Source organism: Acetobacter sicerae (genome assembly GCF_011516765.1).
In the GTDB taxonomy this organism is placed as follows: Bacteria; Pseudomonadota; Alphaproteobacteria; order Acetobacterales; family Acetobacteraceae; genus Acetobacter; species Acetobacter sicerae.
Genome location: NZ_JAAABN010000015.1, coordinates 1 through 57,671, shown reverse-complemented (window position 1 = coordinate 57,671; position 57,671 = coordinate 1). Strand labels below are relative to the sequence as shown.

46 protein-coding genes and 1 pseudogene (1 of these 47 running past the window's edge) are annotated in these 57,671 nt (G+C 57.3%); 27 read left to right on the top strand and 20 right to left on the bottom strand.

The genetic code is table 11. The features are described 5' to 3' along the window. From GVI59_RS14395 to GVI59_RS14375, 5 genes are all read left to right on the top strand, one after another. Nucleotides 1-120, top strand: partial view of a Fur family transcriptional regulator gene (locus GVI59_RS14395; RefSeq protein WP_173574868.1) — the 3' end only. Its footprint begins 405 nt before the window's first position; 120 of the gene's 525 nt are visible here — the last part of the coding sequence; its start codon lies beyond the left edge, outside the window; the stop codon is at nt 118-120. Between the two features lie 94 nt (nt 121-214). Beyond that, the gene (locus tag GVI59_RS14390) at nt 215-3,442 is read left to right on the top strand and encodes an efflux RND transporter permease subunit (RefSeq protein ID WP_173574867.1); all 3,228 of its coding nucleotides are present in this window, start codon (nt 215-217) and stop codon (nt 3,440-3,442) included. A 284-nt stretch (nt 3,443-3,726) separates the two neighbouring features. Beyond that, the gene (locus GVI59_RS14385) at nt 3,727-4,263 is read left to right on the top strand and encodes a sigma-70 family RNA polymerase sigma factor (protein ID WP_173574866.1); all 537 of its coding nucleotides are present in this window, start codon (nt 3,727-3,729) and stop codon (nt 4,261-4,263) included. 78 nt (nt 4,264-4,341) lie between these two features. Then, complete coding sequence (locus tag GVI59_RS14380) at nt 4,342-5,325, top strand: FecR family protein (protein ID WP_173574865.1); 984 nt, start codon at nt 4,342-4,344, stop codon at nt 5,323-5,325. 163 nt (nt 5,326-5,488) lie between these two features. Further along, nucleotides 5,489-8,023, top strand: coding sequence for a TonB-dependent siderophore receptor (locus tag GVI59_RS14375; RefSeq protein WP_173574864.1), 2,535 nt, complete (start codon nt 5,489-5,491; stop codon nt 8,021-8,023). Nucleotides 8,024-8,280: 257 nt separating this feature from the next. Here GVI59_RS14375 and GVI59_RS14370 read toward each other — a convergent pair whose 3' ends face one another. Together GVI59_RS14370 and GVI59_RS14365 are read right to left on the bottom strand one after the other, a co-directional pair. After that, entirely contained in the window at nt 8,281-9,738 is a 1,458-nt protein-coding gene (locus GVI59_RS14370; protein WP_173574863.1) for an FAD-dependent monooxygenase, read from the bottom strand. Nucleotides 9,739-9,968: 230 nt separating this feature from the next. After that, entirely contained in the window at nt 9,969-10,856 is an 888-nt protein-coding gene (locus tag GVI59_RS14365) for a LysR family transcriptional regulator (RefSeq protein ID WP_173574862.1), read from the bottom strand. A 99-nt stretch (nt 10,857-10,955) separates the two neighbouring features. Between GVI59_RS14365 and GVI59_RS14360 the strand changes: the two genes are divergently transcribed. Beyond that, nucleotides 10,956-11,897, top strand: coding sequence for an AEC family transporter (locus GVI59_RS14360; RefSeq protein WP_173574861.1), 942 nt, complete (start codon nt 10,956-10,958; stop codon nt 11,895-11,897). Here the strand turns inward: GVI59_RS14360 and GVI59_RS14355 are convergent. Beyond that, nucleotides 11,873-12,805 (bottom strand): LysR family transcriptional regulator, encoded by a 933-nt coding sequence (locus GVI59_RS14355; RefSeq protein ID WP_173574860.1) that lies wholly within the window; start codon nt 12,803-12,805, stop codon nt 11,873-11,875. The genes GVI59_RS14360 and GVI59_RS14355 overlap by 25 nt on opposite strands. Before the next feature lie 101 nt (nt 12,806-12,906). Here GVI59_RS14355 and GVI59_RS14350 point away from each other — a divergent pair, with 101 nt between their 5' ends. After that, entirely contained in the window at nt 12,907-13,668 is a 762-nt protein-coding gene (locus GVI59_RS14350; RefSeq protein ID WP_173574859.1) for an SDR family NAD(P)-dependent oxidoreductase, read from the top strand. A 282-nt stretch (nt 13,669-13,950) separates the two neighbouring features. Here GVI59_RS14350 and GVI59_RS14340 read toward each other — a convergent pair whose 3' ends face one another. The 7 genes from GVI59_RS14340 to GVI59_RS14310 form a co-directional block, all read right to left on the bottom strand. Further along, on the bottom strand, nt 13,951-16,554 hold the full coding sequence (locus tag GVI59_RS14340; protein WP_338422106.1) for a TonB-dependent siderophore receptor: 2,604 nt from the start codon (nt 16,552-16,554) through the stop codon (nt 13,951-13,953). 184 nt (nt 16,555-16,738) lie between these two features. Then, nucleotides 16,739-17,719, bottom strand: a complete 981-nt coding sequence (locus tag GVI59_RS14335; protein WP_173574858.1) for a FecR family protein — start codon at nt 17,717-17,719, stop codon at nt 16,739-16,741. Nucleotides 17,720-17,840: 121 nt separating this feature from the next. Next, nucleotides 17,841-18,353 (bottom strand): RNA polymerase sigma factor, encoded by a 513-nt coding sequence (locus GVI59_RS14330; protein ID WP_194299150.1) that lies wholly within the window; start codon nt 18,351-18,353, stop codon nt 17,841-17,843. Nucleotides 18,354-18,963: 610 nt separating this feature from the next. Further along, nucleotides 18,964-20,652, bottom strand: coding sequence for a putative bifunctional diguanylate cyclase/phosphodiesterase (locus GVI59_RS14325; protein ID WP_173574856.1), 1,689 nt, complete (start codon nt 20,650-20,652; stop codon nt 18,964-18,966). A gap of 1,363 nt (nt 20,653-22,015) precedes the next feature. Continuing rightward, nucleotides 22,016-22,564 (bottom strand): cysteine hydrolase family protein, encoded by a 549-nt coding sequence (locus GVI59_RS14320; protein ID WP_173574855.1) that lies wholly within the window; start codon nt 22,562-22,564, stop codon nt 22,016-22,018. A gap of 37 nt (nt 22,565-22,601) precedes the next feature. Continuing rightward, complete coding sequence (locus GVI59_RS14315; protein ID WP_173574854.1) at nt 22,602-23,504, bottom strand: DMT family transporter; 903 nt, start codon at nt 23,502-23,504, stop codon at nt 22,602-22,604. Then, entirely contained in the window at nt 23,501-24,076 is a 576-nt protein-coding gene (locus GVI59_RS14310; protein ID WP_173574853.1) for a TetR/AcrR family transcriptional regulator, read from the bottom strand. The genes GVI59_RS14315 and GVI59_RS14310 overlap by 4 nt, the downstream gene beginning before the upstream one ends. Before the next feature lie 165 nt (nt 24,077-24,241). Between GVI59_RS14310 and GVI59_RS14305 the strand changes: the two genes are divergently transcribed. After that, on the top strand, nt 24,242-25,456 hold the full coding sequence (locus tag GVI59_RS14305) for an MFS transporter (RefSeq protein WP_242013122.1): 1,215 nt from the start codon (nt 24,242-24,244) through the stop codon (nt 25,454-25,456). 33 nt (nt 25,457-25,489) lie between these two features. Here the strand turns inward: GVI59_RS14305 and GVI59_RS14300 are convergent, their stop codons facing one another. Together GVI59_RS14300 and GVI59_RS14295 are read right to left on the bottom strand one after the other, a co-directional pair. Beyond that, entirely contained in the window at nt 25,490-26,455 is a 966-nt protein-coding gene (locus tag GVI59_RS14300; protein ID WP_173574852.1) for a GlxA family transcriptional regulator, read from the bottom strand. A gap of 18 nt (nt 26,456-26,473) precedes the next feature. Further along, a complete protein-coding gene (locus GVI59_RS14295; protein WP_173574851.1) occupies nt 26,474-27,985 on the bottom strand; it encodes an acetyl-CoA hydrolase/transferase family protein in 1,512 nt (503 codons plus the stop codon). A gap of 129 nt (nt 27,986-28,114) precedes the next feature. Here GVI59_RS14295 and GVI59_RS14290 point away from each other — a divergent pair, with 129 nt between their 5' ends. Further along, a complete protein-coding gene (locus tag GVI59_RS14290) occupies nt 28,115-28,321 on the top strand; it encodes a hypothetical protein (RefSeq protein WP_173574850.1) in 207 nt (68 codons plus the stop codon). A gap of 170 nt (nt 28,322-28,491) precedes the next feature. Here the strand turns inward: GVI59_RS14290 and GVI59_RS14285 are convergent, their stop codons facing one another. Further along, nucleotides 28,492-29,250 carry a DUF1275 family protein gene (locus GVI59_RS14285; protein ID WP_173574882.1) on the bottom strand — a complete coding sequence of 253 codons (759 nt, stop codon included), beginning with the start codon at nt 29,248-29,250 and terminating at the stop codon, nt 28,492-28,494. 190 nt (nt 29,251-29,440) lie between these two features. Between GVI59_RS14285 and GVI59_RS14280 the strand changes: the two genes are divergently transcribed. The 16 genes from GVI59_RS14280 to GVI59_RS14205 all read left to right on the top strand — a co-directional run bounded on the left by GVI59_RS14280 (nt 29,441) and on the right by GVI59_RS14205 (nt 45,890). Continuing rightward, on the top strand, nt 29,441-30,001 hold the full coding sequence (locus GVI59_RS14280; RefSeq protein ID WP_173574849.1) for a phosphate-starvation-inducible PsiE family protein: 561 nt from the start codon (nt 29,441-29,443) through the stop codon (nt 29,999-30,001). Nucleotides 30,002-30,069: 68 nt separating this feature from the next. After that, nucleotides 30,070-30,225, top strand: coding sequence for a hypothetical protein (locus tag GVI59_RS14275; RefSeq protein ID WP_173574848.1), 156 nt, complete (start codon nt 30,070-30,072; stop codon nt 30,223-30,225). A gap of 536 nt (nt 30,226-30,761) precedes the next feature. Further along, on the top strand, nt 30,762-31,187 hold the full coding sequence (locus tag GVI59_RS14270; protein ID WP_173574847.1) for an NADH-quinone oxidoreductase subunit A: 426 nt from the start codon (nt 30,762-30,764) through the stop codon (nt 31,185-31,187). Further along, complete coding sequence (locus GVI59_RS14265; protein ID WP_173574846.1) at nt 31,184-31,819, top strand: NuoB/complex I 20 kDa subunit family protein; 636 nt, start codon at nt 31,184-31,186, stop codon at nt 31,817-31,819. The genes GVI59_RS14270 and GVI59_RS14265 overlap by 4 nt, the downstream gene beginning before the upstream one ends. 5 nt (nt 31,820-31,824) lie before the next feature. Next, complete coding sequence (gene nuoC, locus GVI59_RS14260; RefSeq protein ID WP_173574845.1) at nt 31,825-33,585, top strand: NADH-quinone oxidoreductase subunit C/D; 1,761 nt, start codon at nt 31,825-31,827, stop codon at nt 33,583-33,585. Continuing rightward, a complete protein-coding gene (gene nuoE / locus GVI59_RS14255; RefSeq protein WP_173574844.1) occupies nt 33,572-34,063 on the top strand; it encodes an NADH-quinone oxidoreductase subunit NuoE in 492 nt (163 codons plus the stop codon). The genes nuoC and nuoE overlap by 14 nt, the downstream gene beginning before the upstream one ends. Beyond that, nucleotides 34,060-35,364, top strand: a complete 1,305-nt coding sequence (nuoF, locus tag GVI59_RS14250; RefSeq protein WP_173574843.1) for an NADH-quinone oxidoreductase subunit NuoF — start codon at nt 34,060-34,062, stop codon at nt 35,362-35,364. The genes nuoE and nuoF overlap by 4 nt, the downstream gene beginning before the upstream one ends. Next, entirely contained in the window at nt 35,361-38,096 is a 2,736-nt protein-coding gene (nuoG, locus tag GVI59_RS14245; protein ID WP_173574842.1) for an NADH-quinone oxidoreductase subunit NuoG, read from the top strand. Before nuoF ends, nuoG begins: the two co-directional genes overlap by 4 nt. Then, nucleotides 38,093-39,049: an NADH-quinone oxidoreductase subunit NuoH gene (gene nuoH, locus GVI59_RS14240; protein WP_173574841.1), complete on the top strand. Its 957-nt coding sequence runs from the start codon at nt 38,093-38,095 to the stop codon at nt 39,047-39,049. The genes nuoG and nuoH overlap by 4 nt, the downstream gene beginning before the upstream one ends. 25 nt (nt 39,050-39,074) lie before the next feature. Further along, nucleotides 39,075-39,587 carry an NADH-quinone oxidoreductase subunit NuoI gene (gene nuoI, locus GVI59_RS14235; RefSeq protein ID WP_173574840.1) on the top strand — a complete coding sequence of 171 codons (513 nt, stop codon included), beginning with the start codon at nt 39,075-39,077 and terminating at the stop codon, nt 39,585-39,587. A gap of 5 nt (nt 39,588-39,592) precedes the next feature. Continuing rightward, a complete protein-coding gene (nuoJ, locus tag GVI59_RS14230; protein ID WP_173574839.1) occupies nt 39,593-40,093 on the top strand; it encodes an NADH-quinone oxidoreductase subunit J in 501 nt (166 codons plus the stop codon). 1 nt (nt 40,094) lies between these two features. After that, nucleotides 40,095-40,406 carry an NADH-quinone oxidoreductase subunit NuoK gene (gene nuoK, locus GVI59_RS14225; RefSeq protein WP_099347556.1) on the top strand — a complete coding sequence of 104 codons (312 nt, stop codon included), beginning with the start codon at nt 40,095-40,097 and terminating at the stop codon, nt 40,404-40,406. A 5-nt stretch (nt 40,407-40,411) separates the two neighbouring features. Then, the gene (gene nuoL, locus GVI59_RS14220) at nt 40,412-42,379 is read left to right on the top strand and encodes an NADH-quinone oxidoreductase subunit L (RefSeq protein WP_173574838.1); all 1,968 of its coding nucleotides are present in this window, start codon (nt 40,412-40,414) and stop codon (nt 42,377-42,379) included. Beyond that, nucleotides 42,376-43,887 (top strand): complex I subunit 4 family protein, encoded by a 1,512-nt coding sequence (locus GVI59_RS14215; RefSeq protein ID WP_173574837.1) that lies wholly within the window; start codon nt 42,376-42,378, stop codon nt 43,885-43,887. Before nuoL ends, GVI59_RS14215 begins: the two co-directional genes overlap by 4 nt. Further along, entirely contained in the window at nt 43,884-45,344 is a 1,461-nt protein-coding gene (locus GVI59_RS14210; RefSeq protein WP_173574836.1) for an NADH-quinone oxidoreductase subunit N, read from the top strand. The genes GVI59_RS14215 and GVI59_RS14210 overlap by 4 nt, the downstream gene beginning before the upstream one ends. A gap of 45 nt (nt 45,345-45,389) precedes the next feature. Beyond that, nucleotides 45,390-45,890 (top strand): CBS domain-containing protein, encoded by a 501-nt coding sequence (locus GVI59_RS14205; protein WP_173574835.1) that lies wholly within the window; start codon nt 45,390-45,392, stop codon nt 45,888-45,890. A 184-nt stretch (nt 45,891-46,074) separates the two neighbouring features. On the opposite strand, the gene GVI59_RS14200 is transcribed toward GVI59_RS14205, so the two are convergent. The 3 genes from GVI59_RS14200 to GVI59_RS14190 are packed head-to-tail and all read right to left on the bottom strand — an operon-like array spanning nt 46,075 to nt 51,812. After that, nucleotides 46,075-47,493: an efflux transporter outer membrane subunit gene (locus tag GVI59_RS14200; RefSeq protein WP_173574881.1), complete on the bottom strand. Its 1,419-nt coding sequence runs from the start codon at nt 47,491-47,493 to the stop codon at nt 46,075-46,077. Next, nucleotides 47,483-48,655, bottom strand: a complete 1,173-nt coding sequence (locus tag GVI59_RS14195) for an efflux RND transporter periplasmic adaptor subunit (RefSeq protein WP_242013121.1) — start codon at nt 48,653-48,655, stop codon at nt 47,483-47,485. The genes GVI59_RS14200 and GVI59_RS14195 overlap by 11 nt, the downstream gene beginning before the upstream one ends. After that, on the bottom strand, nt 48,648-51,812 hold the full coding sequence (locus tag GVI59_RS14190) for an efflux RND transporter permease subunit (protein ID WP_173574833.1): 3,165 nt from the start codon (nt 51,810-51,812) through the stop codon (nt 48,648-48,650). Before GVI59_RS14190 ends, GVI59_RS14195 begins: the two co-directional genes overlap by 8 nt. A gap of 246 nt (nt 51,813-52,058) precedes the next feature. On the opposite strand from GVI59_RS14190, the gene GVI59_RS14185 reads away from it, so the two are divergent. Further along, the gene (locus GVI59_RS14185) at nt 52,059-52,361 is read left to right on the top strand and encodes a plasmid stabilization protein (protein ID WP_173574832.1); all 303 of its coding nucleotides are present in this window, start codon (nt 52,059-52,061) and stop codon (nt 52,359-52,361) included. A gap of 14 nt (nt 52,362-52,375) precedes the next feature. Here the strand turns inward: GVI59_RS14185 and GVI59_RS14180 are convergent, their stop codons facing one another. The 3 genes from GVI59_RS14180 to GVI59_RS14170 form a co-directional block, all read right to left on the bottom strand. After that, on the bottom strand, nt 52,376-52,666 hold the full coding sequence (locus tag GVI59_RS14180) for a DUF3175 domain-containing protein (protein WP_242013120.1): 291 nt from the start codon (nt 52,664-52,666) through the stop codon (nt 52,376-52,378). A 229-nt stretch (nt 52,667-52,895) separates the two neighbouring features. Next, nucleotides 52,896-53,429: a DNA polymerase ligase N-terminal domain-containing protein gene (locus tag GVI59_RS14175; RefSeq protein WP_173574831.1), complete on the bottom strand. Its 534-nt coding sequence runs from the start codon at nt 53,427-53,429 to the stop codon at nt 52,896-52,898. A 317-nt stretch (nt 53,430-53,746) separates the two neighbouring features. Continuing rightward, nucleotides 53,747-54,271, bottom strand: coding sequence for a DUF4142 domain-containing protein (locus tag GVI59_RS14170; RefSeq protein ID WP_173574830.1), 525 nt, complete (start codon nt 54,269-54,271; stop codon nt 53,747-53,749). Nucleotides 54,272-54,574: 303 nt separating this feature from the next. Between GVI59_RS14170 and GVI59_RS14165 the strand changes: the two are divergent. Further along, nucleotides 54,575-55,428: pseudogene (locus GVI59_RS14165) on the top strand (glucose 1-dehydrogenase). A gap of 401 nt (nt 55,429-55,829) precedes the next feature. Here GVI59_RS14165 and GVI59_RS14160 read toward each other — a convergent pair. After that, complete coding sequence (locus GVI59_RS14160; protein WP_173574829.1) at nt 55,830-57,611, bottom strand: thiamine pyrophosphate-requiring protein; 1,782 nt, start codon at nt 57,609-57,611, stop codon at nt 55,830-55,832. Nucleotides 57,612-57,671 lie beyond the last annotated feature (60 nt).

The following is a 57,671-nucleotide window of genomic DNA, read 5'->3' as shown; positions in this document are numbered from 1 at the left end:
GCTCCGGAAGTGGCGACATTGTTGCGCCGGGTCGCGGCCGAGCACGGTCTGGCCGTGCAGGGAGCGGCCATCACCGTGACGCCGTCGGTCGGCGCTGCCTCCGACATGGAGGCGCGATGAGAAGGGCGAAATATTTTCGCCCGATTACTGGAAAAAATTTCTTTCCCGATCGTCTTGATAAACAGAGCCCTCCCGCAGGGACGGGACATCTTCCTTGACATTCATCGCCTGGTTCGTCCGTCGCCCGGTGGCGACCCTCCTGCTGCTGCTTTCCGCCATGCTGTCGGGACTGATGGCGCTGCCCCATCTGCCGGTCTCGGACCTGCCCGATGTGGACCTGCCGGTGATCTCGGTCTCCGCCTCCAACGCAGGCGGCTCGCCCGAGGTCATGGCTCGTACGGTGGCAGCCCCGCTAGAGCGGCATCTGGGCAATATCGCCGGTGTGACGCAGATGCAGTCCACCTCCACGCGGGGTGAGACCTCCATCTCGCTGGGGTTTGAACTGGGGCGCGATCTCAACGGCGCCGCGCGTGATGTGGAAGCGGCGATCCGCGCTGCCCGGCACGACCTGCCGACTACGCCGGGGTCCGATCCCAGCTACCATCGCGCCAATCCCAATGCGACACCGGTGCTGATCCTTGCCGTGACACCGGGCATGCAGTCCATGGTGCGGCTGTATGATCTGGTGAACACCACCCTTCGGCCGATGCTTCTGCAGGTGCCGGGTGTGGGCGATGTGACGCTCATGGGCAGTTCCGCGCCCGCCGTGCGGGTGGAGATGAACCCGCTGCTATTCTTCAAATACGGCATGGGGTTCGAAAACCTGCGCGCGGCGCTGGCTTCGGCCAATGCGCATACACCGAAGGGCGTGATCGATACGGCTGGTCAGCGCTACCAGCTTTCCGTCAACGATCAGGCCGAGCACGCCGATGCCTATCGCAATATGGTCATCGCCTACAAGAACGGACGACCCATCCTCCTGCGTGACGTGGCGACCGTCACCGACAGCATGCAGGACGTGAACGCGGCCGCGTTCTTTGACGGAAAACCGGCCCTGACCCTGATGGTGCGCGCCCAGCCGGGAGCCAATCTGGTCGGCATTGTCGATGCGGTGAAGGCCCGCCTCCCGCAATTGCGGACACTGATGCCGCCGGGAGCGGATATCGCGGTGGCGCGGGATGGGTCGACGGTGATCCGGTCCTCGCTCCATCATACGCTGGTGACGCTGCTGGCCGCCTGTGTTCTGGCGCTGGCTGTGGTCTGGGTATTCCTGCGGTCATGGACCGCGTCCATCGCAGCCGCGATCATCGTGCCGTGCTGCCTGATCGCCAGTCTTGGACCGATGCATCTGGCGGGGTTTGGGCTGGATAACCTCTCGCTCATGGCGCTGACGGTGGTCACGGGGCTGGTAGTGGATGACGCCATTGTGGTGATCGAGAACATCATCCGCATGCGTGAGCGCGGTCTGTCCATTGATGAGGCGGCCATTGCCGGGGCCAGCGAGGTGGCGTTCACGCTGCTCTCCATCACCGTCTCGGTGCTGGCGGTGTTCCTACCGATCGGGCTGGCGTCTGGGCTGACGGGACGGCTGTTCCGGGAGTTTGCCGGGACGGTGGGGGTCGCCGTGACGGTGTCGCTGATCCTGTCCTGCATGGTCACACCGTGTCTGACGGCGTTGTGCATGCGCTTTGCCGAAAACAGAACCGCCGTTCATCCAGAAGTGGATGCCGCAGATTTTCTGGATCATGAAAAACACAGCGGCAGCCTGTATCGGCGCACTCTGGAAATCTGCCTGACCCACCCCGGCAAGACGGCACTGCTGCTGCCGCTGACCCTGCTGGCGACCGGTTTTCTGTTTCTGCGTATGCCAAAGGTCGTGTTCCCGCGTCAGGATATCGGCATTGTCTCGGGCGGGTCGCGTGGCAGCGGCAGTTCTCTTGCCCAGACCAGGGCCCGGCTGGAGCGGTTCAGCAGGGTGCTGCTGGAAGACCCGGCCGTCAGCCACGTCATCGCCTATCTCGATACCGGCGAAGGCTCCAGCCACGGCATGGTGTTCGCCTCGTTGCGCGACCTGTCCACCGGGCGGGCATCGGGAACGGAAGTGGCGGCCCGCGTGGTGGCCCGGATGGGGAAAGACATTCACGCCGAATATCACGCGCAGGCGCCGGGCAACATCATGATGCGGGTTGGCTCGAACAGCAGTGGAGTGAGCTACATCCTGCGCAGCGAGGATGACCGGCTGCTGGGGCCGGCGACACGGAAACTGGCGAAAGCCCTGCGTCATCACCCGGAATTTGCAGATGTGGACCCGGACGTCGATCCGCCCGGACAGGGCATCACCCTGGCGATCGACCGCGATACCGCCGCCCGCGTTGGCGTCACGCCGCAGGTGATCGGCAACACCCTGTCTGATGCGCTGGGCCAGACCACGGCCTCGGTCGTCTACACGACACACGGGCAATATAACGTGGTGCTGACCGTGGAAAACCGCTTCCAGCGCGATCCGGAGATCCTCAAGCAGTTCTGGGTCAGCCCGTCCGGCGGATCAGCGTCGGGCAGCTCGGCGTCCAACACCATCCGGGTGGTGACATCGGCTGCGGCCAGCACCACAACCTCAACGGGTGCCACGGCATTCAGAAACCAGATCGCCAATTCTCTGGCGGGCGGGGCCAATGCTTCCACGGGTTCGGCTGTGGCGACCGGGGCGGAGACACTGGTGCCGCTGTCGGTCGTGGCCCGCATTACCTCCAGCCTCGACCCGGTGGCCGTGACCCATCTCGGCTATGCCAGTTCCGCCTCGCTGGCGCTGGAACTGGCCCCCGGCGTCAGCCTGTCACAGGCGCAGGCGATCATCGATCAGGAATGGCGGAACCAGCATCTCCCGGGAACCATAAACGGTGAACTGCAGAGTGATGAGGGTGACGTCGGCAAAAGCACCCATGACAGCGAGATCCTGATCGTCGGTGCTGTGCTCGCCGTCTATCTGACATTGGGCATGCTGTATGAAAGCGTGTGGCACCCGCTGACCATTCTCTCCACCATCCCCTCGGCCGGGATCGGGGCTGTCATGGCGCTCGACCTGTTCGGGCTGCCGTTCTCGGGCATGGCGGTGATCGCCATGCTGCTGCTCACCGGCATCTCGCTGAAGAACGCCATCCTGCTGGTGGATTTCGCCATCCATGCCGAGCGCGAACGCGGCATGACGCCACGGGACGCCATCCGCGAGGCCTGTCTGCTGCGGCTGCGGCCCATCGTCATGACCACCTTTGCCGCGGCCCTCGGCGCGCTGCCTCTGGTGCTGATGGGCGGCTACGGCATGGAACTGCGCCAGCCGCTGGGCATCGCGCTGATCGGTGGCCTGCTCGTCAGTCAGGCCCAGACCATGTTCACGACCCCGGCGCTTTATCTGCTGGTGACCAAGGCAGTTGTCCGTTTGAAATAATGCAAGAACAGGCAGTCCGAATCCTGTAAACCCATCTTGATATTTCAGGAGATCTGTCGATTTAACCCTCTCCGCCTCATTGGCAACACATCGCGTATCCGGATGCTGCATGACGAACAGGTCGCCGGTTTTTATAGGGGTAAAAAACGCTGTCCTGACATGCTGGTCATCCCGCACATCACAACCGCTTCCCACCTCTTCCGTCCTTGCAATTGCGATCCATTCTTAATAATGTTCGCCATGCTTCGGCATGTCAGATTCTGTGAGCGCTGGAACGGAATGCAGTGGCAAGCGACGAAACAATTCTTTCAGTCTATCTGGACAACAGGCTTCGTTTCCTGAACCTCGCCACCAGAATTGTCGGCTCCCGTACAAAAGCCGAAGACATCGTGCAGGATGCTTTCGTCAATGTGTCGCAGGCGGTCAGTAGCGGCACGACTGTCATCAGCCCCCTGCCCTATTTCATACAGATCGTGCGACGGCTTTCTCTGGATCATATGCGTTCAGGCAAGGTAAGATTTGAAGAAACATATACTGAACAGGTTCTCGCAGCGCTCTCGGTAGACTACCGCACTCCTGAAGATTCCTCCCTCTCCCGGTCACAACTCGCCGTCATTGCTTCTGTTCTGGACACTTTACCAAAACGGACACGCCTTGCTTTCGAAATGCAGAGGTTTGGCGGCTATAAGCTGCGTGAAATCGCTGAGGTTCTCGACATATCCATAGGACGAGCCGCACAATTGATCGCGGATGCATTCAGGGAATGTAAATACGCTCTGGACGAGGAGAAATGCCGGACGCAAAAAGACTCTCTTCCTTGAAAACAGGATATTTCATTCGTCTCATTATAAGGCGCGCTATCAGAATATGGCGTCAGCTCATTTTTCCATGGGGATTCCATGAACGCCTCCTCGACCGAAGATGATTCACGGGCAGTCTCGGAGGCTACCGAATTTCTGGTTCTGCTTCTGGACGACCCGGAGAATACATCGCTGCATGCGAAAATTCAGCGGTGGAGGAAAGCTGATGCCGCACACGATGCGGCCTGGCGAGGCATGGTGGATATCTGGCATCTGACAGGAGATATCGGGCCTGTCCTCCTGCCGCTCGAAAGAGCTTCCATCAGTCAGCCGAGAAATCCTGTTTTCAGACGTCGACGTATCCTCGCTTTTGCTGGCGCCGTATGTGCATGCGGGTTAGTCTTTCTGTTCAGAAACGATATCCGTCTTTCTGTTCTCTCGGATTATCGGACAGGCACAGCCGAGAACCGGATGGTCCAGTTACCTGACGGCAGCATCGCGACACTGGGAGCACGCTCCGCCATCGCCCTTCACTATACATCCCGACAACGACAGGTGAGCGTTCTGGCAGGCGAAGTGTTTTTTAACGTGCGTCATGACAGCACTCATCCCTTTGTCGTTCTGGCTGGCAAGATGACGGCTCGTGACATCGGCACACGCTTCGATGTCAACAAAAGTGACGACCGGATCGACGTGGCCGTCAATGAAGGTCGCATTGGCCTCAACTATGGCATTCAGGGCGCGACCACCGAACGTCAGATGTTCGCAGGAGATCTTGTTTCGATCAACGTCCGGTCAGGGACAGTCACGCAGTCTCATGTGAATCCGTCCGAGGTCGGTTCCTGGAAGGAAAAACGTCTGACAGTCAGTGACGCAACCGTTCATTCAGTGGTGGAAACGCTGCGACGCTATTATCCGGGCTTTATTGTTACCTATGGAAAGGGCCTTGATACGATCCATGTCGCCGGATCGTATGATCTTACAGACATACCGGGCGCTCTGAGAGCGGTCGCAGCTCCTGCCCATGTTTCGGTCAAGGAGATAGACTCTCGTTTTCTGCTGATCAGCGCGAAATCATCATGATCAGCTCAAGCGATAATCATTTTCAGAACACGTCTTTTCCAATCACACCGCAATTTTTCTCTTTTCCCCTATAAAAAGATCGCCCTCGTTCTTCTCATAATTATGCGAATGATAATTGATCGCATACCTGTGTGGCATTCGGGAAGAAGAGGCAATTTTAAGGATGGCAGCCAACAGTCAGACGGCTCCGCGCGCTGCGCAGCGTTTTCGGCATTACCTGATGATCGGCATTACGGAAATCGCACTGCTGCATGGCGTTCCAGCTTTGGCGGCACCGTCTGACCCGTCACAACAGGACAGCGAGGTCAAAAACTTCCATATTGCCGGACAGCCGCTCGCCAGCGCGCTATCGGCCTTTGCCCAGCAATCGGGGCGGCAGATATCCTACGATCCTGCCATAACGACAGGCATCTCGACGAAAGGTGTTTCGGGCACACTGACGCCAGAAGCAGCCCTTTCCACTCTCCTGAGCGGGACATCCGTCCAGTTCCGCAGACTGAATGCGCGCACACTCATTCTGGAACGTAAAAGCTCATCGTCAATCACACTTGGTCCTGTCCGCGTGGGAGGAGCTGTCACCCATCAAGACCCGACAGGTCCCGGTGTTGGTTATTTTGCCGAGAACACCATGGCCGGAACAAAAACGAATACGCCGCTCATCGAAATTCCCAATTCGATTTATGTGGTGACCAAGCAGCAGATGGTCGATCAGCAGGCCCAGAATGTCGCTCAGGCATTACGGTACAGTGCAGGCGTTTATTCTGAAGCTCAGGGTACAAATCTGACCGGCGCAGCCTATAGCGGTGAAAACGGTATAAGACAGCGCGGTTTCGTGACAACGCAGTTTGTCGATGGGCTGCAATCCAGTTCCTATACAGCCGCAGAAACCGCTTTTCTGGATCGGATTGAAGTCGTGAACGGACCGGCTTCTGTCACATACGGACAGACTGCTCCGGGTGGCCTTATCGGAATGGATTTGAAAAAACCTACGACAACGCCACTGCGACAGGCCACAGTCGGTTTCGGAAACTGGGGACGGTACGAAGCAACTGTTGATGTCAGCGACAAGATTACCAAAAGCGGCAACCTGCGTTATCGCGTCGCCGCCATCGGCGTTACGCAGGGAACACAGACCCAGTATGTCGATTATAAGCGCGTCGGTGTCCTGCCGTCCCTGACGTGGGATATTGATCACAAAACATCGTTGAGTGTTCTTGGGAGTTACATCTACACTCCTGATAGCGGCGCCAATACGGTTGTCTATCCTATTGTCGGGTCACTTCTTCGCGGCCCTTATGGAAGGATTTCCCGCAGTGTATTTCTTGGCATGCCTCGCTGGAACACGAACAAAACGACGTCGTCAATGTTCGAATATCAGTTCCGCCACAAGTTCAATAGTTTCCTGGATTTTCAGCAGGTATTCCGGTGGGAGGCGTCTGACTGGGATCTCCAGAATTCCTATTTCAGCGAACAGGTTTCCGCCAGTGAGGTCAAACGAAGAGCATGGGAGGTACAGGGATATAATCGGACTGTGGCGCTTGATACCCGTCTGACGGGCCGCGTCACGACAGGGCCACTTCACCATACCTGGATTGTCGGGTCTGATTTTCGTCAGATTGAATCAAAGACCGCCAACATGTTTGGTGAATTTGACACTCTCAATCTGTTTTCTCCTGATTACAATTTCGTGCCCTGCATCGCCAATCCTTACGCATGTGGGTCTACGGGTTATCTCAATCATACTTCCTATTTTCAGGAAGGCGTCTATTTCCAGGATCAGATCAAATGGGGAGGTCTCTCCGTCATTCTGGGTGGTCGACAGGACTGGTTCAACACGACAAACCGTAGCGGGTCACGGCAATACAATTCGGATGGCACTTCGACTCTTTCAGGCGGATCGCCCAGTGAGCGTCCACAATCGGCGTTTACCTGGCGTGCTGGTCTTGTTTACAAGTTCGACTTCGGTCTTGCTCCATACTTCAGTTACAGCACCTCATTTGTGCCTCAGACAACAAGTGACTGGCGCGGAAAGCCGTTTTCACCACTCACAGGAAAACAGTTCGAAGTGGGCCTGAAATACCAGATTCCAAAAACCGAGGTTTTTCTGACGGCAGCGGCCTTTCATCTTAATGAAGATCATTATCTTGTCGGAGATAACGAACATCCCAATTTCAGTGCCGATGCTGGCCGGGTCGCAGCCAAAGGGGTCGAACTGTCAGCAAACGCCAATATAACAAAGGATCTGCATCTTACGGCGTCCTATACCTATACCGATATTCGGTATGCAAAAAACAACCTGACGACTTCCAAAATCGATCTGGCGACTCTGAGTGAAACGGAGCTTGTCGCGGAACAGGGAAAATATGTGCAGAATGTCCCTCGCAACATGATGTCGGCGTTTATCGATTATACCCTGCCTCGTTCCATTTTTCATGGACTGGGTGTAAACTGGGGTATTCGTTATATAGGTTTTACCTATCCCGATGCCGCCAACTCTTATAAAGTTCCAGCCTACGTGCTTTTCGATATCGGAGCACATTATGATTTTTCGGAACTCTCTCCGAAACTACATGGTTTAAAGGCTCAGTTGGCAATTTCGAATCTGACAAACAAATATTATGTTACCGGATGCTCTTCGGATCAGTGCTATCTGGGGCAGGCCCGTCGTTTTTATGGGAACATCTCCTATAACTGGTGATGTTTTTTAAACCGGATCAGTGACAGACCACGCTCTGCCAACAGCCATCAAGCAACGACTCAACAGAGGAACAATACCGGTATAACGGCGGAATTTCTCCGCCATCCCACTTTATACTTTTCGGGCAGAGTATGGTTAACGTCTTCTATAGGAAAACAGAAACTGCCGTCGTATATCGGACACAAAAGTAGCTACGGACGGTCGGATTTCATGATCGGACATCACCAATATGGCTCAAGTTCATCAGCGTTGATATTTCAAACTTTCATTCCATTTAAGGCCATATCGATTACCTTCCAGTCCCCACTCTTTGCAGCAGCAGCGACGTAACCATCAGGGCGCACCAGCCATATACCGTTTCCATCCGGTGGCAGGCGCACTTCGGACGCCAACAAATCTGAATGACGCGCAATCATGGCCCGCGCGTCAGCGCTGTTCCGGGCAAGAAGTATAAAGCGGGGAACATCGTCTCGCCCGGCACTTCGTCCTGAAATCAGTCGCTGTCCCGGTTCAGGGCCACGTAGCCCCCGGGCGGACCCCATGTTGAGAGGACTGTCAGGGTAGTTGATCTGGATTCCGGAAAGCCGATTGGCGATGGCATGACGGATTACCGGAATGCTGAAACCATGTTTTACAACAAAGTTGCGCACTCGCTGCGTCAGCGGACTTCTGAGCAGAACAACTCTGGTCATACGGCTGGAATCCGACAATATCTGCCGTGCAACGCCACTGCGTTCGATACTGTAGCTGTCCAGCAGACACGACGCGGCTTCCTTGCGTTCGACAAGCGCCAGCTTCCAGGCGAGGTTGAAGGCGTCCTGCATGCCCATATTCATACCCTGACCGCCGGCAGGACTATGAACATGGGCGGCATCACCGGCCAGAAACACGCGGCCCTTGCGGTAATCCGGGACCTTGCGTTCATTGACCCCAAAATCCGACAGCCACACTGGATCAGACAGGATGATTCCACCCGGTCCCCGCCTGTCGACAATTGTCTGCATTTCCTCAAGATCCGGCATATGCAGCGGAACAGAACCCAGATCTGCGATGATACGATAGCGAGCACACGATATGGGAAAGAACATGACGGCCCCGTCCGGATGCCAGAAAATCGCCGGTTCGTCTGACGGGATCGTAAGACCCTTCACATGCGCATCAGCAAGAACAAAGCCCATGGGCAACGTATCCCCTTCAAATGGCAGTCCCAGTCTGCCCCGAACAAAGGAATGCGCACCATCGCAACCGATGAGCCATGCAGCTTCCACTATCTCAATTTTGCCCCCGGCATGCCTGAGCGTGCACGAAACACCGTCTTTCCTGTTAATGAAGTCTGTCAGTTCGGTTTCGCGTTCGACAGCAAGACCAGAAGTTCCGAGATGGTCCTCCAGCAATCGCTCGGTCTCCGACTGCGGAAGCATCAGCAGGTAATTGAAGGAAGAGGCGATCGTCCCGAGCGGAATACGGGCGAGAGTTCTCTTGCCGACATGGATGCTGACGGCTTTTGCATGTAACCCGGCGGCCGTAAAAGCATCCACACATCCCGCCATCTCAAGCAGTTCGAGGGTTCGTGGCCATATCGCCAAAGCCCGTGACTGGGTGGTACGCGCGGGCAACCTGTCAACAATCCTGACTGGCACACAGTAACGGGTCAGTTCGACAGCCATGGTCAGACCGACAGGCCCCGCACCGATAACGAGAACGGGCTTTGACATGGTTTTTATCCGAAGGAAAAGAACTGTCCGGCCATACGGACGGGTAGCGCCACGTTAACGCCCGATGATCCTGATTGTTCCTGTCGGCCAAATGCAATGAATCGCAGATTTTCAACGATCCCTTTGCAGGCCGGACAGGTCAGGAGACTTTCTGTCATCTTCGCATTCGTATAAAAATCAGCGGACAGGAGAAAATATTGAAAATCGGCTCTCCACATGGATTGCATGAATCAGATTGAAGTCTGCTGCATTGCTTTTCCGATTTCCATGAATGTCGAAACCGCAGGGTTTTTCGTAGTAATCGGCGCACGAAGGACAACATCAAGTTGAGGAGAGTCTGAAAGAGCCCTTGATGTCAGCCCGCCTCCCAGTTCGTTGCACAGCGATGCCGGGATAAGCGCGACGCCCAATCCTTTTGCAACAAGCTGGATGATCGTGTGCTGCAACCGGGGTTCAAGCACGACATGCGGAACAAGTCCTTTGGCAGAAAAATAGCTATTGATCGCAGATCGTAGAGCAGGCGCTGTCGCGACCGGTGCGGCGATGATCCTCTCATTACAGAGCGCCATAGGGCCGATCTGTCTGGCTGCGGCGAGAACATGGTCCTTTCTCATGATGATACGCAACCGTTCCCTGGCCAGTAAAACTGTTTGCAGATTCAGTGTATATTCGGAACCGAATGTCACTGCGGCATCCAGTGTTCCCGCCACCAGCATCTCGTCAATTTCTGTCGGCGTGCGTTCATCAAGGACAAGGCGGACATCCGGCCGCGCCTCGGAATAAAGCTGCACGAGTTGCGGCACGACACTGTGGGCGGCATGCATCATGAATCCAAACCGCAATTCGCCCTTCATACCGCTGGCGACCAGCCTTACATCCCGACAGGCATCCTCAAACTGCCCCAGCACGTTTCGGCAGTCTTTCATGAAGTGTTTTCCGGCAGGGGTCAGCGCCACGTTCCGCGAGTTTCGCTCAAACAGCTTCACGCCCAGAGAGTGCTCGATCATGGCGATCTGACGACTGAACGGCGGCTGACTCATATTCATCCGTTCGGCGGCCCGACCGAAATGAAGCGTCTCGGCCAGAGCCATGAAATACCGCATATGCCGCGTGTCCATATGATACCCTGAAAGCATTGATCGCATACTGTTTGAGTATTGGATTATATCAATAGCCTCCGGTAGCGTCACGCCTCTGCTGACTTCCCGAGTTCCTTGATGCTGAATAATCTGCTGATCGTCCTGCCGATCTTTGCCCTCATCCTCACCGGATGGATCGCGCGCAAATCGGGAGCGCTCAGTCCCAACGCCACGCGCGAAATCAATCGGCTGGTGGTCTATCTCGCACTGCCTGCGGTACTGTTCGACATCGTGGCGAACGCAAAACTGACCGATCTGTGGGAGCCGGGTTTCATTGCGGCGTTCACGCTCGGCTGTTTTATCGTGTTCGCTGGAACGCTGTGGTGGCGGGTGTCAACAGGACATCATCTTGCCGATGCCGCCATTGACGGACTGAACGCGAGTTACGCCAATACGGGGTTCGTCGGTTTCCCGCTTGTCCTGTCTCTTGTCGGCGATACCGGCATGGCGCCAACGCTCATCGCCACGATCGTGACGGTCTGTGTGCTGTTTGTCATCGCGATCGTCCTGATCGAAGCCGGGCTGCAGACCGAAGCACGCCGTCGCGACATTGTCACGAAAACGCTTTTCTCACTGGTGAAAAATCCGTTGCTGGTGGCGCCCACGCTTGGTGGCCTTGTCATGGTATCCGGTGGCCATCTGCCCGGACCGGTTCATGCTTTTCTGAAACTTCTCGGCGGGGCCGCATCCCCTTGCGCCCTGATCGCCCTCGGTCTGTTCCTTGCCGGGAATTCTGCCGACGCCGCGTCTGCACGCCCGTCCACTGCCGCCATTCTTGTCGGTCTGAAACTGATCGCCCAGCCTCTGGTTACATGGATCATTGCAGCGCCCCTGCTCCACCTGCCTGCGGCGACGACGCATATTGCCGTGCTTCTTGCCGCACTCCCGACGGGAACCGGCTCGTTCATGCTGGCGGAATTCCATGACCGGGAGGCGGCTCTTACCGGGCGTGTCGTTCTGACCTCCACCGTGCTCTCGATTGCAACGATTTCGCTCTATCTCGCCTTCGCACCCGCGTAGGGACGTTCATCGGCATTCCGGCGAAGTCGCGAGCCAATAATCTCCACCAGCCAGTCCACAAAGACGCGCACACGCGGAGAAAGCTGTCTGCTGCTCGGATAAAGGACCGAGACCGGCGTTGGCATGGGTGGAAAATCAGGAAGCACTTCGACCAGTACGCCATTCGCAAGGTCATTGGCTAAACCGTAGCGCGGAACCTGCACGAGGCCAAAGCCAAGTCTGGCTGCTTCGGCATAGGTATCAACACCTCCGACCAACAGGCGCGCCGGAAGCGAAATCTCGATCACCTCCTCTCCGCGCGTAAACTCCAGCGGCAGAGGCTGGCCGGTGCGTGAAGACACGAAGCCGATCATCTGATGGCCCTCAAGATCGTCGGGAGAGGCAGGCGTTCCGTGCCGCGCCAGATACGCCGGGCTCGCAACCGTCACCTCCTCCATAACGCCGAGGGAGTGGGCGATCATGTCGCTGTCCGGCAGGCTTCCGGTCCGGACCACGCAATCCACCCCTTCGCGCACCAGATCGACAAACCGCTCGCCTTCGCCAAGATGAACGGTCAGCGCCGGATGACGGGCGAGGAAATCCGGTAGCGCCGGCAGCAGAAGCATGCGCGCCAGACGTCCGATCACATCAGCGCGCAGAAGTCCCGCAACAGCACCACTCGCGCTACGATCGGCGTCTTCGAGGTCCGCCAGGATCGCGACACAGCGGCGATAATAGGCGGTGCCTTCCTCGGTGGGCCGGACGTGGCGGGTCGATCGGTGCAACAGGCGCGTCCCAAGCCTTTGCTCCAGCGCCCTGACCGCGGCGGTCGCAAGCGGGCGGGAGACGCCGCAATCGGCTGCCGCAGCAGTGAAACTGCCACGGTCAACAATGCGGACAAAGAGGTCGAGTGTCGCAAGCCTGTCCATGGGATTATTCCATGAGGCAAAACAATGCTGACGGAAAGAGCGCTCTTATCGAACAGATGACATTGTGACCAGAATGGCTCCCTCACCAGATGGAGATTCCCATGCCTGCAACGAACACCATCGCCATTGTCACCGGCGGAAGCCGTGGACTGGGTCGCGCAACCGTTGAAGCTCTCGCCCGACGTGGCGTCTCATCAATCTTCACCTATCACACCAACAAATCCGCAGCCGATGAGGTGGTTGATAGTGTCCAGCGCAGCGGAGCCCGCGCAGTGGCCCTGCAACTCGATACCGGCGACACGCATACCTTTCCCGCCTTCGCCGACGAAGTCCGCAGCGTGCTGCGCGAATGGGGTGCCGAGCGCTTCAATTATCTGGTTAACATGGCTGGCACATCCCATAGCGGACTGTTTGGTGAAGTGACCGAAGAGGATTTCGACGCAGCCTATCGTGTCCACGCCAAAGGCCCGTTCTTCCTGACGCAGACCCTGCTGCCGCTGATCGACGATGGTGGCCGGATCGTGAACATCTCCTCCGGTCTGACGCGCTTCGCCTATCCCGGGTGGATTGCCTATGCGGCCATGAAGGGCGCGGTAGAAGTCATGACGCATTACATGGCCAAGGAACTCGGGTCTCGCCGTATTGCCGTCAACACAGTAGCGCCGGGTGCGATTCAGACGGATTTCTCGGGAGGTATGGTGCGGGACAATCCGGACATTGCCCGTCATATTGCAGAAGCAACCGCACTCGGACGTCCCGGCCTTCCTGACGACATCGGCCCGATGATCGCCTCCCTGCTGTCCGAGGACAATCGCTGGGTCAACGCGCAGCGGATCGAAGTTTCCGGCGGCCAGGCGATCTGAAGGCAGGTCGCACTGCTACCGTCAGGATACCAGAAGACGTTTGCGTGTGATCTTGCCCGATACGGTGGTCGGCAGATGCCTGACGAAGCGGACCTCCTTCAGACCAATCCAGCGCCTGAGGACTTCGTTGCTTCGTGCAACGAAGTCCTCGGCAGACGGCACATATTTCATGCCGGGATAAGCGATATGATCGATGACAATGTCATCGCCCGGCTGTGTATGGGTGCTGACAACTGCAGCCAGACGGAATAAATGAAATCATTTTAAGTTTTTCTGTAAAATTTACCAGTTATACGACAAATTCCCATACACACGCCTTCCCTGACCAATATAACACTGCGCTGTACCGCAGGATGTAATATAATATTTGTTCGTGAGATTGGAAATTGTTACCTGCCCGACAAGCCCTTTCAAAAAAGACGCAGCCTTTCCAAAATCATAACGGACACCGGTATCAAACAAAATAAAAGCCGGAATTTTGAAAGAGTTCGCCGTATTGCCATAAGTCCAGCCGACATAACGGGCGCCAAAATTAAATTCCAGCCCTCTGAGCTTCCCTTCAGGAAGAGCATAATTAACAAACATGGACGTCATGTTGCGTGGCACAGCCTCAGCATATTTGCCTTTAAGAGGCACTGCTGCGCCCTCGCGCATATGATATCCTGACTCATTTGACGTTGGATCGTAATAATACGGTACAGTTGTATCAGTACTCTTTGAATATCGAACGTCGTCATATGTGTAGGATGCGAGAATACGCAGATCCTTCGTGATGTTGGCCTGAGCGGACACCTCGAAACCTTTGGAGGTCATCTGTCCTGTCTGAATGGAATAACCGGGATTTTGCGGATCTGATGTCAGAACATTCGTCTGATCAATGTGAAAAGCCGACGCTGTGAACAGAGCGTCGAAACCACGCGGTTTATATTTCAGACCAGCCTCAAACTGCTTGCCTTCCGTCGGTTTGAAAGCATGTCCCTCCACATCCGTACCCGTCTGTGGCTGAAAGGATGTCGCATAACTGAAATACGGAGCAAGTCCGAAATCAAGTTCATATGTCGCACCGGCCCGCCAGGTAAACGCCTTTGTCGAAAAGGGAGAGGTCGTTGTGCTGCTGGTACCCGTGTAAGGAAAGTTTGATTGTGACCAACTGTTTTGTGAAAACCAGTCCTCGCGACCACCCACAGTCACAGTCAATCCTTTGTATCTGATCTGATCCTGAAAATAGACACCGACCTGATCATAGGTGTCTCGCCCGAACCATGACCAGGATGTTGCGTCCGCCGGCCCCATTCCTGGGTAGCCAAAATGCGGTGTAAAATTCCCATATTGTGGCGCGTAAATATTCAGACTGTTCGCATCGGAGCGGTAATACTGACCATTGGAATGATAATCCCAGAAATCGACACCAACGACCGCTGTATGACGGACTTCTCCTGTTCGGTATTTTCCGAGGAGATGTGAATCCAGTGCGACAGTGCGCGTGGTGTTGGGCACAGCGAAAGCCACGCGCGGCTGCGTAACTCCGTCAGCATCAAGCGCTCCGTATTTCGTATAAACATAGCTGAAATTGGTTTTCGATTCCTCATAACGAAATGTCTGATGAAACGACAGATGGGAATTGAACTGATGTGAAAACAGATATTCAAAAAGACCACCGGTTTCCTTGTGATTGTTCCATCCCGGCTCTCCCATGAAAAGATGCCTGGAAAGACGTCCGTATTTTCCGGGAAACAGCGTTCCTACAGCCGGAAGATAAGAAGAATACGCGCCATCTTCTGGTGTATAAACGTAGTTTCCAATCAGGGTCAGATCCGTCTTGTCATCAATCTTCCAGTCAATTGAAGGAGAGACACCAACACGATGGTAGCGGACATAATTCGTCTGAGTGTTCTGGGAGACACCGATGCCCGCGATACGATATTTCAGATTTCCTGACGACGTGATTTTGTCACTGACATCAAATGTTGCCTGATAACGGTTCCAGTTACCAAAACCCACAGATACATTTCTCAGCGGCGTATCAGTAGGTCGTTTCAGACTCTCGTTGATGATACCCCCAGGGGCCGCTTGTCCATACATTACGGAAGTAGGGCCATTGATCGTTTCAACCCGCTCGATGAAGGACGGATCCAGCGCTACCTCAGAGTTCGAAATCAATCCATCGATAAACTGCGATGAAGAAAAACCCCGCTGTATGAAAGAACCACCACCAAACCCCGCCGCCGCTCCGTTAGTCTGCTGGCCCATACCCTCAGCATAGATTCCCGGTGTGTAGCGTAACGCCTCTGCCAGATTCTGAACCTGCTGGTCCTGCATCTGCTGTTTCGTCACAACGTAAATCGAATTCGGAATTTCCGTAATCGGCGTATCTGTTTTTGTGCCTGACATCGTAGTCTGCGCCACATAACCAACGCCCGGACCTCTGGGATTCTCCGTGCCGTAAGCCCCCTGAACTCGGACGGGACCAAGAGTTATGCTGGCAGCGGTCTTCGTCAGAATCACGGTTCCATTACCTGAAACCACGTAACTCAATCCTGTGCCTGCAAGAAGCTGGCCCAGCGCCTGCCGGGACGTCAATTGTCCATGTACGCCGGATGTTTTCACACCACGCAGAAGCTCTCCACCTGCGGTAACCTGAAGCCCGGACTGCTTTCCGAAACTCATCAAGGCTGAAGCCAGAGGCTGCACTCCAATATCGTACGCGTGCGTGTTCGACGCGGCCGCGCTCCCGGTCACAGTAGTGCTTGCCGATTGCGCCCGAACGGGCCCTGCCAATGTAAGCGCTGTGGCTGCTGTCGTTGTCAGAAGCAGGCGCATAAGCATGATGGATCTGCTGTCGTCTTCCCGGCGCACTACTGGCCGGACGGCGGTCCCTGACGTCACCCTGTTGTCTCCGTCGTGTCCTGTTACGGGACCTGTGTTTCGCCTCAACCCATCAGTTGAGAATGCATTGCATTCGTATCCCTCTACCCTCACAACGACGGCGACGATGTGTTTTCCAATAAAAATCTCACTTCACCGATTTTTTCTTAAATCGTGTGCAGAATGACGCCAGCTACGCTTCGCCTCAGCGCAGAATCGTCAGCCAGCGGCTATACCGATGAACACTGCCCTGCCGTGCCTGCGCAACCGCTTCCAGAGCCCGTCCGGGATCGGTCAGACTATAAACTCCTGACACACGCTGCGACGACAGATGAGACGGCACGATGACCATGCCGGAAAGATAGGGCTTCAATCTGGCGACGACCTGTCCGAGCGGTTCATCGTTGGCGACCAGCAGACCATCCGCCCACGCTCCTACCTGCTCGGCAGACCGTTCGTCAGCATGGAAACCGGATGCGGATGCGGTCAGTCCCCGCCCGGCTCCAAGCTCCAGGCCCTGAGCGAGGATACTGCCGCCACTGACCTGCACTCGGCCCGAGCGCACAGCAACATCCACACCGCTTTCTGTCCGACGCACATCAAAGACGGTTCCAATATCGGTTGTGGTGAAATTTCCTGTTTTCACAACGAACGGATGCGCCGGGTCATGTACGACGGAAAAAAGCGCCTCGCCGGCCAGTAGCGTCACACTACGGCGACCATCTTTATTGTTAATGCTGACCGCACTTCCGGGAGCCAGAGTCACCTCGCTGCCATCCGCCATATGTAAGACCCGCGTCTCAGCCGTTCCGGTCATGACATCCGCTCGCACACGAAGCAGCAGGCTGGAAGCAGTAAAGAACAGCGCAACGCACGCCGCGAGAGCGACGACAGACCCAGTCCACGCAGCACGCTTTGGAATCCGCCGACGTGGCTGCGTCAGCATATCCACGCCTCTACCCGTGCTGTTGCGCCAGGAACTGGTGTTGCCGGGAGAAAGACGCGCAACCAGACCCATGGCCTTTTCAGTCTGCGCCCAGGCCTCACGGTTTACAGACGCTGCTGCCAGCCAGGCATCGAATTCGGCAGAGATTTCCGGATCGTCAGATTCTTCCTGAAGAAGAATGAGCCAGCGCGTGGCCTCTCTGGAAGCCTGTTGCCGGACCGGATCATCTGTTACCGTCATGAATGCCTTTCGACACGAAGCTGCCGGACCCCGCGTCCGACGTGGGAGATGTCTGGCGCCCTCATATTATCAGACGCCATCCGCCACGCCTTTTCTAAACCGTTCTTTGTGTAGTTGTGTATCAGGGCCAGTCCACCCGCTGCTTGCAGGCGTCCACGGCCTCCGCGACCAGCACATGCGCCATCGCAATGGAAATATTCAGATGCGCTGCAATCTCGCGTAATTTGCACCCTCCAAAGCGGTGCATCTCAAAGGCGACACGCGTTCGCTCGGGCAGGGCCAAGAGGACTGCCTGCACAGCCTCCAGTTGCGCCTTGTCCTGTGCGATCTGATCTGGACCCGGTTGCGCGTCTGCCTGTTGCTCCACAACGCTGTCGAACCCAGATGACGTAAAGACGGCCCGCTCACGCGTACCTTTACGACGCAGATCCAGCGCCAGATTCCGGACAATCCGATAGAGGTAACGCAGAGGCTCGCTCACTGTCGCAGCCTCGACGCCCCGGTCCAGACGGAGCCATGCTTCCTGCACGATATCCTCGGCAACCGAATGATCAGCTACCAGCCCGTTAGCGTATTTCAACAGATCGCGTCGATGGGCTGAATAAAGGACCAGCAATGAGCCCTTCTGCTCCAAGTTCCGATACCTTTCCCGCACCTCAGCACAACAGGCGGCCTGTACGACAGGACTCGCAATATGCGACTGATTCTCATTATCTCATTGCTGATTTTGAGGCGCTACGCAAGACATGTGGCAGTCAGGCAATGTCACCTGACTGGCAGTTATCTTTCCGGTTGACCCGAAATGTGGGAGCAGAACGGTGCTCGAATGCAGCCCTCCTTGCCGACGGGATAGTGTGCGTTGTCAGGTTAACGGGCACAGGATCGGATTGAGGAAGCAGGCCACGAAGATAACTGCAAGGTGGAGAGTCAAGAAGGAAACCGTTCTACAGAGTATCGTAGAAGTGGAAGGCAATGCGTCGGCTATTGTGCCTGAATGTGTTTTCTGGAAGCCTCCAGACCATCAGCGCATGGTTTGGTTTTTCGTTCTCCAAGGCAACTTCGGACAAACCTGTAGTCTGCTAACAGTTATTGAGTTTATCGACGGATGTTCAGCAGTATGGCCAAAGCGTCATGACTCACTGACCGCAAATCAGGTCCGGTTGAGCTGTGGCGCAAGATACGGTCAGCATAAACACAGACAAACTCGTTCATTCTTCTCCAGAATCATCCCCTCCCAGAGAGCTTCAGACTCTTGCTTGCCGCGCCTGTAAGAGACGGTTGATTTCCATAACCCGCGGCTGATCGACCGGCTCCGGTCCTGGTCTCTTTATCAGATACCCCTGAATTTCACTGCATCCCTCTTCCATCACCCGCTCAAGATGCTCGACGGTCTCCACACCCTCTGCGACCGTTGTGACACCGAGACGCCGGCCGAGATCCGCTACCGCTTTGACCACGGCGGCGCAGTCAGGCCGTGTGACCGCGTCACGGACGAACGATCCGTCGATTTTGATCTTGTCAAATGAATACAGCCGCAGATGGGCCAGCGAAGAGTATCCCGTACCAAAATCATCGAGCGCAATGCGCACGCCCAACCGGTGCAGTTGTTGAAAATCACCAACCACATCGTGTTCCGCAGTGAGTAGAGCCGTTTCGGTAACCTCGATTTCCAGTCTTTCGGCAGGCAGACCCGATTTCGCGAGAGCCTCCCGCACGAGAGCCGCCAGTGTGCCGTTTCCGAACTGTGTTGCGGACATGTTGACCGCCACCCGCGCTTCATCCTCCCAGCGCATTGCATCAGAACATGCGCGGTGCAGCACGAAGCGGCTCAGTTGATCGATCAGACCACTCTCTTCAGCTACCGGGATGAATTCGGCGGGCGAGATCCAGCCGCGCTCCCTGTGATACCAGCGGACAAGAGCTTCGCGGGCCTTGACCTCCCGCGTTCGTATATCGACGATAGGCTGATAAAAGACGAACAGGTCTTCCATCGTCTGAAGCGCAGCCCGGAGATCGGCTTTCAGGTGTTCGCGCTCACGGATGCGATCACCCATGATCGGCTCGTAGACAGTGTATTTCCCCTTTCCAGCGGTTTTTGCGACATAGAGGGCAATATCGGCGCGAGAGAGAATCTGCTCGACCGTGTCGCCATGATCCGGCGATCGGGCAATACCAATGGACGTGCCAATCTGCATGTTCACGTGGTCGCCAAAACTGTAGGGCGCCCCGAGCGCTGCCACCAGTCGGCCTGCCAGAGTTTCTGCTCGCGCAGACTCATCATCAGGAAGCAGGACAGCAAATTCGTCGCCGCCAATCCGACCGATCCGGAGATCTGGAGCGCTGCAGATCGTTCGCAGGCGGTCGGCAACGATCCGCAAGACCGCATCTCCAACACCGTGTCCTCTGGTGTCGTTTATGGTCTTGAAGCCATCGAGATCAAGAAAGAAGACGGCCATACGGTGGCCGGGCTGAGCCAGCCGATCCTCGATCCACTCCTGAAAGGTGTTGCGGTTCGCCAGCCCCGTGAGCGTATCATACTGCGCCAGTCTGAGGATGCGTTCTTCAGCGGCAACCTCTCGTGTAACAAGCGCCCAGGTGAGCATCGGCCCGAGAAAATCACCATTGTCGGCCGTAATGGCGGTCACTTTGAGATCCAGCGCCTCGGGGCCGAGCCGGATGCGGGCGCTGTGCGGAAGATTGGCCGGATCCGATATAAGCCGTCGCTGATGTTCGGGATGTCGGTGAAAGACATCGATTGATGTCCCGACAAGATTCTCTGCCTGAATGGGAAGGAGATGCTCGATCTGACGGATCAGATCCTTGGATGTCTCGTTAGCGTACGTGATCGTAAAGTCGTCCGGATCAACCGTCATGACAGCAACCGGCATGTTATCGATCATGCGCAGCAGCTTGGATGTCTGATGCCGTTCCATTTAGCGTAACGCCCCGGCCACAACGGAGCGGAATGATCGTGAGGAGACCTGCCGGAAAGTCTGTTTCAAAGGGTGCTGATTGCCGAAATGATACGCAATATACTCAATATGCGCAGAACCATAGTGCATATTCATGGCAACGGCCACCGACCTCCCGGACATTATTACACTGTAGATAAAGACAAGACGTCCTAGAGATCTCTACAAAAGAGGTGTTTCAGAGTGATTAACCGCGCCCATCCGCGATGTATTTTAAAAATGAAAACAAAATGAAAATATCAGGATTTGCGAGTGATCGTTTATGATTTCTGCACCATATATCCTACCCACCAAGAACAGTAAGATAATATTATATTATCGTATGGAAGTTGCTTTAAACGACGACCAGCGTGTCAGCAGATTTTATTTCCAGTTCTTATTCTTCGAGAGAATGCATTGACCTCTCTGGCTTCTGCTTTTTTTGGTCATAAGAACACGTATCATTGGATTCTCTGGAATATTTATAGAGCTATCAAATGGCATCATGAAGTCGTATCCAAACGTTAAACTGAAAGCAAAACGTCCGGCTTCACCCTTTCCCTACGACCGATGTGAGTTATAAAAGACTGTCATCAGGTATTTCTCGCGCGCAGAACGATATTTCTGCATGATCGCATCGAAAGGCAATGCCTTGCAGCGTCAGTCAGTAGGATACCGATTTTATCGTGCGCAGAGTCTCCTTCAGAAAGTCAATTATGGTTTCGAATAGTCCCAGATTTTCCGTTACAGTTTTATCATACCATCCGACAATTTCTGCTCGCACGGAGAAAAGAATAACAGCATAATAGAGAAGGTTGATATGTTACGGCGACATTCGCGCGAGATCGATTCCAGCACAATTTTCCAAACCATAAAACGCTAGAATACTACGATTCCAAAATAAACTTTTTTAGAAATCCATTTCGCAAATCAGAATTCTATTGGCAGATAATAGGAATTACATCCTGCGCGAAGCAGGCATCCTTTATCATATCGATACTTCTACCAGACAGAATAACGCCAACATGCTTTCTTCTGCTATTCTGCTGCCGCGTTAAAATCCGTTATTAAACCCGACAACTAATTGATACCACAACAAATTTCATCCGTTCAGTCAGATACTGCATTGCCGCCACCTGAGCACCATCCGTGACGATACATGGTGTGGCAATGGCATAGCCTGATGCCGTTTCAAGCCTCCAACGGAACGAAAAGAGCATCAAGTCATTCCGTTTTTCCGGGAAATTCCCAAAAGATCGGGTCTTGGTCCGCTATGATATCAATCTACTCCCGTCTGACCTTTGCAAAAGACGAGCATTCAATCGTCATAAAATCTTTCATAGTTTTATCTGGAAAGATAATCGCCTGTAGACACAACCTGCGCGTATGCAAAAGCGAGAGCGGCCATATAGGCCGCATGAACCTGCCTCGCTGGAACTGTCGTTCCTTCAAATTCAAGATCTCGGGTGGCGATCGCGTCATGCACCACCGTCACGTCGTATCCGAAATCGACTGCGGCACGGACAGTCGCATCAATGCAGACGTGACTCATCGCTCCAAGAATTGTCAGTTTCCGGATGCCCTGCCCATCCAGAAGTGTCCTGAGGTTCGTATCCCGGAATGCGTTCGGATGATGTTTAAGAACTACTGGTTCCCCGTCATTCGGCATGACAAGCTCGTTGATCTGTGCACCATGTGAACCCGGCGCAAAAAACGGCGCATTATCAGCCGGGAATTCATGACGGATATGGACAACTGCCATCTCTTTTTCCCGAAAGCGGTTCAGGACAAGACGTGCGTTGGCAGCCGCATCCTCGATGCCCACCAACGGCCAACGTCCACCCGGGAAATAATCGTTCTGCAGATCCACAATGATCAGGGCTTCGTTTGTCATATCTGTCGCCTTTCTGCATGGTGAGGATTACGAAGATTCATGCCTGCTCAACCTCGACAGGCACTGGAACAGGACGATGGCGCACAAAGGCCAGCACGTTGCCCGCGAGGACGAGACCAAGTCCTGCCAGCATGACAGGCGTCCATCGCGTGCCTTCAAAAACACATGACACAGCAAGGGCCAGAACAGGAGAAAGGATTGTCGTATAGCCCGCTCTGTCCGCTCCGATCCGGTGCACCAGCGACAGGTACGTCAGAAAACCGATGACCGAGCCGAACACCGACAGATAGACCAGTCCCCCAAACCACGCTGCGGTCAGCGGAACTACGAAACTATATCCCTGCGTCAGAGCTACGGTTCCCACAACGAGGGTCCCGATTCCCATTGCATAGAAAACGGCATTTGGCAGATCCAGATCGAACCGACCGATCCTGCGGGTAACCATATTGCCAAGCGAAAAGAAGAGAGTTCCCGCCAGAGCCAGCCCGACCCCGGTGAGACTGCCCGCCTGCAGGCCGCCCCCATGATCTCCATCCAGCAGCAGCGCGACCCCCATTACCCCCAGAAGACCGCCTCCGATAATCCGTGCGTCGAGCCGCTGACGGAAGAACAGCCAGAGGTTCAGGGCGTTCAGAACGCTGGCCAGACTGAAAATCACCGAAATCATGCCGCTGGACAGATAGGCAGCCGACCGATAGAGCACGAGATAGTTGCCGGAAAACAGACAAATCCCCATCGCGACCAGCCACGGAATACTTGCCGCTGCCGGTTTTCTCAACCGTCCCGTCAGACATAACCAGCCACCGAGCAGAACGAGAGAAAGCGCGAAACGCCAGAAAATCGCGATCTCTACTGGCGCCGTTCCAAACTGAAGGTGCATGGCGAACCACGTCAGCCCCCAGACCACGACAACCGAGACGAACAGCAGAATATCGGTCATGATGACGGCCCGCTCTTCTTTCCATGCCCGCGCACAGGATCAGCCAGTTGCAGGGCGCGTCTGACAGCACGCTTCAAGGGCCTGCTGTCCCCTTCCGTCGCAATCCAGAGCGTCGCCCCTTCCAGTTGAGCCAGCGTGTCAACGGCAATAGCTGCCGGTGACGCGATCTTTCCCGCCCGCAGGATGCGGATCATGGCTTCCCGGACAGAGTTGAAGAATGCCCTGACGGCTTCCTGCGCATCAGGCGTGATGGACATCATTCCATAAGCCAGATGCAGCCCGACACAGCGATTGCGGCTCTCCAATGTTTTCTCGATGCGTCCTATCAGCGTCCGCCATGCAGCGCGCCAGTTTCTGGCGGGGTCCGGCAAGTCCTGCAGCGTTTCCTCGAGCGTCAGGGCCAGAACTTCAGATACCAGCGCTTCTTTTGAGGAAAAGCGCGTATAAAGGCTCTGCGGACGCAACCCCACACGCCGGGCAAGATTTCGCATCGACGCGCCTTCATAACCGTACTCACGAAACAGTTCGCGCGCTTCGATCACGATGTCGCGCAGGGGGACCGGCTCTCGCATTTGTTCTTTGACTCACGAACACTCGTTCGTCACCGTAAGCCCAACGCCCTCAAAGAGGCAATTCACAAATCGGTTGTGCTGAATAACAACAATGACCATACCCAGTCCCCACGCACAGATTACCACCCACAAACGGCCCGAGCATCTCGTCTGGCGGGATCAGTCATGAACCGTTCAGACACAATTACGATGCAAAATGAGGCGGCAGCGAATACAGCAGTCCCACTCCGTCAGACGGCGGCACTCTTCGCTCTGGGCAGTTGCGCGCTTCTGAATGTCTATGCCACCCAGCCCATCCTGCCTGATATCGCCCGCCGGTTTGGCCTCAGCCTTGGCGCAAGCGCCTGGACAATCAGCACCTCCACGCTGGGCGTAGCAGTCGCAGCCCCTCTGGCCGGAGCGGTCTCTGACCGTTTCGGACGCAAGCGTGTGATGGTCGCAGCCCTCATCGCGCTGATTGTCATAACCGCTTCCTGCGCTCTGGCATGGAATTTTACGGCTCTCCTCTCCCTGCGGTTTGCACAAGGGTTGCTGGTGCCCTTCATCTTCACTGCGGCCCTCGCCTATATCGCAGAAGAATGGTCCGGGCGTACCGCAACCACCATGAACGGAGTATATGTCGCAGGCACTGCGTTCGGCGGGTTCTGTGGACGCTTCCTTGCCGGCGCTGCTGCGTCCTTTACTGGATGGCTCTCCACTTTTCTCGTTTTCGCAGTTCTTTTGATTCTTGTTCTTGCGCTCGCCATATTCTGTCTGCCCATGGAGCGCCAGTTCAGGCCCAGCACATCCCTTGGTAAAAGCTTATGGAGTGTCGCAAAAGGTGTGCGCGACTGGCGGCTGCTGGCCACCTGTTTTGTCGGCGCCAGCCTGCTGTTTCAGCAGGTCACGTCCTTTACCTATCTGAGCCTGCGTCTGAGCGCACCTCCATTCAGCCTGACTTCAATTGAAGTCGGCGCTCTGTTCGTGGTCTTCATCCTGCCTGTCACAGTCACACCTTTTTTCGGTCGCCTTATCGGCACGATCGGGCGCACGCGGGCCTTTCTGCTGTCGCAGATCGCCGGGATTGCCGGAATTGCCCTGACACTTTCCGTCCATCTCCCTCCTATCGTGATTGGACTGGCTCTGTCCTGCATGGCCGTCTTTGCCGGACAATCCTGCGCCACCGGCTATACCGCACGACATGCCAGGGAAGGACGGTCTGCGGCGACCGGTCTCTATCTCACCTGCTATTATCTGGGCGGAAGCCTCGGCGCTGTCGCCCCAGCCCCTCTCTACGCGCATCGCGGCTGGCTCGGCTGTGCTGTCCTGATCGGTCTGGTGGCCCTGGCCAGCACGGCTCTCGCACGCGTGGCATGGAGGGAAACAGTCGTTGACGCATAGAAGAAGAAAAAGCTGATCTGCGCACAGACAGGATCAGCGCAGTTGCCCAAAACGCTTCCTGTATTCGGCGGGAGTCACGCCCAGATGATGCTGGAACACCCTTCGCAAAACCCTGACAGACCCGAAACCTGCTTCCGCCGCCACAACTTTTGGCGGTTTTCGTCCGTCTTCAAGCAGACCACGCGCGATGGCGAGACGTGTCTGCTCGACCCACCGGGCAGGTGACAGCCCCGTTTCCTGAGCAAAAAGCCGCGTCAGTTGCCGGCGTTCCAGCGCCACCATTTCCGCCATCGCTTTTACACTGTATTCAGCATCCGGCTGCTGCATGATCCGGCGCTGCAGGGACTGCAATGCCGACCGCCCGGCCGGAGACAATTCTCTCTGCCGACTGTATTGCAACTGACCGCCGGGCCGTTTGTAGAACAGTACGAGCTGCCGGGCGACATCACGGGCAATCCGCTCGCCCAGATCCTCCCGCACCAGCGAAAGCGCCAGATCGAGACCGGATGACACACCGGCCGCAGTCCGCAGAGCGCCTTCCTCCCGCACGATCGCATCCGCATCCACTGTGACGGCCGGAAACCGCTGGCGGACGCAGTCCACATCAGCCCAGTGCGCGGCGATAGTCTGTCCATCCAACAGGCCGGATTCCGCCAGTGGAAAGACGCCTCCACAGATCGAGCCAAAACGACGGGCGCGGGGTGCTTCCTGCCGTAACCAGCCGGTCAAAACCGGATCACAGGGTCTTGCGGCGGCGTCAGGTGCGCCCGCTACAAGCAGCGTATCAACGCATCTGGTGCTGACATCACCCAACAACAGGTCAGCCCTCAGGCTGAAACCGCTGGAACTCCGGATATCCTTCTCTCGTGCCACAATGACAGACCGGTAAAGCGGCCTGCCATGAAGGGTATTGGCTTCTGCGAAAACATCGGCTGGCCCGGCTATATCCATCAACTGGACACCCTCACTCACCACAAAGACAATCAGAAGTTCGGTCATCCTGTTTCCGGCTCTTGTTCAGCCCACCATGCTTCCGGTTTCCATATAACGCTGATGCCAGGCAAGAGCTGCCGGCAGATGATGCGGAATATGCTGGCCGAAGCTGTGCTGACGGGCCTGCTCGAAATAGTCCTGTAGAGCTGGCCGGAAATCCGGATGCGCGCATTTGTTGATAACCTCCCGCGCCCGCTCAACCGGAGCAAGCCCGCGCAGGTCCGCAAGCCCCTGTTCGGAGACAATGATCTGCACGTCCTGCAGGATATGGTCGGTATGGGGCACCATCGGCACAAAGGCGGATATTTTGCCACCCCTGGCGGTCGATGGAGAGACGAAGAGAGACAGGAACGCATTGCGTGCAAAATCACCCGAGCCACCAATGCCATTCTGGATCCGTGATCCCATGACGCAGGTGGAATTGACGTTGCCATAGATATCCGCCTCGATCATGCCATTCATGGCGATGATCCCAAGGCGTCGGATCAGTTCGGGACTGTTGCTGACTTCCTGCTGTCGCAACACGATCTTCTGGCGGAAGAAAGCGGCATTGTCATTGATACGGTGCGCCGCTTCCGGACTCAGGGAAAAGGAAGAAGCCGAAGCGACCGTCATGCGCCCGCTTTCCAGCATGGACAGCATGCCATCCTGAATGACCTCGCTGAAGCCGGTCAGATTTTCAAACCGGCTCGTATTCAGACCTTCCAGCACGGCATTGGCAATATTTCCAACACCACTCTGGAGCGGCAGCAGCGACGGCGGAAGCCGCCCCTGCCTCACCTCATGTTCGAAAAACTCCATGACATGCCCCGCAATCTCCCGCGCGGTCGTGTCCGGCTCCGCAAAGGGCGCGTTACGGTCCGGCTCGTCCGTGATCACGACAGCAGCAAGACGGTCGAGGTCGATCGGAAGTGTGCCGCTTCCAATACGGTCACCCGGACGCATCAGGGGAATGACCTGCCCGTCCGGCGGCATCCGCACGCCTCCCCATATGTCGTGGATCCCTGCAAGCTCCGGGTTCTGCCACGTATTGATCTCAATGATGATCTTGTCCGCGATCTGCACCCATGCAGGGCTGTTGCCGACGGAAGAACTGAGAATGAGCCGTCCATCCGGTGTCACCGCGACTGCTTCGATGATAGCCACGTCAGGCCTGCCAAACTGTCCCTGCCGCGCCTTTTGCGCCACCTGCCCGAGATGCATGTCGAGATAGAGCGTGCTGCCCTCGTTGATCCGCGTCCGCATCGCGGTGTCTCCGTTGTAGGGACAGCGAAACGCCACACCATTGACTCTGGCGAGAACGCCATCGAGTTGCGGCCCCGTCGAGGCTCCGGTCAGGAGCCGCACCGTGAAAGGTTCGCCAGAAGCATGTGCCGTTTCAATGCGCCGAGCGAGAGCTTCCGGCACCGCCTTGGGATATCCCGCGCCGGTAAAACCGCTCGTGGCGATGACATCCCTATTCCGGATCAATGCTGCGGCTTCTTCAGCCGTCATAATGCGATCAAGAAATATCTTGTTATGGATACGGTCTTTCATGGACTGCTTTCATCGGAGTGTTTCTCAAGTCACTCATGATGAGAACCAGACAGCGAAGACAGCAACGGGAATGATGGTCCAGCAAAGACGTATCATGGGCCAGATTGGGACATCTCTCTCCACAGATGCGTGACATCCCCAAACGTGACGCATGCGCCCTACGCTGGCAGGACAGATGGTGACGGCCTACGCTGGAGTGCCGCCATTCCGTTGACCCTTGTCACGAACGATGGCGGCGGTGCGGATGTCGGGTGGAGCAGCGCCATAACAGGCGGGGGACTGCTGGCGGGTTATTGCTCCACACATGAGGCGTGTAGGCGTTCCCCTGGGCTGTAACGGGCCCCTTCTGTCCGTTGACTTCCTGATCGTATGGAAAGCGCGATGACATGGATGTCCGACAGGCCAACGGCACAGACATCAGAACGAAAACTGAAAGAAAGAGACGCGGATCAGGCCATCGAATGATCCCGCGAATGGCGGTCTGAACAGCCCGCATCCAACAGATATTACATATTCGAACTGTTCTTCTGGACCATGTTTTCTGCTGACGACAATACATCAGCCCGTCGGACCGTGCCGGGAAGTGACAGGCAGGCCAGCAGCACCGCGAGCAGCAACAGAAAACGACCTGACCACCACCCATAAAGAAACGCGCCGGCAATACCTCCGGTTGTAAAGGACAGAACAATCGCCCCATGCAGCCACAGTCGCTCCCGCGTGCGAGCAAGCTGTGCCGGATCAGTGGAATGGAAAAAGGAATCCAGCCAGTCCGCGAGCTCGATGCCGACATCAGTCAGCATTCCCGTCATATGAGTGGTCCGCACGCGCGCTCCCGATATGCGCGTGACAGTGGCGTTCTGCAGCCCCATCAGAAAACTCAGCCCGTAGGCCAGCATCACGCCGCGATGCGTCCCCGGGAGCAGAATATCGACCAGCGCCAGAAGACCGAGCAGACAGGCCTCCAGCAGAATGCTCCATGCATAGACGGACGACAGAGCCCACCGCCGTCCCGCATTGACCAGAAGCGTAGCCAGCACCGCCCCGACAACAAAAGCGCCGATCAGTCCGATGCAGGACATAAGCAGCGCCACATGCCCAGCATGCAGCGCCGTCGCCAGCGTGGAAACATTCCCCGTCATGTTGGCGGAATAGTACCCGACCGCCAGAAACCCTGCGGCATTGACGGCTCCCGCGACAGCGGCAAGTGAACAGCCAAGACGCCGGTCAGCCACCACATCCCGTTCCGCGCCTTCATGTACGAGCACCCTTGCCCTCCCGCCTTCCCCAATGAGCCATGCCGTTCCCGGCAGTTGGCGCAGCATATCACGGTCGACGAAAGCGCGGGGGAAGCGGACGGACATACCGGTCATCCCGTTCGCGGCTGGACCCGCCGTGCGATGCCTGCGACACTATCCGCATCAGAGAACCGACACGCATCGATAAGGAAAGTCAGAAATGGACGGTTCAGGGGACGGAAAAGAACCTCACGATCCCTTCTCGCGGGAAGCCCTGCGTCTCGGACGCAGCTTCCGGGAAATGAATCTCTACGAAGGGTTCGAACTTCTGATCATGCTGATCCTGACAGCACTGATCATGATCATCACGGCAATCGCCACCTGGAGCCTCACGAAAGAAGTCTGGCGGCTCGCATGGTTCGGTCAGATCAGCCCGGACAACGCGCCGACCTTCCAGAGCGTGTTCGGCAATATCTTCACCGTCATCATCGCCCTGGAGTTCAAAAGCTCGCTCCGGATCAGCCTGTCGCACAACAAGGACGTCGTGCGCGTCCGCACGATCGTGCTGATCGCGCTTCTCGCCGTCTCCCGGAAATTCATTATCCTCGACCTCAACGAGGTCCACCCCATGGAAATGATCGCCTTCTCCGCGGCGGTGCTGGCGCTCGGCGTCGTATACTGGCTGATCCGTGAACAGGACACGCGCGTCGCCGCCCAGGCCGCCCGCCTGTCCGCCGCAGAAAAGGCTCCGCACGACCATCCGTCTCACATACAGGAATAATCCCGTCGTGCCGGACCTCATTTTTCGTGTACAGAACCGCACCCATTGAGAAAGAAACAGCAGGCATCATGAAACGCAATATCCTCATCCTTACGGCGTTCGGCATCCTTCTGGCTGCGTGCTGCCCCAAGCCAGACCCGAACAACAGCCCCGTGGACGGAAGCATTTCCTGCAATTTCGATCATCTGCCCGGTGAGAAAACCACCTGCCCCCTGCACCACTGACGGGATTCAGCGCAAAATCCGAAATGTTTCGACATGGATGGCAACTGTCCCGGGTTTTGCCCTGCCTCCCAAAGGATGCAGCCTCCTTGAGCCCGGTGTGTAAATTTTAGAGAAAGCTGGACAGCTTTCCGTCCAGAGACGGTGAGACATCAGACACAGCGGGGATTCTCCTCCAGAATATTCAGAGCGGACGCCCGTAATCCCGGTCTTCCTGCACTCCAAAAGACCGCTTCCAGCCGTATCCTGCGATTACTTTCCGTCCATACTCACCTGATACGAAAAACAGAAAATCAAGAGAAGACTACTTCTCATAACAGGCCGTCCCATTTCGTGAAAAACTTGCACGATGGAGCCGCAACTTCCCTCTTCCTGCCGCGTATAGGCGACTGATAACGCATTCTGACGTTTCTTTCAGTGAACCGGAATGCGTCAGAGGACACACTCCTCCCCGGACCGCAGCCGCCTGTCATCCGTCACGACCAATAGCACTACACAAATAGCCTCCGTTCAGAACAGACAGAAACGGAATTGCCAGTATGGAAAATGTTTCCAGTATATGGTCGATTTTTACCTATGCCATTGTCATAGGAATAGTGCTGGCCGGCATGATGGGGCTGTCCGCCATAACCGGCACCCGACGGAGCGGCAGAGCCATGGGCCGCTCCATGTCCATGCCTTTTGAGTCCGGCATCATCCCCACGGGATCGGCGCACCTGCGCTTACCTGTACAGTATTATCTGGTGGCCATGTTCTTCGTCATTTTTGATGTCGAAACAGCCATTCTCCTGACATGGGCGACCGTTGTGACCGAAACGGGCTGGATCGGCTATGGCGCGGCGCTCGCCTTTATTGTCTTTCTGGCAATTTCCCTTGCCTATCTGTGGAGAGCCGGAGCGCTGGACTGGGGACCGCAGGTTCGCCCACGCCGTGTAACGGATACCCGAAAGGACCTCGCATCATGAGCTGGTCTCTTTCCTCCCCCGGCGCGCCCAGAGACGCGCAGCCTTCACCCAGTTTCAGTGAAACCCTCCGCCGCAATCTGGTCATGGGCCGGTTACAGGATTTTGTATCGTGGGGGCAGAAAAACTCGATCTGGCCGCTGAATTTCGGCCTGTCATGCTGCTATGTGGAAATGGCGACGGCATTCACCAGCCGTTTCGACATCGCCCGTTTCGGGTCCGAAGTCCTGCGCGCCACACCACGCGAAGCCGACCTGATTGTCATTTCCGGCACCGTTTTCGTCAAAATGGCTCCGGTTATCCAGCATCTTTACAATCAGATGCTGGAGCCACGCTGGGTGATCTCCATGGGGTCGTGCGCCAATTCCGGCGGCATGTATGACATTTACAGTGTCGTGCAGGGCGTGGACAGTTTCCTGCCCGTGGATGTGTACGTGCCCGGCTGTCCCCCGCGTCCCGAAGCCCTGCTGGAGGGATTGCTGCTCTTGCAGAAATCCATCGGCACAAAGCGCAGGCCCCTGAGCTGGATGGTCGGGCCGCAGGGCGCGGAACCCGTGACACCGCCCAGTCTGCGCGATGAAAAGCGCGACCAGCGTCGGGCCATGCGCGACCTGCGCACGCCGGACGGGATCTGACGCCCATGACGACGCTCCTTTCTCCCACCCGCGAACAGAGCCTTGCTGAAAGAATTTCGGAGCATCTCCCCAACGGTTTGCTGGCCACACAGGCGGGATGTGACGGGGTCTCCATCCTCTGGATCGCGGCGACCGATCTCCGACCAGCCTTCGCCGCACTGAAGGCTGCCGCGTCCCTCATGCTGCTGGACCTGACGGCCATAGATGAACGCGACCGCGCCCACCGCGACGGGCAGCCAGAATCGGTCTTCACGGTTGTCTATCATCTGATTTCGCTAGCCACCCGTACGGATGAGGTGCGGATCAAGGTGCCTCTGAACGCAACCAATCCTACCCTGCCCAGCATCTGCGACCTGTGGCCCAACGCCAACTGGTATGAGCGCGAGGTCTGGGATCTGTTCGGTATCCATTTCCAGAACCATCCCTCCCTGCGCCGTATCCTGACCCCGCCCACATGGACCGGACATCCCCTGCGCAAGGACCACCATGCCCGCGCCACGGAAATGCCGCCCTACAGCCTGACGGAAGAACACGAGGCGCAGGAGCAGGACGCCCTGCGCTTTGATCCTTCCGCGTGGGGCATGCGGCGACACAGTGACCACAGCGACTTCATGTTTCTCAATCTCGGCCCCAATCACCCCAGCGTGCACGGGGTGTTCCGCATCGTGCTGCAACTGGAAGGGGAGCGGATTGTCGATGCTGTGCCCGATATCGGTTTTCACCATCGGGGCGCGGAAAAGATGGGGGAACGCCAGTCATGGCACACCTACATCCCCTACACCGACCGGGTGGATTACCTCGGCGGCGTCATGAACAATTTCCCTTATGTGATGGCGGTCGAGACGCTGGCCGGAATTACCGTGCCGCCCCGCGCACAGATGATCCGCGTCATGCTGGCGGAACTGTTCCGCATCGCCAGCCACCTCGTCTTCTACGGCACCATGGTGCAGGATGTCGGACAACTTTCGCCGGTGTTCTACATGTTTACCGACCGCGAGCGCGTGTTCGGGATTATCGAGGCGATCTGCGGCTTTCGCATGCATCCGGCGTGGTTCCGCATTGGCGGAGTGGCCATGGACCTGCCCAACGGGTGGGAAGGGCTGATCCGCGCCTTTCTCCACGATCTGCCCCTGCGGCTGGACGAGTACGATGCGATGGTCATGCGCAATCCCCTCTTCCGCGCCCGGACGAAAGGCATTGGCGCCTATACCACAGCAGAAGCAGTCGAATGGGGCGTTACCGGACCGGGGCTGCGCGCTACAGGGCTGGAATGGGATTACCGCAAACATGCGCCCTATGCCTGTTACGACCAGCTTGAATTCGACATTCCCACTGGTACCAACGGCGACTGTTATGACCGAATTGCCGTGCATGTGGAAGAAATACGCCAGAGCCTGCGCATCATCCGTCAGTGCGTGGACAACATGCCCGCAGGCCCGGTCATGGCCGACCATCCACTGACAACCCCACCGCCCAAGGCACGGACGATGCATGACATCGAAACCCTGATCCATCACTTCCTCAGCGTAAGCTGGGGGCCGGTCATTCCGCCGGGAGAAGCGCGGGTCAGCATCGAAGCCACGAAAGGCGTGAACACCTACACCCTGATCAGCGACGGCGGCACGACGTCCTACCGCACACGCATCCGCACACCGTCCTTCGCCCACCTGCAGATGATCCCGCTGCTCAGTCGCGGCATCATGGTCGCGGATCTGATCGCGATCCTGGGCAGCATCGATTTCGTGATGGCCGATGTCGACCGCTGATCTCCCCCTCCCTGCGCCCATGCGGGCGGAAATCCTTGCCCTTGCGGCGCAGGAACTGCACCCGCGTGGGGCGAGTGTCGCCGCCCTGCGGCTGGTACAGGCTCACTTTGGCTGGGTCAGTACGGCGCATCTGCGCGAAGTGGCCGACCTGCTGGGCATGTCGGCGGATGATCTCGACGGCGTCGCGACCTATTTCAACCTGCTGTTCCGCAGACCGGTCGGGCGGCATGTCATTATGCTGTGCGACAGCGTTTCATGCTGGATCATGGGACGCGAAACGCTCTGCGCCCATCTGTGCCGAAAGCTCGGCATAAGGCCCGGAGAAACCACGGCAGACAACGCCATCACGCTGCTTCCAACCGTCTGCATCGGTCACTGTGATCACGCCCCGGCCATGCTGGTTGACAACACGCTGCACGGGGACGTGACCCCGGCAAGCCTCGATCACCTGATCGCTACGCTGAGGGACACGCCATGATGGCCGCCTCCGAACGTCCACTCACCGCCATGATCGACCCTGCCGCCGGTCCACCCGACTGCGCGACATACGAACGCGCTGGCGGCTGGCAGGCCGCACGTCTGGCGCTGGGACGCCTTACTCCCGCTGAGGTCATTGACTGGGTGACACGCTCAAAGCTGCGTGGCCGTGGAGGCGCAGGTTTCGGGACCGGGCAGAAATGGAGCTTCGTGCCCAAGGAACCCGCCTCCGAACGCCGCAAATACCTGATCGCCAATGCCGACGAGATGGAGCCGGGCACCTTCAAGGACCGCTGGCTACTGGAAGGCAATCCCCTCCAACTGGTCGAAGGGATGATCCTTGCGGCCTACGCCGTGCAGGCCGGGCATGGCATCGTTTTCCTGCGCGGGGAATATCAGGAGGCCTGTGTCCGTCTGGATCGCGCGATCGGAGAAGCACGGGAGCGGGGCTGGCTGGGCGAGAACATTCTCGGCTCGGGATTCAGTTTTGACATCCACGTACATTCCAGCGCCGGACGCTACATATGCGGCGAGGAAACCGCCCTGCTGACCGCGCTGGAAGGCCGCCGCGCCACACCACGCAGCAAGCCGCCTTTTCCGCAGACCGGCGGCCTGTGGGGTGCGCCCAGCGTGGTGAACAATGTCGAGACGCTGTGCAACCTGCCCCATATCATCGCCAACGGACCGGAATGGTTCGCGGGCCTCGGGCTGGGAGAGGATGGGGGCACCAAGATCTATGGTGTCAGCGGGCGCGTGGCGAAGCCGGGCGCATGGGAACTGCCGATCGGCACGCCACTGCGTCAGATCATCGAGGACCACGCAGGCGGCATGCGCCCCGGTTACCAGTTGCGCGCCCTGCTGCCCGGCGGGGCATCCACCGCCTTTATCGACACGACGGCCCTCGATGTCGCCATGGATTACGGATCGGTGGAAAAGGCGGGCAGCAGGCTCGGCACCGGCATGGCCATCATTCTGGATGAGCGCACCTGCCCCATCGGCATGATCCGCAACCTTGAACATTTCTTCGCACAGGAATCCTGCGGCTGGTGCACGCCCTGTCGGGACGGGCTCCCATGGGTGGAACGCCTGCTGGACGCGATCGAGGACGGGACAGGACGGGAGGAAGACATGGAGCAGCTTGACCGTCATGCCCGCATGCTGGGCGCTCCGGGGCGGACCTTCTGCGCCCATGCGCCGGGAGCGATGGCGCCACTGGCCAGCGGGCTGAAGCTTTTCGCCGCCGATTTCGCCGCCCACATCCAGCAGGGCCGTTGCCCGCATCACGCCGGAGCAGGACCATGACCACCATCCACATCGATGGACGGGATTGCCAGACCCGCAGCGACATCAACCTGCTTCAGGCCTGTCTGGAGGCAGAGGCCAACCTACCCTATTTCTGCTGGCATCCCGAACTCGGCTCCGTCGGGGCGTGCCGGCAGTGCGCCGTCAAACAGTTCAGCGGACCGGAGGACACGAAGGGCCGCATCGTGATGGCCTGCATGACCCCTGTCAGCGAGAACGCCATCATATCCATTGACGATCCGGAAGCCCGCGACTTTCGGGCCGGCGTCATCGAATGGATGATGGTCAACCATCCCCATGACTGCCCCGTCTGCGAGGAAGGCGGCGAATGCCACCTGCAGGACATGACGGTCATGACCGGGCACAATACCCGCCGCTACCGGTTTACGAAGCGGACCCATCGCAATCAGGATCTCGGGCCGCTCGTAAAACATGAAATGAACCGCTGCATCGCCTGCTACCGCTGCGTGCGGTTCTACCGTGACTACGCGGGCGGCGACGATCTGGCGGCCTTTGCCTCGCACGACAATGTCTATTTCGGCCGCGCCGAAGACGGCACGCTGCAAAACGCGTTCAGCGGCAATCTGGTCGAAATCTGCCCGACCGGCGTGTTCACCGACAAACCCTTTTCTGCCTCCTACACCCGCAAGTGGGACATGCGGGGCGCGCCCTCGGTATGCGTGCACTGCGCGGTGGGCTGCAACACCATCGTCAATGCCCGGGAGGAAACCCTCCGCCGTGTCCTGAACCGCTACAATACGGACATCAACCGCTACGTGTTGTGCGACCGGGGCCGGTTCGGCCATGGTTTTGTCAACGCGCCGACACGGATCCGCACGCCGCTGCGCGCCATTGACGGACAGCAGGTGCCCGTTCCCATGGCGGACGCCCTGACAACCTTCGCGCGTATGGCGGCGAAAGGACGGATTGCGGGCATCGCCTCGCCCCGCGCAGCTCTGGAGACCTGTTTCAGCCTGCATGCGCTGGTGGGGCCAGAGCATTTTTCCACTGGCCAGACGCAACAGGAACAGGGATGCACGGAACTGGCGCATACCCTGCTCACCCGGCATCCCGGCGCCCTCCCCACCCTGCATGAAATGGAAAGCGCCGACGCCGTGCTGGTGCTGGGCGAGGACGTATGCGCCACCGCTCCCCGGCTGGGTCTGTCGTTGCGACAGTCGGTGCGTCAGGCCTCCTTCCATACAGCGGACAACGCCAGAGTGCCGCGCTGGATGGATGCGGCGGTGCGTACGCTGGGCAGCGAGTGCCCTTCCACCCTGCATGTCCTCACGCCAGCGCCGACCGATCTCGACAGTGTGGCTGCGGAAACCTTTCGCGCAACGCCCGATGATATCGCACGACTTGGCTTTGCCATCGCCCACGAAATTGATCCCTCCGCCCCGCCCGTCACGGATCTGACGCCAGATGATGCGGCGCGCGCCGCACGCATTGCGCAGGCGCTGAAAGCAGCCCGCAAGCCGCTGGTCGTATCCGGCATGCAGTATGGCTCCCCCGCACTGATGCAGGCTGCCGCCAGTATTGCCGCAGCCCTTGCCCGCGCCACATCTGCCGCGAGCCTGTCGCTGGTTCTGCCGGAATGCAACAGCATGGGGCTGGCCATGATGGGCGGGCTGCCGCTGGAAACAGTGATGGAGCGGGCCCGGGCTGGCGAGATTTCTACTTTGGTCATCGTGGAAAATGACCTGACGCGTCACCTTGATCCGACGGATGTGGCGGAACTTGTGGCAGCCGTTCCCAACATCGTCGTGCTCGACCATACGATGACCCCGCTGTGCCAGCATGCCAGCCTTGTCCTGCCCATTGCGGCCTTCAGCGAATGCAGCGGCACGCTGGTCAGTCAGGAAGGCAGGGCGCAACGCTTTTTCCAGGCGGTCTTTCCCCCTGCCCCCATACAGGCCGGCTGGCGGTGGATACAGGCACTGGCCCGAAGTCTTGACCCGTCCACGCTACCCATAACGGGCCTGATCGACTGGCGGGATCTCGATGACGTTCTTGCCACGCTGGCAACGGCATTTCCCGATCTGGCCCCGGCCGTTATGGCCGCGCCCGAAGCGGATTACCGTATCCATGGTGAGAAACTGCGTAGCCAGACCTATCGCGCCAGTGGGCGGACCGTCATCCGTTCCTTCATCAGTGTGCGCGACCAGCCACCACCCGCCAGCCCGGACACACCATTCAGCAGTTCAATGGAGGGAGCCTACGAACCGGACATGCCCGGCGCACTGGTTCCCTTTTATCAGACGCCAGCGTGGAATTCAGTGCAGGCGCTCAACCGGTTCCAGTCCGAAATCGGTGGGCCGATGCGTGGTGGTCCCTCCGGTATCCGGCTGTTATCCCCAGCGGAAAATCAAAACACGGAAGCGCAGCCCTACCCTTACGCTACGGACATTCCCGCCCCCTATGTCCCACAGGCGGATACCGTTCTGGTGCTGCCCGATACGCGCCTGTTCGGCAGCGAGGAACTGAGCATGTTCTCGCCTCCCATCATGGCGCGATCCAGCGCGCCAACGCTGGGCCTGCCCGCCAGCGCGACCGGATCAGACCGCATGGTGCTGCATCTGGAAGACGGACCACATGACCTGCCCGTGGAGCCGGTGCCCGGTCTCCCCGAAGGCACTGTCCTATGCCCCACGCACAGGGTCGCACGCGCGTTCCGTTTCCCCCGCATGGCCCGGCTTGAGGGTTTGACAGATGGAGGAGAACGGCCATGACTTCTTCAGCACTCCTTACCATCATTCTTACTCCGCTTCTCCTCCTTGCCCTTGCGACCTTACTGACATGGGTCGAACGGCGACTGCTGGGCTTATGGCAGGACCGGTATGGTCCCAACCGCGTAGGGCCGGGCGGCCTATTTCAGGCCGTTGCGGATGGTATCAAGATCCTGTTCAAGCAGGACTGGATTCCTCCCTTTGCCGATCGGGGCGTTTTCATTCTTGCTCCCGCTATCGGCATGATGACGGTCCTGCTGTCCTTTGCCGTCATTCCGTTCACGATGGGCACAGGCATTGCAGGCGACCTGAATGTCGGGCTGCTGTTCATCCTCGCCATGATGGGGCTGGGGGTTTATGCGGTGGTGCTGGCCGGGTGGTCCTCCAACAGCAAATTCGCACTGCTGGGCGGCATGCGGGCCGCAGCGCAGATGATAAGCTACGAAGTCTTCATGGGACTTTCCCTGCTGGGCGTGGTCATGATGGCCGGGTCATTCAGTCTGCATGACATCGTGGCAGCGCAGGCGGGTCTGTGGTTCATCATCCCGCAATGTCTCGGCTTTGGCGTGTTCCTGCTTGCAGGCATTGCGGAAACACACCGTCTTCCCTTTGATCTTCCCGAAGGGGAGAACGAACTGGGCGCAGGATTCCATACCGAATATTCGGGCATGAAATTCGGCATGTTCTTCATTGCCGAATATGCCGGGATCGTTCTGGTCTCATGCCTTGTGACCACGCTCTATCTTGGTGGCTGGCGCGGACCGCTGTTGCCGCCCGCCGTGTGGTTCCTGCTCAAGACCGGCGGCATGGTGGCGTTTTTCATTCTGTTGCGCGCAGGCCTGCCCCGCCCGCGTTACGACCAGTTGATGGCGTTGGGCTGGAAAGTCCTGCTGCCGCTTTCACTTTTAAATGTCATGGCGACCGGAACTATTCTTATGCTGCGTGCGTCTTTGTAGCACGCCCGATGCAAAGGCATCTCCCATGTTCAATACATTGCGCACCCTGTTCCTGACGGCGCTGCATGCTTTCCACCGGCGCGCGACCGTGCAGTATCCCGAACAGCAGCCCTATCTGCCGCCACGTTATCGTGGACGGATCATCCTGTCGCGCGATCCCGATGGAGAGGAGCGGTGCGTGGCGTGCAACCTGTGCGCTGTCGCCTGTCCGGTGGACTGCATCAGTCTGCAGAAAACCGAGACCGATGGCCGATGGCGTCCCGAATATTTCCGGATCAATTTTTCCCGTTGCATTTTCTGTGGCTTTTGCGAAGAAGCCTGTCCAACCTACGCCATACAGCTGACGCCCGATTTTGAAATGGGCGAATACGCACGCCCCAATCTTGTTTATGAAAAGGAAGACCTGCTGATAAGCGGAACCGGGAAATATCCCGATTACAGCTTCTACAATGTCACGGGCATCCCTATCCCCGGCAAGGAGCGCGGCGCCTCCGAACGCGAACGCCCGCCAATCGACCTGCACTCCCTGCTGCCGTAACCATCATGCACGCTCTGGCCCTCCTTGCTGCCAGTGTGACCGTCATCGGGGCCATCATGGTCATTACCCGGAAAGTCGCCGTGCATGCGGTGCTGTATCTGGTCGTGACACTGCTGGCGCTGGCGGCACTGCTTGTGATGCTGGGAGCCTCCTTCGCGGCGATGCTGGAGATCATCATCTACGCCGGTGCGATCATGGTGCTGTTCGTCTTCGTCATCATGATGCTCAATCTGGGGCAACCGGACAGTGCGCGTGAAAAGGAATGGCTGCGTCCGCGCGCATGGCTGGGACCGGGCATCCTGGCCGCCATTTCATGTGCGGAACTCCTTTATTTTATCAGCCCATTTTCCGCATCTCTGCATTCTCTTGCCCCCATTACGGCGCATGATGTCGGGCTGAGCCTGTTTGGTCGCTACGTGCTGATGGTCGAACTGGCGTCTTTCCTGCTTCTGGCTGGTCTGGTCGCGGCTTTTCACATCGGGCGCAACCGGGTTGAGGATCCCTGACATGCCGGTTTTTTCCTTCAATGACACCCTTCTGCTGGCCACCATCCTGTTTTCGGTCGGGCTGGCGGGCGTTCTCATCCGGCGCAACATGCTGTTCATGCTGATGTCGCTGGACATCATGCTCAATGCGACCGCTCTCGTCTTCGTGGGTGCAGGCGCACGCTGGCATGACGCGGCAGGACAGGTGATGTTCCTGCTGATCCTCGCCCTCGCAGCCGTGGAAACGGCAGTGGGACTGGCCATCATTCTATGCCTGCACGCCCGGGGACGTCCCACGCTCGATGCCGATACCGGCAATCTTCTGCAAGGATAAGGACCATGGGCGAAATTCTGCTTCCCCTTCTCATCCTGTCACCGCTTGCAGCTTCTTTGATCCTGTTCGTAACCGCCGGACGCATGAGCGCGTATGCCGTCGGGACGGTTGCCTGTGTGAGCATGGGAATATCCGCCGTCATCAGCGTTGTGCTGTCTGTCCTGCTTCTGTCGGGTCCAGCGACGGGAATAGTGCAGGCAACGCTATGGCCATGGATGCATATCGCGGGATTTTCAGCCGATATCGCGTTCATGCTGGACCGTATTTCCATGGTCATGATTCTGGTCGTCACGATCGTGGGGCTACTGATCCATATCTATGCCGCAAACTACATGCGCGACGATCCAGGGATTGCCCGCTTTTTTGGCTGCATGACGCTGTTTGTGGCCTCCATGCTGGTGCTGGTGCTGGCGTCCGATCTGCTCTGCCTGTTTATCGGATGGGAAGGCGTGGGACTGTGCTCCTACCTGCTCATCGGGTTCTGGTACGACAACCCCGTCAATACCGCTGCGGCACGCAAGGCTTTTTACATGACCCGCATGGGAGACGCAGCGTTGCTGTGTGGAATGCTGCTATTGGCCACGGCGGTCGGCTCCCTAGATATCGGAGCCGTGCTGGCGGCAGTGACAAACGGGCAGGTCACCTCGTCCGCCGTGAACATGGCAGCATTTTTCATCCTCATCGGAGCACTCGCGAAATCGGCGCAGATTCCGTTCCAGACATGGCTGCCGGATGCCATGGCCGGACCGACACCGACCTCCGCCCTGATCCACGCGGCGACGATGGTTACGGCAGGTGTCTATCTGATTGCACGCCTGCATGACCTTTTTGATCTGGCCACCCCCGTCATGGCGCTTACGGCCGTACTCGGAGCGCTGACCATTCTTATGGGAGCCTGCACGGCGCTGGTACAGTCCGATCTCAAGCGTGTGCTTGCATGGTCCACGATCAGCCAGTTGGGCTACATGTTTCTCGCTCTGGGATGCGGCGTATGGCAGGCGGCGCTCTTTCACCTGATGACCCATGCCTTTTTCAAGGCGCTGCTTTTCCTGACTGCGGGCGCCGTTATCGTGCGCACCCATCATGAACAGGATATTTTCCGTCTGGGTGGCCTGCGCCATACCATGCCAGGACTGACTGCCGCTTTTGTCATCGGAGCCTCCGCGCTGGCCGGTCTGCCACTGGTCACGGCCGGGTTCTACAGCAAGGAAATGATCCTGTCGGGCGTATGGCCCGCCCATTTCCGCCTGACGCATGAATTGATCCTGAGCGGACATTTCCTGTGGGGAATGGCCCTGCTGGGCGCCTTCCTGACAGCGCTTTATATTTTCCGCTGCGTATTCATCGTTTTTTTCGGAAAATCGGGAACCACAATGAGGGGCCAGACGTCACGCTTCATGACCATACCCCTTGGCTGTCTGTGCGTTCTGTCCCTTTGCGGAGGCATCATTGAAATGCCCACGACATTTCCTCCCCTTCACCTGTTCAGCGCCCTTCTTGATCCCGCGGCATCCCACTCACACGCGGATGAACCCGGCTGGCTTATACTGGCGGGCGCGATCGTTCCTCTTGCCGGACTTGGCGTCGCATGGGTGCTGTGGGGACGCCCTTCCCCCGTCATGCGCGAGATACCGGGACAAGCGGCCGTTATCCGCTTTGCCCGCACTGGCGAGGGCATCGACATGTTGTATGACCGCCTGTTCGTGCAGCCCTTTCGTTTCCTGACGTGGCTGACACGGCATGATATTCTTGATTACGTCATAACCGGAACAGGACGGCTGGCACGGACGGCCAGCACCTCGGTTCTCAGGGCGCGAACGGATTTTCTGGGCACGCTGGCCCTATGGGGGACCAGCGGCATCAGAGGGGCGGATCGTCTGCTGGGCCAGATACAGAATGGTCGCGTGCGATGGTATGCGGCATGGATTGCTGGTGGGCTGTGCGCGGCTCTCGCCATGGCGGTGCTGTCATGAATCCCCTTCCCGCCCTTGTGCTGCTGCCCGTCCTGGGTGGTGGTCTGGCATGGCTGGCTGAGCGCATCCGGCCTCATACCGGCGCACCCTCACGCAATGCGTCATGGTGGATGATGCTGGCGACACTGATTGTGGAAACGCTGTTGCTTGCAATGGTCACATTCAACCATCCGACCATTCGCACAGGACCATGGCTGGAGCATTTTTCCATGCCATGGATCCCGACCATGGGGATCGCTGTCAGGCTGGACATGGACGGTCTTTCGCTTTCGCTGATCTGGCTTTCGCTGATCCTGTGCTTTCTGTGCGCATGTCTTGCCACCCGTCAGGTTACGGTCAAGGCTGGCACATTCCATCTCCTTTTTCTTACGACACTTACTGGTATTGTCGGGACATTTCTGGCCACCGACCTGTTCCTGTTCTTCTTTTTCTGGGAACTGATGCTGGTGCCGATGTTCGTGCTGATCGCCGTATGGGGGCATGAGGACAGGCAGCGCGCCGCCCTGAAGTTTTTCATGTTCACGCAGGGCAGCGGACTGCTCATGCTGCTGTCCATACTCGGTCTGGTCATCACGCATGACCGGGAAACCGGCGTGCTGACATTCGACTACTTCACACTGGCCCAAACGCACCTGTCCCCTACCCTGTCCATGCTGCTCATGCTGGGTTTCTTCATCGCCTTCGCCGTCAAGCTGCCCCTTGTGCCGGTCCATGTCTGGCTGCCGGATGCGCATACGCAGGCCCCCACGGCGGCCAGCGTGCTGCTGGCGGGTATCCTTCTCAAAACAGGAGGATATGGCATGATCCGTTTCAATATCATGCTGTTTCCCGATGCGGCGATGTATTTCGCACCCGTCGCCATGGGACTGGGCGTTGTCGGTGTTCTGTACGGGGCGTGGCTGTCCTGCGCGCAGAATGATCTCAAGCGCCTGATCGCTTACAGCAGTATCAGCCACATGGGCTTTGTGGTGCTTGGTATCTTTACCGGCTCCCGCATGGGAATGCAGGGAGCGATCATCCAGATGCTGGCTCACGGATTGAGCGCGGGCGCGCTTTTCCTGATCGCAGGGGCCATTCAGGACCGACTGCATACCCGTGACATGCACCGTATCGGCGGATTGTGGACAGCCATGCCGCGCCTGTCCGCCACGGGACTGTTTTTTGCCGTGGCGTCGCTCGGAATGCCCGGACTGGGTAATTTCGCCGGTGAGTTCCTTGTGCTGCTGGCGACATGGCATGTCAGTCCCGTCATTGCGACGCTGACAACAGTGGGACTGGTTCTTGCCGCCATCTATGCGCTGCGGATGGTCAATCGCGTCTTTCTGGCAGCGCCGAAGGAGGATCAACGCCCCCTGGAGGATTTGCCCGTGCGGCAGATGGCGGTTTTCGCCTGTGCAATGATTTTTCTGGTCGTGCTGGGCCTGCATCCACAGCCTTTCATGACGTTTTCCGCTCCATCTCCCCTGCCCGTTATGGCGACGAACAGTGAGGGAGATCACGCGCCATGATCGGGCACGATGTTTTCCTGCCCACACCCCTGCCGGTGCTCTGTGTAGGGATCACGGTCATGCTTGCTGCAACCGCATGGCGACGTTCGGTGAATCGCAGCTTTCTGACCGGAATGGTGACGCTGCTGCTGGCTCTTGTGTTTGCAGGACGCCATACCGGCACAGCGCTGGATAATGGCGACAGTCTGTTCATTCAGGATCAATGGGCAAACTATACTGCAATCCTCATCATGTTTTCCAGCATGTGCATCCTGCTCATGTCATGGCGGGATGATGCGCACGACAGAACCACGTCACTGGTGGATGAATATCCCCTGCTGTGCATGCTGGGTACGCTGGGCGCACTGACCATGGTCTTCAGCGCGAATTACATGCCCTTTTTCCTGGGGCTGGAAATCCTTGGTGTCTCGCTCATGGGACTTGTGACCTTCCGGCATCGCCCGGTCATGCCGGGTTATGAGGCGGCGATGAAATACCTGATCCTGTCAGGAGTATCTTCCGCCATTCTTCTGTTTGGTGTCGGTCTGGCTTATGGCGTTACAGGATCGCTGCGGTTCATGCCGCCTGTTACGATCGGGGATATTTCCCCCGCGTTGCCGGTTTCTGCCACGATCATGATCCTTGTCGGCATGTTCTTCAAGCTTTCTGCTGTTCCCTTCCATATGTGGCTGCTGGACGTGATGGAGGGCGCACCCGTTCCCGTGGCGGCGTTTCTGGCTGTGGTTTCTAAAATTGCGATATTTTCTTCACTTGTCCGCTATTTCGGAACGGGAAACCAGCCTCCCTTCCTCAACGACATCCTGTATGTCGTCATTATCCTGACCATCATGGGGGGCAACCTTCTTGCATTGCGTCAAACCAGCCTCACACGTCTTCTGGCCTGCTCATCCATTGCACATGTGGGCTACCTGCTGATTGCCTTCCTTTGCCCCGGCCGTCTGCAATCGGGAGCCATAACCATTTATCTTCTGGCCTATACAGCCAGTACATTAGGCGTCTTTGCGACCATTGCCGCTTTCGCAACGCCTGACGGCCCCGATGGCACGGTCATCGCGCAATGGAAGGGACTGTTTTTCACCCGCCCGTTTCTTGCTTCGGCCCTGTCGCTCATGCTGCTTTCTCTTGCGGGCATTCCACCCGGCATCGGATTTTTTGCAAAATTCGAGATCGCAGCGACAGGAGTTGAATACCAGCGCAACCTGCTGCTGGGTGCGCTCATAATCGGCAGCATTATCGGGTTGTATTATTACCTGAACATCATCCGTGTCATGATGTCAGCACCATCGCTGCCATCCGCCAGCCTGAATCGGCATGTCCGCCCGGAACTGATGGCGCTTGTCATCGTTCTCACAATAATCGTGGTGATTGGAGGGCTTTTTCCCGCCCGCGCCCTCCATCCTCTTCTTCCTGTCTCCGCCATCCCGTCTGACACAGAGGCCGAGATGACGATGCGTTGACGAAACTTATTTTCGATTCCCTCAAAACATGGAAAGGATTTTCCCATGTCCTCTCATGTCTTTCACATTCTGGCGCAAAAAGGCAGCACGGTCATTACCGTGAAAGCAGACGACCCCGTTGTGCACGTCGCCACCATACTGGCGCAGCATAATATTGGTGGCGCACCCGTTCTTGGCCCTGATGGACAACTGATTGGCATGGTCTCGGAAAAAGGGATCGTTCACATGTTATCCGAACACGGTGCGGACATATCCGCCCTGACCGCAAGGGATATCATGACGAAGGATATGCCGACCGCGACACCCGATGACAGTATTTACGATATTGCCTGCCGCATGACGTATTCCCGCAATCGGCATGTTCCCGTTCTGGACAACGGAAAACTCGTCGGACTGGTCAGCATCGGAGATATTGTCAAACTCCGCGCTGAAAATGCCGAACAGGAAGCACGTGAACTCCAGGATTACGTGACAGGCAGCGACCATGCGGCCGTCCAGCCTCCCCATGAAACGCCCCCTATGCAATGCGGAGAAAAGCAAAGCTGATTGCGTGTTGCGACAGATGATATGAAGTGCGGATACCTCCCCAATGGGGGAATGTGGCGCGATGCGACAGATATCGGACACCTCCCACCTTCCATAAGGATCAAGTAGCCGAGCCTCACGCCGATAAAGCTATCGTGTCGTCAAACCGGCTGGACGCAACAGAAACATGCGGACAACGGAAGACCTATTTTGCTTTTGGCCCCTCCGGCGGCCCCCAGCTACCTCCCATGGCCCGCACAAGATCCACGCCACTTACGAGACGGCGCGTATTAACCGTAATCAGGTCTTCCCGCGCCTGAAGTTCAGCCGTCTGGGCGATGACAACCTGTAGATAATCAACGGCCCCTTCACGATACTGAATACTGGCCAGATGGTCGGTGCGCGTTGCCGCCGTTACCCCTTCTTCCTGCCGCGCGGCGGCATCGGCCAGATGGTTGAGGAGCGCCAGCTGGTCCTCAACCTCACGGAAAGCCGTCAGTGCCGTCTGCCGGTAACTGGCTGCGGCCTGAGCATATTCCGCGTGTGTAAGAGCCAGATTGGCGAACCGCCGCCCTCCATCAAATATGGCGAGCGTTGCCAGCGCCGGCCCAAGCGCCCACACACCAGTCCCGGCTGACGCCAGCATACGGGTCGTGGTTTCCGAACCACCCATCGCCCCAAGCGTGATGTTGGGAAAGAAGGCTGCTCTCGCCACCCCGACCCGGGCATTGGCCGCCGCCATGTGCCGCTCCGCTGACGCGACATCCGGCCTGCGTTCCAGCAGGTGCGCAGGCGCGGTTATGGGAATGACGGGCACGGGCGTCAGCTCATCCCTCGGCGGAATTGAAAAGGTGGAAGGCTGCTCCCCGATCAGCACGGCGATGGCATGTTCCACCAGCGCGCGGTCCGCCACCAATTGCTCCAGTTGGGATTGCGTTGTGGTCAACTGGGTGCGTGCGCGGCCTACATCCAGCTCATTCGACGCCCCGCCGACAAAGCGCTTTGTGGTCAGATCCAGCGCTGCGGAATAAGCTGCCATGGTCTTTCGCAAGAGGCTGACACGGGCATCCAGACCGCGAAGCTGGAAATAATCGTCGCCCAGTTCGCCTTCCAGACTGAGACGGAGTGACGCCAGATCGGCGGCACTTGCCTGCGCATTGGCCCGCGCCGCCCTGACCAGATTGCGGATACGTCCCCAGATATCCGGTTCCCATGAAACGGTGCCGCCGGATTCATAGTCGCGGTATTCGTAATAATTTCCGGTGGCGGCAAAGAGCGCGCGTTCACGTTGTGCGCTGGCTGACGCATCAATCTGGGGTAAAAAATCAGCACGCGCCCGCCTGACCAGCGCCCGCGCCTCATCATAGCGCGCCACGGCGGCGGCCAGTTGCGGGTTGCCATGTTCAACCCTGTCCTCCAGCCGGTTCAGATCCTCATCTCCCATGACCGACCACCACGCCCCCCGTTGCGCGGTATCGGCGGGCTGCGCCGGCGTCCACGGTCCGGTTTCCCGGAATGTGGCGGGTATGTCGGGCAATGTGGGCTTGTGGTAACGGGGGGACAGGTCGCAGCCGCACAGCAGGGTGAGAAGAAACAGGACCGCCCTGCCCCGCTCACTCTTCATGCCCACCCTCACGCGGTTTGACGGGGTCTCCATCACCGATATCATCCGGCGGGTTGGTTATGATCCTGTCCTGTGGTGTGAGGCCCGTCACCTCAAGTTCGGTCCCGAAATCGATCAGGATTGAGACGGGCTGTATTTTGGCATGGTCATCCCCGTCCACCAGCGCCACGGTTGTCCCGTCCTTGCGAAAAAGCAGGCTGCTGGCGGGAATGCGCACGGTGGGCGGCGCCTGCGGTTCCGGACCGTGAAACGTAAAGGCGATCTGGGCATAGGCACCCGGTTTGAGAAGATTTTCTCCGTTATCATAGACAAGCTGCACCAGCATCGTTCCCGACTGGGAATCAACCGCATCCGAAGACCGGAGCAGTAGAGCGTCAAACTGCCGGTTACGGTAATCGGGCACACTGAAATGCGCCACAAACCCCTCCTGCATCCGCGCAGCATAAGCCTGCGGCACACGCACATAAAGCCGCAGACGGCTCACGTCCGAAACGGTAAAAAGCGGCTGGCTGGCAGCCGTACCGGCGACGATCAGCGCACCGATATCGGTCGCGCGACTGGTCACCACACCGGTGAAAGGCGCAATGATGCGCTTGAAGGCGGAAAGCGTTTCAAGCCGTTCCACCTCCGCCGCTGCTTCATGCCGCGTAGCCTCGCTGGCTGCCAAATTTCCCCGGCGTTCGTCCGTTTCCTGCTGGGATACAGCGTTTTCAGCATTCAGCCGGTCCCAGCGGCGCGATGTAATCCGCGCCAGATCACGCTGTGCGGTCCGTGTGCCCAACGCAGCTCTTGCTCCGGCAAGTTGCAGATCAACATCGGGGGTATCGATTTCCGCCAGAAGCTGGCCTGATTCCACCTTCTGCCCGATATCGACATACCATTTCCGAAGATAGCCGTTGGTCCGGGCATAGACCGGTGCGCTGTACCATGCCTGCAGGATACCGGGCAGGACCAGCGTATCAACAGCGTGGCCTCCCGGATGCACGACCGTCACACTGGGCACCAGCGCCGCAACATTCATCGCATGAAGCTGATGGCGGTCATGGATACGCACGATCGTTCCCACGGCGAGAATGATCCCGAAAACGCCTGCTGCGACAGGAATGATCCAGCGCAGACGAGGTTTGGCTCCGACGGCGGGGACTGCGTCAGTTTCAGCCATGGGCATGGGCTCCGTCTGCCCCATGGCGCGCGCGCCTGTCGTAGATGATGGCGAAGAGTGAAGGCACAAAAAACAGGGAGGCGCAGGTGGCGAAGATCAGGCCGCCAATGACGGCCCGTCCCAGCGGTGCATTCTGCTCCCCGCCTTCACCCAGCCCCAGCGCCATGGGCAACATGCCGATGACCATGGCCAGCGCCGTCATGATGACAGGCCGCAGTCGGGTGCTGCCCGCCGTCAGGGCTGCCTTGAGCGCATCGCCATGCTCCGCGAGCTGGTCGCGGCAGAAGGTGATGACAAGGATGGAGTTGGCCGTCGCCACCCCCATGCACATGATCGCTCCCGTCAAAGCAGGCACGGAAAGCGGGGTGTGCGTTGCGAACAGCATCCAGCATATCCCCGCCAGCGCGCCCGGTAGCGCCAGCACAACAATGCACGGATCGGTCCAGCTCTGAAAATTGATGACAATAAGCAGATAGATCAGAACGATCGCACCCAGAAGACCAAATCCCATGCCGGAAAAGGCGGTGGTCATGGCCTGATACTGCCCGCGCAGCGTGACCGTGACGGTCTCGGGGCGATCATGCTCCAGACGATGCAGGGCCGCCTGCACGTCCGAGGCGATGGCTCCCAGATCGCGCCCGTCCCCGCCTGCGAAAACATCGATCAGCGAGCGGATGTTATACTGCGCCTCGACCGGTGAAGTCGTGCCGCGCGTGATCGCGCCAAGAGCCCCGAGCACCTGAAGCTGGGTAGTCGAAACCCCGGTTACGGGCAGGCCGATGATATCCGCCAGAGAACTGATCCGGTATTCAGGCATCTGCACCGCGATGGGGTAAGTGACCATGCTGTGCGGGTCCAGCCAGTAAAGCGGGGCGGTCTGCACGGTTCCGGCAATGGAGGTCGCGATGGCGTTGGTGATATCCCCTTCCGTCAGGCCAAGCTGGTTGATGCGGGTGCGATCCGCTTCAAAACGCAGTTCGGGGTAATGGCCGGGCTGCTGGATACGGGCGTCGACCAGACCGTCAATGGGGCGGATGGCGCGCAATATGCGCTCTGCAAACTGCCGTGTCTCATCCGGGTTGGGGCCGGATACCTGAATGTCGATCGGGGCTGGCGCGCCGAAATTGAGGATCTGCGTCGTGATGTCCGACGGCAGGAAGGCAAAGCTGGCCTCGGGGAATGCGCGGGGCAGTTCGCGGCGTAGAATGCGGATGTACCGCTCGGTCGGATGATGATTTTCCTTGAGAGCGACAAGGATGTCCCCATCCTGCGGTCCGATGGTACCCGATGCGTTATAGGCGACGTTGATGGCGCTGGTAGGGAGGCCGATATTGTCGGCAATGGAGTCAATCTCGTCTGCCGGAACCTGTTGACGGATCTCCTTCTCGATGCGCTGGAACAGGGCCGAGGTCTCCTCGATCCGCATGCCTATGGGGCCACGCACATGCAGGGTCATCGTGCCCGCATCGACCTGCGGAAAGAAATTGCGACCAAGAAATGGCAGCAGGCCCATGCTGAGAGCGGCAAAGCACAGGAAACCGGCCACAAACCGACCGCGATAGTCCAGAACACTTCCCAGAAGCGCACTGTAGCGGGCGCGCAACGCCTCGAAACGCCGCTCGAACCCCTGCTGGAAGCGTGTGAAGATATTCTGTCTGGGCTGCTTTTCGTCCTCATGCGGGCGCAGCAGGAACATGGCCATGGTCGGCACGAGCGTGCGTGACAGGATGAAGGACATGGTCATGGCGAACATGACCGACAGCGCCATCGGCACGAACAGGAAGCCCGCCACTCCCGGCAGATAGAACATCGGCACGAACACGATGCAGATACATACAAGCGAGAGAAAGGCCGGGACGATGATCTCTCCCGATCCATCAACGATGGCGGTATGGACGTCCTTGCCCATTTCCAGATGACGCTCGATATTCTCGATCGTGACCGTCGCCTCGTCCACCAGAATGCCCACGGCCAGCGCAAGGCCGCCCAGTGTCATGACATTCAGCGTCTCGCCCAGCACGGACAGGGCCACGACAGCACCCATGACCGATAACGGGATGGAGGTCGCCACGATCAGCGTGGAGCGCCATGAACCAAGGAACAGAAGGATCATGAGGCTGGTCAGGCCCGCCGCGATCGCCCCTTCGCGCATGACTCCATCCACCGCCGCACGGACAAAAAGCGACTGATCGTTGACGGGCCTTAGCTTAAGCTGTTTGGGCAGGCCGCGTGTGGCATCGGGGATCATCGCCTTGATCCCCTCCACAATGGCGATGGTGGACGTGGCGCCCGATTTCAGCACGGTCAGAAGCGCGGAGCGCTGACCGTCCACATGCACCACGTTCTGCTGGGGTGTGGAACCGTCACGCACATGGGCCACATCACGCACACGCACGACGGCGCCGTTGACCGTACGCACGGGCAGCATGTTGAGCAGTTCGACCGAAAGCGGCGCATTGTTCAGTCTGAAATTATACTGGTATTCCCCGATTTTTACGAAACCGGCGGGGGTGATCTGTGTCTGGGTGGTCAGGGCGTTGCCCACATCCTGAGCCGATACGCCACGGGACTGCAACTTGCCGGGGTCGAGATCCATCTGGATCTGGCGCACGCGACCGCCATAGGGGTACGGCAGGGCCGCGCCCGGCACCGTCACCAGCCGATTACGGATGAAGTTGAAGCCGTAATCATAAAGCTGCTGTTCGGTCATGCCCTCGCCCGACAGAGCAAGCTGTACGATCGGCACAGTGGAGGCGTTGTAATTCAGGATCAGCGGCGGGGTGGTGCCTACGGGTAACTGGCGCAGGATGGTCTGGGCAATGGCCGTGACCTGCGCATTGGCAATACGCACATCGGTGCCGGGCTGAAAAAAGATCTTTATCACCCCGATGCCCGTCAGCGACTGTCCCTCGATATGCTCGATGTTGTTGACCGTCGTGGTCAGGGTGCGCTGGAACGGCAGCACGATGCGCCCGGACATGTCCTGCGGGGAGAGATTGCTATAGGTCCATGCCACCGCAATGACGGGAATTCCGATCTCGGGAAAGATATCCTGCGGCGTGCGGATTGCGGAAAGCACACCGGTTATGGCGATAAGGATGGCCATCACGACAAATGTATAGGGACGGGCAAGTGCCAGTAGAACAATTGCATTCATACCACCTGCCTATTTTCTATCGACTATGATGTCCTGCTGTTCAGAGGTTGTCGGCCTTCAGACAACGTCCGTCGTGCTGGGCGGTTTATGACCTGGGACCGATAATTTTGAAGTGCGGATCGCTATCAGGGTCTGCAGGACTGAAAACAGGAAAACTTTTTCTGTCTTCCTGCTTTATCACAGAAACAGGCCTTACGTCGAATGTAGACGGGATCGTTTGAACAGCACAAGACTGGAGGATGGATCATGCCACGTGGAGACAAGTCCGCCTATACGGACAAGCAGAAGAGACAGGCCGAACATATCGAAGAGAGCTATGAACAACGTGGCGTCAGCAAGGATGAAGCAGAACGCCGTGCCTGGGCCACTGTCAACAAGGAAACGGGTGGAGGCAAGAAAAGCGGCTCGGGGAGAGGTCACGCCGTAACACACGAACCGTCACGGAAGGGCGGCAAGGCTGGTGGGACGGCGTCTGCACACCGGCCAGCGGAAGAACGTTCTGCTTCAGCGAAAAAAGCTGCTGAAACGCGTAAGAAAAACGAGAAATAACAGAACGCGGGAGTTCAGCCGGGACGACCGAATACGCGGCGGAGTTCTTTTTTGGCTCTATCCAGAACCTGATGCCTCTGTGGAGAAAGCGAACGCCCTACCCGATTGACATAGAAAACCAGCATCGACATCGCCGAGCGAAAAGGCTGAGCTTTTCGGCGCGTGCTGGTCTCGGCTGAATGTTTCAGGGATTCCGCGATATGGCGTGGGTCGTCGGACGTAAAGATATCGGGTTCGAGATCCAGCGCATCACTGTGACAGGTGACATCTCCTGACCAACGCTTGGGCTTCTTTCTGCCGATCATCGACATGGCTCCCTGCGGGACATACTGAAGGTTTTTGCTGCGCAAAAAAAGTGTATACGTGATGGGGAACTGGGTAATGATAGTCATTCCATCCTGAGTGGAACAGAATATCTGAAACACTCTTATGCTCTGCCCGACGAGATGAAAGCGGGTAATTCGCAATATTTCATACCCGTTTTGGTTTCGGCTCCATCGGTTTTCGGAAAAGAAGCTCTGCTCCTTTCCTTATTCACGAAAGAGGTTTTCCTTCTGGATAGCGGGAAGGTTTATTCTCAGCGATTTCCGCAATCGTCCGGCCTGTTTTGACAGAAGCAGGCTGTTCTTCAAGAATGTCCGGAGCGTCGGGACTGCGGGCTGCGTCATCAGCAGCTTTGATCAGCAGCCAGTTGTCACGTTTATCGTGGGGCCTGCCTTTCATCCGGATCAAATGCCAGCGCCCGGTGAGTTTTTCTCCATACAACTCGAAATCGAGATGTCCTTCCACCAGCCCTTTTTCAGGGTCTTCGAGGGAAGTCCAGATTCCGCGATCCCAGACAGCCACCGTGCCACCACCATACTTTCCTTGAGGGATCGTGCCTTCGAAATCACTGTAGTCCAAAGGATGATCTTCGACCTGAACTGCGAGACGTTTCTCACCCGGGACAAGGCTTGGTCCTTTTGTCACTGCCCAGCTTTTCAGAACACCATTCAGTTCAAGACGAAAATCGTAATGCAATCGTCGCGCATCGTGCTTCTGAATGACAAAGTGGTTTCCTTCCCTCAATACCCCCTCCCAATATAGTTTTCCGGATACACGGTTTGGCTCGCTTTACGACGGTCATGTGCTGGCCAGAAACGGGCATCTGTTTTTGTTGTATGGAACGGTTTGATCAGAAGCAGAGCACCATGCCAGAGGCCAATATCTTTCTGCCCATAAGCATTAGATGAACGCGTCAGGATCAGCACATATTCCGACCGTACATGACCAGTCCGATACCACAGACTCCAGTCTGTACCAGCAGGAGCTTACGATCCAGACCGGAAATCAAACTCATAAATCCTTGCTGATTAAGAAACGTAGTTTCTTGAAAATTCCTGATGTTATTCCGGTAGGCTCTCCGCCATTTTCAGATGTTCCTCAAGAGTGGGTATGGTATCTGCTGCCCATTTCTTCAGCGCTTCATTTTCACCGCTCTTCGCATACCGCCGGAAAAGTGACAGAGCGTCCTCATGAGCGGAAATCTGATCCTTACGATACTGTCTCACAAAGCCATCGCCATGGAGACCATGCAGTGTATCCAGCTTTCTTTTATGTGTGTCATCGACGGAAGCCGGAGGCGTGGTTGCCATATTGTTGGCGCTAACAAGCTGCTTCAGTTCTGCCGAGGTTTTCTGGTGGTCCGCGATCATTCTCGACGCAAATACTTTAAGCGAGGGGTCTGATAGAGCCATCTGACTGGACTGAATCTCAAAAAGATCACTCCATGCAACGCTCTGAATGAAATCATCCGTTTTTGGCGCAATTCCCATCACGGAATTCAGGCCCGTTTTTTCAGAAAGAGACTGTGCCAGAGCTGGTGTTGAGAAACACAATGCTGCGGCGAGAAGGAGGCAGGCTTTTTTCATGGGAGCTTTCCTTTTTCAAAACATAGGTCATGTTTTGCAGACTCCTGGAAAATGGAAGGAAGGTCCCAGATCACCCATACCTGCATTTTTCAGGATTACAGTTCCGCGCACGATTTGTTTGCTGAGAATGACGACGCATCAACTTGTAAAAACAACTCCGTGCAGCGAGTAAAATGCCAAACGATACGGTCAGCTGAAAGTTTCTCGGTTCTGAACGCCTGCAGGCACTCGCAGTGTGTTTTTCCAGAACCGAGAAACTTTCTTTCCTGATGACCTTTGGGAATACAGTCTCAAGGAGAAAATATCATGTCATCGGAAGAAAAATTCACAGCACAGCATCAAGCTGTTCCGGGAGATACAGAAAAAATGAATCCCACTCCCGATCATGGAGAAGACAGCTATCGGGGATCAGGAAAACTTTCCGGAAAAACTGCTTTGATAACCGGGGCAGATTCCGGAATAGGCCGGGCGGTCGCGATTGCCTTTGCTCGCGAAGGCGCTGACATTGCAATCGCTCATTTTACAGAAGAGAAAGATGCTCAGACCACCGCTGACTGGGTACAAAGGCAGGCCGCCGCGCTATCCTGCTTCCAGGAGATATCCAGCTAAGGTCGCATTGCAATGAGATCATAAAACGCACAATCGATGAATTCGGGCAACTGGATATTCTTGTCAATAATGCTGCCCACCAGAAATCCGTGACGGATCTTTCCGAAATTGATGAAAAAGAACTCGACACAACATTTCGCACAAATTTTTACGGTATGTTCTTTCTATGTCAGGCGGTCTTGCCACACCTGCAGAGCGGTGCATCGATCATCAACACGAGTTCGATTAACGCGGTCCAACCTTCCCCTCACCTACCCGCCTATGCCGCGACAAAGGCGGCTATCCCCAATTTCATAGCCTGTCTTGCGCAAATGTTAGGAGAACGGAATATCCGCGTTAATGCTGTTGCCCCCGGTCCTGTCTGGACACCTCTCATTCCATCCACAATGCCGGAAGAGGCTATTACCGAATTTGGTCAAAACACCCCTCTTGGACGAGCTGCCCAACCAGCAGAACTGGCAGCTGCCTATGTGCTGTTGGCATCAGATGAAAGCAGCTACACGACTGGAGCCGTTCTTCCTGTGACCGGAGGCAGACCAATGCTCTGATCGCGACAGGACAGATAAAAGCTGGTTAAAACCATTTCCCGCAGGACCGGCAAAGGTCCTGTCCCGCCGTCTGTAGTGCAATATGTAGAAACCATCTTTTGATATTTTTGCCAGCACTTCCACAAGCTGAGATTGAAGTGCCGCGACGCCCGGCGTTGGTATATCGTTGCGGATTTCTCTCTCTGAATGGAAAGCCTGAAACGCCTACCCCGTCCGCCCGAACAATCCTGCCGGATCTGACCATCTCTGGTAAATCCCATCATCAACTGAGGAATACTAGGGAGGCAGGTCTTGATCCCGATCGATCTGCCAAATGCGCCATGGTGTCATCGGCTGCGGAACTGTCCACCAGAAGCGTAAAAGCCTGCGCTGTTACGCTTCTGGGGAAATATCAGAACAGCTTACGATTTGTGCGAAGGCAGGATAGAGGCCAGCATTTCCTTCGCCGATCCAATGATGACGCTGGCACGCTCGGGTTCCGTAGGCAGGGAAGAGAGGAACGCCTTTGCCTGCTGCAAGGTGATATGTGGTGGCAGCGGCGGCACGTTTGAGTCCGTACGTGCTTCAAGAATAACCGGACGGTCGGCGCTCAGAGCTTCGTCCCAGGCAGCCGCCACTTTTTCTGGATCATCGACACAGATGCCTTTCAGACCCAGTAGTTCAGCGTATTTGTGATAGGGAAAATCCGGAATGGACTGTGTGGATTCCGTCTTCCCTTTACCGAGCTGAATACGCTCTTCCCAAGTCACCTGACTGAGATCCTGATTGTTCAGCACAAGAACAATCAGTTTCGGATTGGACCATTGTTTCCAGTATTTGGAAATCGTGATCATCACGTTCAGACCGTTCATCTGCATGGCGCCATCCCCCATGCAGGCAATGACGGTGCGCTCAGGATAGGCCATCTTTCCCGCCATCGCGTAGGGTGTCCCCGCGCCAAGCGACGCTAGCCCACCTGAAAGAGAGGCTTTCATTCCACGGCGCATTTTGAGATCACGCGCATACCAGTTGGCGACGGAACCGGAGTCAGCGGTAATGATCGCGTTCTCGGGTAAACGCGGTGAAAGCTCCCAGAACACACGCTGTGGATTGAGGGGCTGAGCACTGGTCATGGCGCGGGCTTCCAGAACTTTCCACCAATCGGCGACTTCTTTCTCGATCTGCGTGCGCCACGACCGGTCATCGTTGCGTTGAAGCAGTGGGATCAGAGCGCGCAGGGTTGCGGCGCTGTCACCCTGAAGGTTGATCTCCATTGGATAACGCAGAGAGAGATTGGCGCCGTTGATGTCGATCTGTACCCCACGCGCCTGCCCCGGCTTTGGCAGGAATTCGCTATAGGGAAACGATGATCCCACCATCAGAAACGTGTCGCATTCCTTCATGAGATCCCATGAAGGTTTTGTACCCAGCAGGCCAATCGAGCCCGTAACGAAAGGCACCTCATCCGGAACCGCAGCTTTTCCCAGAAGCGCCTTGGCGATGCCAGCACCGAGAATTTCCGCGATTTCCAGCAACTCATCCGTTGCCTCAAGCGCACCGGCCCCCGCAAGGATGGCAACCTTCTTTCCAGCATTCAGAATATCGGCTGCCGCGCGGAGACCTGCGTCCTCCGGCACTTTGCTTCCGATTGTCGTGCCAATGCCTGTATGGGTCGAACCATGCTCCATCGGTGGCTCGGAATAGGATAACTCCTGCAGATCGTTAGGAACGATGACGACCGTAGGTGATCGTTTATCGCGGGCAATACGCACGGCACGATCAATGGCATGCCGCATTTGTGACGGTTCAGTCACCGTCACAATGTATTCGCATGCCACATCCTTGCAGAGCGATTGCAGATCGACTTCCTGCTGATAATTCGAGCCAATTGCCGTTCGTGCCTGCTGCCCCATGATCGCGACGACACCAACATGGTCGAGTTTGGCATCATAAAGCCCGTTCAGAAGATGAATTGCGCCGGGACCTGACGTAGCGAAACACAACCCCACCTGCCCGGTAAACTTGGCATGTGCTGTCGCCATGAAGGCCGCCATTTCTTCATGTCTTACCTGCACATATTCGACGCGACCTGCGTCCACTTCGCGTTGCAACGCGATATCAATACCTCCGGCGCCATCGCCCGGATAGCCATAAGCTGGAGACCCGCAAAAACCGGTAGCGTTTGGACGGCTATGGTGATTCATTGAAGTTACGCGATCACGGAGGCCTACTATGGATCCCAAGTCCCTGTTCAGTTTGAGCGA

What these genes read in the sequence shown, in the direction of transcription:
- GVI59_RS14380 (WP_173574865.1), top strand. Translation starts at nt 4,342, where the DNA reads ATGAACGCCTCCTCGACCGAAGATGATTCACGGGCAGTCTCGGAGGCT.
- GVI59_RS14375 (WP_173574864.1), top strand. Translation starts at nt 5,489, where the DNA reads ATGGCAGCCAACAGTCAGACGGCTCCGCGCGCTGCGCAGCGTTTTCGG.
- GVI59_RS14370 (WP_173574863.1), bottom strand. Translation starts at nt 9,738, where the DNA reads ATGTCAAAGCCCGTTCTCGTTATCGGTGCGGGGCCTGTCGGTCTGACC.
- GVI59_RS14365 (WP_173574862.1), bottom strand. Translation starts at nt 10,856, where the DNA reads ATGGACACGCGGCATATGCGGTATTTCATGGCTCTGGCCGAGACGCTT.
- GVI59_RS14360 (WP_173574861.1), top strand. Translation starts at nt 10,956, where the DNA reads ATGCTGAATAATCTGCTGATCGTCCTGCCGATCTTTGCCCTCATCCTC.
- GVI59_RS14355 (WP_173574860.1), bottom strand. Translation starts at nt 12,805, where the DNA reads ATGGACAGGCTTGCGACACTCGACCTCTTTGTCCGCATTGTTGACCGT.
- GVI59_RS14350 (WP_173574859.1), top strand. Translation starts at nt 12,907, where the DNA reads ATGCCTGCAACGAACACCATCGCCATTGTCACCGGCGGAAGCCGTGGA.
- GVI59_RS14335 (WP_173574858.1), bottom strand. Translation starts at nt 17,719, where the DNA reads ATGACGGTAACAGATGATCCGGTCCGGCAACAGGCTTCCAGAGAGGCC.
- GVI59_RS14325 (WP_173574856.1), bottom strand. Translation starts at nt 20,652, where the DNA reads ATGGAACGGCATCAGACATCCAAGCTGCTGCGCATGATCGATAACATG.
- GVI59_RS14320 (WP_173574855.1), bottom strand. Translation starts at nt 22,564, where the DNA reads ATGACAAACGAAGCCCTGATCATTGTGGATCTGCAGAACGATTATTTC.
- GVI59_RS14315 (WP_173574854.1), bottom strand. Translation starts at nt 23,504, where the DNA reads ATGACCGATATTCTGCTGTTCGTCTCGGTTGTCGTGGTCTGGGGGCTG.
- GVI59_RS14310 (WP_173574853.1), bottom strand. Translation starts at nt 24,076, where the DNA reads ATGCGAGAGCCGGTCCCCCTGCGCGACATCGTGATCGAAGCGCGCGAA.
- GVI59_RS14305 (WP_242013122.1), top strand. Translation starts at nt 24,242, where the DNA reads ATGAACCGTTCAGACACAATTACGATGCAAAATGAGGCGGCAGCGAAT.
- GVI59_RS14300 (WP_173574852.1), bottom strand. Translation starts at nt 26,455, where the DNA reads ATGACCGAACTTCTGATTGTCTTTGTGGTGAGTGAGGGTGTCCAGTTG.
- GVI59_RS14295 (WP_173574851.1), bottom strand. Translation starts at nt 27,985, where the DNA reads ATGAAAGACCGTATCCATAACAAGATATTTCTTGATCGCATTATGACG.
- GVI59_RS14280 (WP_173574849.1), top strand. Translation starts at nt 29,441, where the DNA reads ATGGACGGTTCAGGGGACGGAAAAGAACCTCACGATCCCTTCTCGCGG.
- GVI59_RS14275 (WP_173574848.1), top strand. Translation starts at nt 30,070, where the DNA reads ATGAAACGCAATATCCTCATCCTTACGGCGTTCGGCATCCTTCTGGCT.
- GVI59_RS14270 (WP_173574847.1), top strand. Translation starts at nt 30,762, where the DNA reads ATGGAAAATGTTTCCAGTATATGGTCGATTTTTACCTATGCCATTGTC.
- GVI59_RS14265 (WP_173574846.1), top strand. Translation starts at nt 31,184, where the DNA reads ATGAGCTGGTCTCTTTCCTCCCCCGGCGCGCCCAGAGACGCGCAGCCT.
- nuoC (WP_173574845.1), top strand. Translation starts at nt 31,825, where the DNA reads ATGACGACGCTCCTTTCTCCCACCCGCGAACAGAGCCTTGCTGAAAGA.
- nuoE (WP_173574844.1), top strand. Translation starts at nt 33,572, where the DNA reads ATGTCGACCGCTGATCTCCCCCTCCCTGCGCCCATGCGGGCGGAAATC.
- nuoF (WP_173574843.1), top strand. Translation starts at nt 34,060, where the DNA reads ATGATGGCCGCCTCCGAACGTCCACTCACCGCCATGATCGACCCTGCC.
- nuoG (WP_173574842.1), top strand. Translation starts at nt 35,361, where the DNA reads ATGACCACCATCCACATCGATGGACGGGATTGCCAGACCCGCAGCGAC.
- nuoH (WP_173574841.1), top strand. Translation starts at nt 38,093, where the DNA reads ATGACTTCTTCAGCACTCCTTACCATCATTCTTACTCCGCTTCTCCTC.
- nuoI (WP_173574840.1), top strand. Translation starts at nt 39,075, where the DNA reads ATGTTCAATACATTGCGCACCCTGTTCCTGACGGCGCTGCATGCTTTC.
- nuoJ (WP_173574839.1), top strand. Translation starts at nt 39,593, where the DNA reads ATGCACGCTCTGGCCCTCCTTGCTGCCAGTGTGACCGTCATCGGGGCC.
- nuoK (WP_099347556.1), top strand. Translation starts at nt 40,095, where the DNA reads ATGCCGGTTTTTTCCTTCAATGACACCCTTCTGCTGGCCACCATCCTG.
- nuoL (WP_173574838.1), top strand. Translation starts at nt 40,412, where the DNA reads ATGGGCGAAATTCTGCTTCCCCTTCTCATCCTGTCACCGCTTGCAGCT.
- GVI59_RS14215 (WP_173574837.1), top strand. Translation starts at nt 42,376, where the DNA reads ATGAATCCCCTTCCCGCCCTTGTGCTGCTGCCCGTCCTGGGTGGTGGT.
- GVI59_RS14210 (WP_173574836.1), top strand. Translation starts at nt 43,884, where the DNA reads ATGATCGGGCACGATGTTTTCCTGCCCACACCCCTGCCGGTGCTCTGT.
- GVI59_RS14205 (WP_173574835.1), top strand. Translation starts at nt 45,390, where the DNA reads ATGTCCTCTCATGTCTTTCACATTCTGGCGCAAAAAGGCAGCACGGTC.
- GVI59_RS14200 (WP_173574881.1), bottom strand. Translation starts at nt 47,493, where the DNA reads ATGAAGAGTGAGCGGGGCAGGGCGGTCCTGTTTCTTCTCACCCTGCTG.
- GVI59_RS14195 (WP_242013121.1), bottom strand. Translation starts at nt 48,655, where the DNA reads ATGGCTGAAACTGACGCAGTCCCCGCCGTCGGAGCCAAACCTCGTCTG.
- GVI59_RS14190 (WP_173574833.1), bottom strand. Translation starts at nt 51,812, where the DNA reads ATGAATGCAATTGTTCTACTGGCACTTGCCCGTCCCTATACATTTGTC.
- GVI59_RS14185 (WP_173574832.1), top strand. Translation starts at nt 52,059, where the DNA reads ATGCCACGTGGAGACAAGTCCGCCTATACGGACAAGCAGAAGAGACAG.
- GVI59_RS14180 (WP_242013120.1), bottom strand. Translation starts at nt 52,666, where the DNA reads ATGATCGGCAGAAAGAAGCCCAAGCGTTGGTCAGGAGATGTCACCTGT.
- GVI59_RS14170 (WP_173574830.1), bottom strand. Translation starts at nt 54,271, where the DNA reads ATGAAAAAAGCCTGCCTCCTTCTCGCCGCAGCATTGTGTTTCTCAACA.
- GVI59_RS14160 (WP_173574829.1), bottom strand. Translation starts at nt 57,611, where the DNA reads ATGAATCACCATAGCCGTCCAAACGCTACCGGTTTTTGCGGGTCTCCA.